Source organism: Pseudomonas sp. RT6P73 (assembly GCF_054897715.1).
Genome location: NZ_JBUBUV010000002.1, coordinates 285694 through 343364, shown reverse-complemented (window position 1 = coordinate 343364; position 57671 = coordinate 285694). Strand labels below are relative to the sequence as shown.

The following is a 57671-nucleotide window of genomic DNA, read 5'->3' as shown; positions in this document are numbered from 1 at the left end:
AGACTTTGCGGCAAACGCGCGTAACGATTGATCGCCTGCGCCGCGTAACCGGCGATGAAACCGGCAATGATCCCGCCGATAAAACCGGCGCCCAGGGTGCTCGCCAGCAGGCCACCGATCATCCCCGGCGCCAAGCCTGGACGGTCAGCGATCGAGTAGGCGATGTAACCCGCCAGCAGCGGCACCATCAACTTGAACGCGGTCTCGCCGCCGATCTGCATCAGGGCGGCGGCGAGTGTGCCTTCCTCCTTGAACGCGGTGATGCCAAACACGAAGGACAAGGCGATCATCAGACCGCCCGCCACCACCATCGGCAACATGAACGACACGCCCGTCAGCAGGTGCTTATAGACGCCAGTCTTCTCCTGCTTGGCCGGACCTTTGGCGCCGGTCGAAGCGGTTTCCTGCTTACCTTCCGCCAGCGCCTTGTTCAGCGTTGCTTCGGCTTGTTTCAACGCGATACCAGTGCCGCAACGGTAAATCTTCTTGCCGGAGAAACGTTCGGTGGCGACTTCGATATCGCAGGCCAGCAGCACCACATCGGCATCGGCAATCGCTGCGGCGCTGAGTGGATTGCGCGCACCGACCGAGCCCTGGGTTTCCACTTGCAGGTCGTAGCCCAGACGCTTGGCCGCTTGCTGCAAGGCTTCGGCGGCCATGAACGTGTGAGCGACACCGGTCGGACACGCCGTGATCGCCACCAGACGTGGCACGTTTTGAACGGCGGCAGCAGGTTGCGCGACGACTTCGGGCGCGACATACACCTGAGCTTCTTCAGCACCACGGCGCAGCACCGCTTCGACATCCTGCAACGCCTGGGCCGGCGTACTCTGGAACACGCGTTTGCCAACAAACCGCGACATATCCACCGGCGCACTGGTGACCAGCAACACCCACTCGGCAGCTTCAATCGTGGCCGCGGACAGCTGACGTTCCGGATGCGCGGCATCAACCACTTCGACGCTGGTGCTCCACCCCTGACGCTGGGCCGCCGCATCGAGCAAACGGGCGCACAGCACACTGGTGACCATGCCGTTCGGACAGGCCGTAACAATGGCTAACTTCATGACAAACCCTCTTATTGTTCTGTCAGGCGGCGCACGCGCACACCCTGTTCGAGCTGCGCCAACTGCGCGGCATCGCCTATACCGAAACCGATCTGGGTGACCGCCATCGCGGCAATCGCCGTGGCGGTGCGCAGGGTCTGTTCAGGCGTGTCGGCGCTGAGCAAACCGTGCAGCATGCCGGCCAGCAACGAGTCGCCCGCGCCCACGGTGCTGACGACGCTGACCTTGGGCGGCGTGGCGTGCATCGCCGAGCCGACACTGAACCAGTTCACCCCATCGGCACCGTGGGAGATCACCACATGCTCGATGCCTTGAGCGTGCAAACGGCTCGCCGCTTCGGCTTGTGCCGCCACCGAGATCACCTCGCAGCCCAGCGCGTCGGCCAGCTCTTCGGTGTTTGGCTTGATCAGCCACGGCCCGGCCTTGAGCGCCTCACGCAAGGCTTCGCCGCTGGTGTCGAGGGCGACGTTCAAGCCAAGGTTTTTCAAACGCACAATCAACGCCTGCAGCCACTGAGGACTGATCCCTTGAGGCAGGCTGCCGGCGACGACGACCGCGTCATGACCGGGCGCGATCTGATCGAGTCGATCAAGCAACGCTTGCTGTGCCGCCTCATTGACCATCGGTCCCGGACCGTTGATATCGGTGATGCGCCCGTCGGTTTCCGCCAGTTTGATGTTGCTGCGCGTCTCGCCGGGAACCCGGATGAACGCATCGACAAAACCGCGTTTGGCGAACAGGGTCTCGAACGCTTGCAGGTTGTCTTCCCCGAGGAAACCGCTGACCGTCAGCTGATGCCCGAGGTCGGCCAGCACCTGCGCCACGTTCACGCCTTTACCGGCAGCGTGGGTATGCATCTCGTCGCTGCGATTGACTTGGCCAGGCTCAAGACGCGGCAACTGCACCGTCAGGTCCAGTGCCGGGTTGAGCGTCAGGGTCAGGATCTTGGCCATTAAAGGGCCTCCACTAATGCGCGCACTTCATTGGCGCTGCCCACGGCCAGGGCCTGTCGGGCGAGAATTTTGGTTTGGCTCAGGCTGAGTTCGCGGATGCGCGCCTTGACCTCGGCAATGCTGCGGCCCGACACGCTGAGCTCGTCCACGCCGAGGCCGACCAGCACCGGCACCGCCAGCGGATCAGCCGCCAGCTCGCCGCAAACGCCGACCCACTTGCCGTTGGCATGCGCCGCGCGCACGGTGATGTCGATCAGTTGCAGCACCGCCGGGTGCAAGCCGTCAGCCTGGGCCGACAAGGTTGGGTGACCGCGGTCGATGGCCAGGGTGTATTGGGTCAGGTCATTGGTGCCGACGCTGAAGAAGTCGACTTCCTTGGCCAGCACCGGCGCCAGCAGCGCCGCCGATGGCACCTCGATCATGATCCCCAGTTGCAGGTCGGCAACCGGGATTTCCAGACGCAGACGTTCGGTCATGTCCCGCGCCTGACGCCACTCATCGACGCTGCCGACCATGGGAAACATGATCCGCAACGGACGGTTGTCGGCAGCACGCAACAAGGCGCGCAATTGCGCTTCCATGATCTGCGGACGTTGCAAGGTCAGGCGGATGCCACGCACACCGAGGAACGGGTTTTCTTCTTTCGCAATCGGCCAGTACGGCAGCGGTTTGTCGCCGCCGACGTCGAGGGTGCGAACCACCAGGGGACGACCGGCCAGGCCATCGAGTACACGACGGTACTCTACTTCCTGGGTCGCCTCGTCCGGCGCCTGGGAATGGGCCATGAAAATCAGTTCGGTGCGCAGCAAACCAATGCCTTCGGCGCCCTGCTCCACCGCGCTGGTCACGCCGGCGCTTTCGCCGATGTTGGCGAACACTTCGACCGCGTGACCGTCGGTGGTCAATGCCGGTTGATGGCGTTGTTCGGCGGCCGCTTTAAGGCGTTGCTCGCGGGTGTCGCGCTCTTCGGTGGCGCGCTGCAAGGTCGCTGCGTCGGCGTCCACGTGCAGGCGACCGCGCTGGCCGTCGATCAGCAACGGCGTGCCCGGCGCTAGCAGCAACACCGCCGCACCGGCGCCGACCAGGGCCGGAATGCCCAGCGCCCGGGCGACAATCGCGCTGTGAGCGGTTGCGCCGCCACGGGCCGTGAGAATACCGGCCACGCGGGTCGGATCGAGACGAGCGACGTCGGACGGGCCGACTTCGTCCATCACCAGAATGTACGGCTGATCGGGTTCACTCGGGGTTTCGACGCCGCACAGTTGCGCCAGCACCCGACGGCCGATGTCGCGCAAGTCGGCAGCCCGTTCGGCGAGCAACGCGTCCTGCAGCGATTCCTGTTGCTTGGCCGCCGCTTCGATCACCGCCATCCACGCCGCTTCGGCGCTTTCGCCTTGCTTGAGGCGGGTGTCGACTTCATCGGTCAATTCCGGGTCGTCGAGCATTTCCTGGTGGGTGATGAAAATCTCGCGAATGGCCTTAGACGTGCTGCGCTCGATCAGGCCTTCGATGTCGCCACGCACTTGTGCCAACGCCTGCTTGAGACGCTCGCGCTCGATCGCGGCAGACTCACCACGCAACGGGTAGTCGATGGTTTGCAGCACTTGAATGTGCGCCGGGCCGATGGCGATGCCCGGTGCGGCGGCAATGGCCTGGACCAGGCTGCCGGAAGCTGGCGCGAGAAGCACTTCGGCCACATCGGCAAACACTTCGCGCTGCTGGCTCACAGCGGGCAACGGCTCGACTTCTTCGCCCAGACCTTCTTCGATCGCGGCGAGCAAGGCTGGCAACGCATCAGCGGCGATGCTCGGCTCGGCGACGAATTCCAGCACCTGACCACGACGGGCGCCGAGGCTGAGCAGTTTGCTCAAGCTCTTCACCGACACGGCGCTGTCCTGGCCATCGACGATGCGCACGCGGATTTCGCCTTCAAAACTTTTTGCCAGTTGCGCGAGGATCTTCGCCGGACGGGCATGCAAACCGTGGGCGTTGGCCAACGCAATGCGCGCGCTCGGCCAATCCGCCGGCAGTTCACCGCCCAGCACTTCGAGGACTTTACGGCTGCTGGTGGCGCGGCCCAATTCGTGGCCACGGCCTTCGATCAGCAACGCACAAAGGCGTTCGAGCAAGGCCTGATGCGCCTCGCCGAGGCTGGCCAGGCAGAACAGGCCACTGAGCGGCTGGCCGAGGTAGCGCATCGGTTTGTCCGGCGTAACGAAAGCCAGGCCCGGACGCTTGACCGTTTGCTCGCTGTGCAACCACCACAAGCCATCGCCCAGCGGCAGTGCTTCGACTTGCTGCAACACGGCGGAGAAACCATTGCTCACGCAATCCGCCTGGCGCAGCAAACGCGCACCGCGCCAGACCAGTTCTTCGAAGTCATCGGCGGAGACACCGAGGCCGATCATCTGTGCATCCAGCGCCAGTTCTTGCGGTGCGCCTTGCAGCAGTTTCAACAAGGCTTCGGCGGAACTGGCACGACGCAAGGCCTGGCCCAGGTCGGTTTCACCGAGGGCCCGGGTCAGCAGTTGCAGCAGTCGCAAGTGTTCATCGGATTTGGCGGCGATACCGATCGCCAGGTAAACAATCTGGCCGTCGCCCCAGTCCACGCCTTCGGGGAATTGCATCAGGCGCACGCCGGTGGAAAACACCTGGTCGCGGGTTTCCGGGGTACCGTGGGGGATGGCAATACCTTGACCGAGAAAGGTCGAGCCCTGGGCTTCGCGTGCTTGCAAGCCGGCAAGGTAACCCTCGGCCACCAGGCCATCGGTGACCAGATGCCGGGCCAGCAGTTGCAACGCTTCGGATTTATCCACAGCCGACTGGCCCATGGATATCTGCTCTATGGTGAGCTCGAGCATGCTTTCTCCTTTTTGGCGTCTGTTGGCGCCAGGTATTGTTTTGAATGATTCCAGCTTAGGCGCTTAGTCATCACTTTTGGCGGTTTCGCGGCAGAACCGGCCAAATGCGCTTACAACGTAGAAAATACGCTTGCTGAAACGTTTAATCTAGAATGATTGGCACGTTACTCGATTATGTCCCATCCTTGAAGTCCAACTTGTCGGAAGCGTTGCGACAATGGTCGTCTACCGGAATCGGGTAGGATTGGCGAAAATGTCGGCCGTAAAACAAGGAAAGCCCGCGTTGAAACTCAGTGATATCGCACAATTGGCCGGTGTGTCCGTTACCACCGCCAGTTATGTCATTAATGGCAAGGCCGAACAGCAACGTATCAGCAGTGCCACCGTCGAGCGCGTTCGTGCGGTCGTCGAACAACATGGCTTCACACCCAACCCCCAGGCCGCCGGGCTGCGCAGTCGGCACACCCGCACCTTGGGCTTCATTCTGCCGGACCTGGAAAACCCCAGTTACGCGCGCATTGCCAAACTGCTGGAACAAGGCGCCCGGGCTCGCGGCTATCAATTGCTGATCGCCAGCTCCGACGATGCGCCGGACAGCGAGCGGCAATTGCTGCAACTGTTCCGCGCCCGGCGCTGCGATGCGCTGATCGTCGCCAGTTGCCTGCCGGCCGGTGACGACAGCTACCGTCAGTTGCAAGCCAAGGGCATGCCGATCATCGCCATCGACCGGGTGATGGAACCTGAGCATTTCTGTTCGGTGATCAGCGATGATCGCGAGGCCAGCCTGCAATTGACCCGCAGCCTGCTCGATCCGCTGCCCAAGCAAATCGCCCTGATCGGTGCCCGTCCCGAACTGAGCATCAGCCAGGAACGTGCCGCCGGGTTCAAGGAAGCCCTGACCGGGTTCAAAGGCGAAGTGCTGATCGAGCACGCAGAGTCGTTCAGCCGTGAGTGCGGCAAGCAGCTGATGGAGGAACTGCTTCAGCGTCTGGGGCATTTGCCGGATGCGCTGGTGACCACGTCCTACGTGCTGCTTCAAGGCGTGTTCGACGCCTTGCACGACTACCCGCTGAAAACCCGCCCGCTGCGTCTCGGGACGTTCGGCGACACGCAGTTGCTGGACTTCCTGCCGCTGCCGGTCAACGCCATGGCCCAGCAGCATCAGTTGATTGCCGACAAGGCACTGGCACTGGCCTTGGCCGCCATCGAGCAGTCCGATTACCAACCCGGCGTGCAAGCCATCGCGCGGACCTTCAAGCAGCGTATTCGCCAGGACTGAACCGTGGAGCTGATCGACAGCCACACTCATCTGGATTTTCCGGACTTCGACGACGACCGCGCGGCGCAGCTTGCCGAAAGCCGCGCCCTTGGAGTGCGACGGATGGTGGTGCTGGGGGTTTATCATGGGAATTGGCAGCGGGTCTGGGACCTGGTGCAAAGCGATCCCGATCTGCATGCGGCGTTCGGGTTGCACCCGGTGTATCTGGATCAACATCGCCCTGAAGACTTACCCGAACTCGGTGACTGGCTGACCCGTCTGGCGGGTCATCGGCAATTGTGTGCAGTGGGCGAGATCGGACTGGATTACTTCATTGAAACCCTCGACCGTGAACGCCAGCAGGCGTTATTCGACGCGCAGCTGCAACTGGCGGCGGACTTCAATCTTCCGGCGCTGATTCATGTGCGGCGCAGCCATGCGGCGGTGATTGCCACGCTCAAACGTTTCCGGCTGAAACGCGCGGGAATCATTCATGCCTTCGCTGGCAGCAAGGAAGAGGCTCGCGAGTACATCAAGCTCGGCTTCAAACTGGGCCTGGGCGGTGCCGCCACTTGGCCGCAGGCATTGCGCATGCACCGCGTGCTCGCCGAACTACCGCTTGATTCGGTGGTACTGGAAACCGACTCGCCGGACATGGCGCCGGTGATGTTTCCCGGCCAACGCAACAGCCCGGCGCACTTGCCGGCGATCTGCTTGGCACTGGCCGGAATCATGGCCATCAGCCCCGAGCAATTGGCTGCCGCGAGCACGGCCAATGCCTGCGAGCTGTTCAACTGGTAAATCAGCCCTGCACAAAAACCTGTGGGAGCGAGCCTGCTCGCGATAGCGGTATGACAGCCGACACTGATGTCGACTGAAAGACCGCTATCGCGAGCAGGCTCGCTCCCACTTTTTGGTCCCTGTGAGCTGTCAGACCCGGAACGCGCTGATCAGCTGTTTGAGTTCCACCACCTGAGCCGACAATGCGCGACTGGCATCTTCGGTCTGGTGCGCACCTTCGGCGGTGCGTTCGCCTGCGCGGTTGATCTCGACGATGTTCTGGTCGATGTCGTGGGCCACTGCGGTCTGCTGCTCCACCGCCGCGGCGATCTGTTGGTTCTGGTCGACGATCATGCCGACGGCGCCGAGGATGTTTTCCAGCGCCTGCTGAACCTTTTCCGACTGCCCAACGGTGCCATCGGCCACCTGATGACTGACGCCCATGGCTTTTACCGCCGCGCCGACACCAGTCTGGAGCTTGGTAATCATCTGCTCGATTTCTTCGGTCGATTGCTGGGTGCGCTTGGCCAGGGTCCGGACCTCATCGGCCACCACCGCAAAACCACGCCCCTGCTCACCGGCCCGAGCGGCTTCGATCGCGGCGTTGAGCGCCAGAAGGTTGGTCTGCTCGGCGATGCTTTTGATCACTTCCAGCACGCGGCTGATGGATTGGCTGTCGCTGGCCAATTGATTGATCACCCGTACCGACTGATCGATCTCACTGGCCAGTTGCGCGATGCTGCCCTGCTGGGACGCCACCAGGCCGCGACCGCTGATGGTTTCGTCGTTAACGCTGTGAGCGCTGCTGACCGCCGCCGCGGCACTGCGCGCCACCTCAAGTGAGGTGGCCGACATCTGGTTCATGGCCGTGGCGACCTGCTCGATCTGCGAGCGCTGCCCCGCCACCGCCTGGTTGCTTTGGGCAGAAACACTCTCGACCTGCCCGGCCTGGCGCTCGACCTCATTGACGGTCTGGCCTACGCGCTCGATCAGGTCATGGATTTTCTTCACGGTGCCGTTGAACACCTCGCCCAACTCGCCCAACTCATCGCGGCTTTCGGCGCGGAAGGTCACTGTCATGTCGCCCGCTGCGACTTTGTCCAGCGTCGCGCCAAGTCGCTTGAGGGTTGTGCGGGTCGAGGCGTAGAAGCCGCCGTAAAGGTAAAAAATCAACACAAACACCACCGACAGTGCCACGGCCTGCAAGACCATGTGAGTGCGGTTCTGCTCCAACCGCTGCTGCAACTGGGTGCCGAGGAATGTCAGGGTGGCTTCGTTGAGTTGGTAGGTCTGGTCCATCAGGCCGGTGACCTGATCGTAAAAGGCCTGCCATGGCGTATCGAGGGTGTCGGCCATCACCACCTGTTCTTCGAACAGTTCACTGGCCTTTTTCAGGGAGGCCTTGCTGCTGTCGGCCTGGGCCGTCAGGGTGTCACGCGCCGCTTTGCTGGAGCCCAATGCGTCATTTAGCTTCAGACCGTATTCACCCTGAAGCTTTTCGATCTGCGCCAGCAACTCATCGAACCGGGTGCTCGACGACGAATTGAGAAAACCCTGCCCCAGCGAATAGGAACCCATCGCCCGACCGTCGCCCAGGATCTGGGTCACCGGTGGCGTGACATTGGTAATGAGTTCGCTGAGCTGACGCATGTCGCTTTGACTGTCACGGCTCAGGCCGGCTTGAGTGGCGATGATCTGACTGAAAATCTGTGCATTGCCGAGTAATTTGCCGATCAGCGCACTTTTACTTTGCAGGGAGGTTTCCGCTTGCTGGGCCTTGAACCCGGCGATCATTTCATCGCGTTTGCCGTCGAAAACCGTGATCTGCTCCGGGTCAGTGGTCATCGCCGTCAGCCCTTGCAGGCGGGCCAGAACACTTTGCTCCAAGGTGCTGATCTTCGTCTCGACGTTGCCGGCCTTGCCAGACTGGCCAAGGGTGACGTTGATTTGCACAAGATTGTTCAGGGTTTCCAGATCACGCCGCAGGGCCAGGCTGCTGCCCAACAGGTCGAGGCTTTGCAGTTCGACTTGTGTGCCCTGGAATTCACGATAGGAGTCGCGCACCAGATAGAAGTTGGTCACCAGCATCGGCACGAGGAACAGCACGCTGATCAGGCTGAACTTCATACCGAAGCTCAGGCGATTCATCAGCGCGACGGCGGGATAGAGCAAGCTCTTCACTGGAAGTCTCCCTTTTGATTCTTATTTTTATTGGCAGGCGCGGGTCTACGGCAGATAGCCACTATTTGCGCTGTCTCTGTATAGCTTAAATCGGCAGGGGCTTTTGTAACTTAAGGTTAACGAAATACGCGCGTACCTGTAGCAGCTGGCGCAGCCTGCGTCCGGCTGCGCAGCAGTCGTGAATTCAGGCGCTGCGGTTTTTCTGGTTGATCGCGTCAGCAGGATTTACGACTGCTGCGCAGCCGGACGCAGGCTGCGCCAGCTGCTACAAGGGCTCGGCGTATCAGGGGAGGACCGTCCACAACGCAAAACCTGCATACCAGAGCACCGCCGCACGCAGCAGTAACTCCCAGATCCGGTCCAGGCTGTTGATGCCATCCGGTCCGACGACCGGTGCAGGAATTTCACCGGCCACCAGCCCGACCTTCTCGATCAGCTGGGCGGCGCTGATGTTCCAGTTCAGCAGTTCATGCAACATCACCCGGCTGACTGCCACAAAGTTTCCGACCAGCGCGAAACTGGCTGCCAACAGACGCACCGGCACCCAATCAAACGCGTGACGCAACTGTGCAGCGCGTTCGACCACGGCCGGGTTCTGCCCGTGCTCTTCGGCCAACGCCAGCAGTCGGTAGCTCAGTGCTGCGACTGGCCCCAACACGAAGTACCAGAAAATCACCGCGAAAAAGCTCTGGTAAGCCTCCCACAGCAAATGGCCTTCGACCCGTTCAAGCAGTTGCTCGCCGTTATCGGCGCATATATCCAGGTCGCGCTTCGCCACATGGGCAGCCGCTTGCAGGTCCTCCCGGCGCCAGGCATCGCGAAACGGCCCGAGGCCGGCCAACAAATCGCCGCGGCCCAGGCTGTAAATCACCACCAGCAGGTGCACCGGCAACGCCAGCAACCCGTAGGCCACCGGTTCAAGCACCACCAACAACAAACCCAGCAGCGCTACCGGCAACAACACCAGCACCGCCAATATCAGCCATGGCCGATTGATCAGACGCGGGCTGACTTCAAGCTTGTTCAGTTCACGTGCCCAACCGCCATCACGTTGGACCCGATGACGCAGGGCCGAGAATTTCTCGATCCAGACAGCCAACAGCAACACCAGAAAACTCATTGTTGTTCCTCTTTTGCCAGGGCGGCGCGATAGCGTGCCCAGTCGAACGCGGGTCCGGGATCCGTCTTGCGCCCCGGTGCGATGTCGCTATGCCCACAGATGCGCTGCGGGGTGATCGCCGTAAACCTGCTTTGCAGCTGTCGGGTCAGCGTCGTCAACGCCTGATACTGGGCGTCCTCGAACGGCTGATCATCCGTGCCTTCAAGTTCGATGCCCACGGAAAAATCGTTACAGGTTTCACGCCCCTCGAAACTCGAGACACCGGCGTGCCAGGCGCGCTCAAGACAAGAGACAAACTGAGTGACGGTGCCGTCACGCTCAATCAGAAAGTGCGCAGACACCCGCAGGTCAGCAATCCCTGCAAAGTAGGGATGCTCCGTGACATCCAGACGATTCTGGAAAAATTCCTGCACTTTGCCGGTGGCGAACTGCGCTGGCGGCAGGCTGATGTTGTGGATCACCAGCAGGGAAATTTCGCCCGAGGGGCGCGCATTGAAGTTGGGCGAGGGGCATACACGCACGCCCTGGCACCAACCGCTCGCGGGGTCCAACTGCATACAGGTTCCTTCAACGACGACTGTGTTGGCGCCCAGTATGCCGCGATAGACCCTCGGGGCGCGATCACTTGCCGCGATTGAGACGCCGCAGATTGCCCAGCACCGACTCCAGGGCCCGGTCGAACAGCAAGGTGTCGTCCAGCGCCCGCACCGCGCCACGGCGAAATTCAAGGGCCAGGCCGGTGCGGCTGCGCTCCAGCACTTTCATTCCGGTGCGGTCGACGAAGATGTATTTCCCGGTGGAATCGATGATCGCCGCCAGTTTGCAACGCAGGGTGTTTTCTTCGTCTTCCTGGAACTCGACCCAGCTGCCGGTGCGCAATTGCTCGACTTGAAGCAAACCGGCATCGTCCGCCGGCAATCGCACTGATACCGCATCGGCGGGGCCTTCGTCGGCGGTTCGCAGCACGATTTCCTGCAGCACTTCGACCATCACCGGTGGCTCGCTGGGCTGTTCAACCGCATGGCCCGGGCGCTCGAACAGTTGCACGTGCAAGGTTTCCAACTCACTGAAAAACTCACTGGTGGCGAACGGATCGAAGGCCGAGCTGCTCAGGCCGTCGCGCAAAGACTTCAGCAACCCCGGCACCAGCGCTAACAGACGCAGGCCAGCATCGGGCTCGTCATGACGCTGCACGCTCCAGATCAATTGCGCCATGGTCTGCACATCGGCATGCCATTCCGCCGAAGCGTCACCGTATTTGAGGCAGGTCAACAACAGCACTTTGCTCCAGGCTTCCTGGACGAAGACCACCACACCTTGCGGCAGCATTTTGCCCAACAACGCTTGATTCAGCGCCTGCTCGACACGCTGGCGTGCCAGTTCGGCCCTGGCGCGGCCTTCTTCGGCGTCACGGGTGCGCTGCTCCAGCAGCTCGCTGCGACGGCGCTCGTCACTGGTGAAGGCAAGAAAATCCGCGAGCAACTCGGAAAAGATCGCCGGATCGTCAACAAAGTCATTCAACAGGCGCTGCACCACTTGCTCGATGCGCAGGTACAGGCTGTCACGCTCGTGGTCATCGCACTCGCCCCAGCCCATGGCGGCAGCGGCGATTTCGTTGAGCAGACGCCGGGCCGGATGGCTGGCGCGGCTGAAGAAGCTCTTGTCGAGCACCGCCACTTTGAGCATCGGTATCTGCAAACGGCCAATCAGCGCCTTGAGGGAGTCCGGCAAGTTGCGGTCATCAAGGATGCATTCGAAGAGCATCGCGATCAGGTTGATCACGTCTTCGTCCGCCACGCCGACCACGCGCGACTTGCCACTTTTGACGCTGACCCGGGTCAGCAGTTGTTCGAGCTGGTTACGCAGATCGAAGTCGTCCTGTGTCGCCAGCGCCGGCACGTATTGCTGCAAGTGCGAGAGCAGGCGCAACAGGTCGCGGGTGGAAATGGGCTGGGTCTGGGCACTGGCTTCGAGGGTGGGAGCGACACTGCCGCGCACGTGCAACAGCAGCTCCTGCAACGCGGCGAAGACTTCCTGCACACCGTCGTCGATCGGCGTGTGGATGCCGGCCTCGATAGGTTCGGCATGGGCGCTGGCGGCCGCCTGATCGGTGGCTCGTCGCGTGGGCGCGGGCTTGAGGTCCGGCAACACCCCGGTAGCGATGAGCAGTTGATTGGCTTCGGCGTACAGCTGATCAGCGCTGCTGAGCACGTAGCGGTCGAACAGCTTGAGAATGATCAGCTTGACCTTTATTTCCACCCCCAGGTTGCGCCAGGCCTGTAAGAAATACTCACAGAGCCTCTGCGGCCCCAACGGGTTGTGCTGATTGTCCAGCGCCTTGCCCAGCAGGGCACTGAGTCGAGCCGTCAGTTGGTCAAGGGCGAAACCGTCGCGGTTCAGCACTTTGCTGACCATAGCCTCCACCGCGACGCGGCGCTCCAGGTCGTCATTGGGCACTGCACCGGCATCGACTGCTAATGCCTGAGGCAAGGCTACTTGGGTGCTTTCGTATTGCGAGAGGCTGACGAACGCTTCAAAGAATTGTTCGAGAAATCCGCGTTCGATGCTTTTTCGCTTGAGCCGCAAGTCGCGCATGGCTTCGAAAAAACGGTTCTGCTCGACGTCGTTGCGGGCCCGGTCGGCCATTTCGAACAGCGTGTCGTCGGCGTTATCAAACAGCTCCTGCAAGCCATGCCTGAGCTGTTGGGTGGCCTTGTCGCGAACCTGAAGCAGAATCACAGGCAGGCGGGCGAGCGGCGATTGAATCGCCTGATCCGTAGCTGCCTTGTGCAAAGGCACTACATTCCCGTCGTTGTGCATCCAAGCCTCCTGAAACGGTGATTCAGCGAACAATCGTGAACCCAAAACACGTCAAACCCATGACGTCAAAAGCAAGGCGGATTATCTTGCAAAAGAGCCCCCGTGTGCCAGCAGACTCTGTGCTTCGCAGTGAAATAGACGCGTAGGGAAGACGCTGACTTAGTGCCGATGATTCAGGTGAATCGACCAAATGCAGGTTTGCATGCGACGGGAACGCCTCTGATGCCTTGGGTTGCCTCGCGCCATGGCCCTATAATCGGGCCACTTTGTTTGTGGAGCCCTTTATGCCGAATCTACGTCTCGCCGATTTGACCGCCGAAATCGAAGCCAACGTGCGCCGTGCGTTGCTCGAAGACATCGGCAGCGGCGACATCACCGCGCAGCTGATCCCGGCCGAACGCCTGGCCAAAGCCACCATCATCACCCGCGACGCCGCGGTCATTGCCGGCACCGCGTGGGTCGATGCCGTGTTCCGGCAACTCGATCCACGGGTCGCGGTGCACTGGCAGGTGCGCGACGGCGAACGGGTAAAACCCAATCAGGCGCTGTTCCACCTTGAAGGCCCGGCACGCTCGCTGCTGACCGGTGAACGCTCTGCGCTGAACTTCCTGCAATTGCTCTCGGGCGTGGCCACGCGCGCGCAATACCTGGCAGATTTTGTCGCCGAGACGCAGGTGAAGTTGCTCGACACCCGTAAAACCCTGCCGGGGCTGCGCCTGGCGCAGAAGTACGCCGTGACCTGCGGCGGCTGCCACAACCACCGCATAGGTCTGTACGACGCCTTCCTGATCAAGGAAAACCACATCGCCGCCTGCGGGGGCATTCCTGAAGCCATTAACGCTGCGCACAAGATCGCCCCGGGCAAGCCGGTCGAGATTGAAGTGGAAAGCCTGGATGAGCTCAAAGAAGCCCTGGCGGCGGGTGCAGACATCATCATGCTCGATGAGCTGAGCCTGGATGACATGCGTGAAGCCGTGCGCCTGAATGCAGGCAAGGCAAAACTGGAGGCCAGCGGCGGTATCAACGAAAACACGCTGCTGCCAATCGCCGAGACCGGGGTGGATTATATTTCGATCGGTGCGATGACCAAGGATGTGAAGGCTGTCGATCTGTCGATGCGTTTAAGCCTCTGAGAATGAAAAACGCCAGCCTCATTGAGGCTGGCGTTTTTGTCAGACCACCAGATTGTTCATCTCGCAGTACTCTTCCCACTCGACGCCCAACACCTCGGCCGCCTCCTTGTGCAACACCAGGCGCGCAGCCTCGAACTCCTCCGGAGTCGAGGTGTACTTGAGCGTCAGCTCCCACGGCTGCAAGCCCTGGGATTCCGCCTCATCCTCGAACGCCCACTGGATCTGGTCTTTCTGATCGTCGGCTGGCAGGTCCTTGATCTCTTCGGCTAGCTGGGGCGTATCCAGCAAGTACTTTTTCAGCGCTTCTTCGTGTCTGGCTTCTTGAGTCAATTCTTTAACGGTCATGTCGTTCTCGCTGATCGGGGGAATGGAAGATGGATCTGGATCATCAAGGATCTCTCTGACGCAAAAAACCGTCTGAAGCCCGGTTTGTCTGGCCTTCAGAACCATTCGGGGATCATCTGAAAACTGCAAAGTGGTACGTGTGCAACGTTCGAATATAGGACGTTTGGTCGACGATTTATATGGACTTTTACATCAAATCTACAAAAAAACCGTTGATCGGCCTTTCTGAGAATTTTCCTTTGCTACCCAGGAACAACGCTCAAAAGGTAAAGTCATAGCGATGTGCCATCTAGGCACTTCACAAGGAACCCGGTGATGCGCAATTTTTCCAAACTTCCGTCTACCCTGTTTGCAACCGGCATCGCTGCCCTTCTTCTAGGCAGCCTGGCACTGCCCAATACCGCCCAAGCCGGTCTGGAGTACAAATCCGACGGCGCTAACTCTTCCGATAAACTCCTCGCCTATCACAATTATTACGGCACATACGTGATGGCCAGATCCAACGTCAGTACTGATGACGTGGAACAACTGCAACGCATTGTCAAAACCAATACGGCTGATATAGAAACGCTGAAAAAAACCGTCAGTGAGCAGGCGCGACTGATCGAAGAGTTCAGAAAGAACACGGGCTCCAGTTCAAGCTCGAATGCCAGTGAAGTGGACAAACTCAAGCGCACTGTCAGTGATCAGGACACCGGCCTGAAAAACCTCGCCAAGGCCATGGACGAACTCAAACGCAACAGCGGGTCGAATTCCAGCTCCAACACCAGCGAAGTTAACGACCTCAAACGTACGGTCAGTGATCAGAACACCGGCTTGGTAAACCTCGCCAAGGCAGTGGACGAACTCAAACGCAATAGCACCTCGAATACCAGCTCCAGTTCCAGTGAAGTCAGCGACCTCAAGCGCACGATCAGCGAACAGGACAACGGGCTGAAAAAACTCGCCAGTCAGATGGACGACCTCAAGCGCAGCAGCGGCTCGAACGCCAGTTCCAGCTCTAGCTCAAGCGAGGTGAGCGATCTCAAGCGTACCGTGAGCGAACAGGAAAACGGACTGAAAAACCTCGCCAGTCAGATGGACGATCTCAAACGCAGCAGCGGCTCGAACTCCGGTTCAAGCTCCAACTCAAGCGAAGTGAGTGACCTCAAGCGCACTGTCAACGAACAGGAAAACGACCTGAAACGGCTTGCCAGCCAGGTGGAAGACCTCAAGCGCAGCGCCGGATCGAGTTCCAGCTCAAGCTCCAGCGACCTGTCCAGTCTGAAACGGGAAGTCAGCGATCAGGATAATCAACTCGATCAGCTCAAACGTACTGTGGAAGATCTGAGCCGGAAGGTGAAATAACAGGGGAATGGTGCCCGAGACAGGAGTCGAACCTGCGACCTTCGCGTTACGAGTGCGCTGCTCTACCAACTGAGCTACACGGGCGGTGAGCTAAACCTAGCACAGCTTTCGCGAGTCGCAACCGCAAGTCCGTCTCGGTTTATTGCAGCCAAAAAAATGCCCCGCAGCTTTCACTGCGGGGCATTTTTTATAACGTTGAAACGGTCAGGCGAGGGGTGATTAAACGCCCGAAGCCTTGGCCGCTGCTACGTCTTTGATGGACAGCTTGATACGGCCGCGGTTGTCCACGTCCAGTACCAGTACTTCCACTTCCTGGCCTTCTTTCAGGATGTCGGTCACTTTCTCTACGCGAGCGTCGCTCAACATGGAGATGTGAACCAGACCGTCCTTGCCAGGCAGGATGTTGACGAATGCGCCGAAGTCGACGATGCGCTCAACCTTACCGACGTAGATCTTGCCGATTTCAGCTTCTGCGGTGATGCCCAGAACGCGCTGACGTGCAGCTTCAGCAGCTTCTTTGGTTTCGCCGAAGATCTTGATCGAGCCGTCGTCTTCGATGTCGATCGAAGCCTTGGTCTCTTCACAGATCGCACGGATGGTCGCGCCGCCTTTACCGATGACATCACGGATTTTGTCGGTGTCGATTTTCATCGCGATCATGGTCGGAGCGTTTTCCGACAGCTCGGTACGGGACTGAGCAATGATCTGGTTCATCTGACCGAGGATGTTCTGGCGCGCTTCCAGGGCTTGGCCCAGAGCGATTTCCATGATTTCTTCGGTGATGCCTTTGATCTTGATGTCCATCTGCAGCGCGGTAACACCTTTGGCGGTACCGGCTACTTTGAAGTCCATGTCGCCCAGGTGATCTTCGTCACCCAGGATGTCGGTCAGGATGGCGAACTTCTCGCCTTCTTTAACCAGACCCATGGCGATACCGGCAACCGGTGCCTTCATCGGAACGCCGGCGTCCATCAGAGCCAGGGAAGCGCCGCAGACCGAAGCCATGGAGCTCGAACCGTTGGACTCGGTGATTTCCGATACAACACGGATGGTGTACGGGAACACGTCAGCGGCAGGCAGCATGGCCGCAATCGAACGACGGGCCAGACGGCCGTGACCGATTTCGCGACGACCAGCACCACCCATGCGACCACACTCACCTACCGAGAACGGAGGGAAGTTGTAGTGCAGCATGAACGGGTCTTTTTTCTCGCCTTCCAGGGTGTCCAGCAGCTGTGCATCACGGGCGGTGCCCAGTGTTGCAACGACCAGAGCCTGGGTTTCGCCACGGGTGAACAACGCCGAACCGTGGGTCTTTGGCAGAACGCCGACTTCGATGTTCAAAGGACGCACGGTCTTGGTGTCGCGGCCGTCGATACGTGGCTTACCGTTAACGATGTTTTCGCGAACGGTGCGGTATTCGATTTCGCCGAAGGCAGCTTTGACTTCGCTGGAGGAAGGCTGGCCTTCTTCACCGGACAACTTGGCAACCACCTGGTCTTTCAGTTCGCCCAGACGAGCGTAACGGTCGGCCTTGATGGTGATGGTGTAAGCCTGGGAGATCGCGTCGCCGAACTCGGCACGGATAGCGCCCAGCAGAGCGGTGGCTTCTGGTTGAGGAGCCCACGTCCAGGTTGGCTTGGCAGCTTCGGCAGCCAGTTCTTTAACGGCGTTGATCACAACCTGGAACTCGTCGTGAGCAAACAGAACCGCGCCCAGCATCTGGTCTTCGGTCAGCTCTTTGGCTTCCGATTCAACCATCAACACGGCTTCCGACGTACCGGCAACGACCATGTCCAGGCTCGAAGCTTTCTGTTGTTCGTAAGTCGGGTTCAGCAGGTAGCCGGTGCTTTCGTGGAACGCAACGCGGGCAGCGCCGATCGGGCCATCGAAAGGAATGCCGGAGATGGCCAGCGCAGCCGAGGTACCGATCATCGCAGCGATGTCCGGATCGGTCTTCTTGCTGGTGGAAACGACGGTGCAGACAACCTGCACTTCGTTCATGAAGCCTTCCGGGAACAGCGGACGGATCGGACGGTCGATCAGTCGGGAAGTCAGGGTTTCTTTCTCGGAAGGACGGCCTTCGCGCTTGAAGAAACCGCCAGGGATCTTACCGGCAGCGTAAGTCTTTTCCTGGTAGTGAACGGACAGAGGGAAGAAGCCCTTGCCTGGATCGGCTTGCTTGGCACCGACTACGGTCACCAATACGCTGACGTCGTCGTCAACGGTGACCAATACTGCGCCGGAGGCCTGACGGGCGATACGGCCAGTCTCGAGGGTAACGGTCGACTGACCGAACTGGAATTTTTTGATTACCGGGTTCACGGTGTCCTACCTTCTTTTGTGGCTCTTGGGGAACTTGTCTTCTTGCGAAATTCTTGGGCAATGTCGGGAATCGGCCCAACGCCTGTCCAGGGTAAAACGACTATCCAGATAAAACTTGAGGCTGGGAGCCTGCCGTGTGCCTGCGGGAAACCCGCTGACACACAGCAAACAACCAACCTCTAGCGCAATCGCTTATTAGCGACGCAGACCCAGGCGACCGATCAGAGCCTGGTAACGGCCCAGATCCTTGCCTTTCAGGTAGTCCAGCAGCTTACGACGCTGGTTAACCATGCGGATCAGACCACGACGGGAGTGGTGATCTTTACCGTTGGCCTTGAAGTGACCTTGCAGCTTGTTGATGTTGTGGGTCAGCAGTGCAACTTGCACTTCTGGCGAACCAGTGTCACCAACAGCTTGCTGGTAGTCAGCAACGATTTGAGCTTTTTCTTGAACGTCGAGAGCCATGAGGCAATCCTTTTATCAGGAAACTGTTTCAAAGAAACAGCTTCAACAGGCCAGGGACAAATCCCTGTATCTATAAATGAGTAGTGACCGTGCCTGTTAACAGCCACCCTCGCCAGCCTGCTGTTACGCAGACCGGTTTCGGTCATTCCGACCGAATCAGTCGACGCGGCGCGATGCGCCCGTCTTCGCTCACTTCACCGATACCGATGAAGCGACCGTTGTGATCCTGTACCCGTACCATGCCGAACTTCGGTGCATCCGGGGCTCGTACCGGTTGGCCGTTAAGCCAGTAGAACGAGCTGTGCTCCGAGAAATGCAACAAAGGCCAATCCAGCAGGCCGCTGTCCGATGGCATCAGGAAGCGGTCGACCGCTTCGTTGCCGCCTTCGGCATGTACCGCTTCCAACTCTTCAAGCGTGACCGTCTGCGCCAGCGTGAAAGGCCCGGCCTGGGTACGTCGCAATTCAGCCACGTAAGCGCCACAACCGAGTTGCTCACCGATATCCTCCACCAGGGTGCGAATATAGGTGCCTTTGCTGCAATCCACCGCAAGCCGCGCAGTATCACCCTCAAAGGCGAGCAATTCCAAGCGCGCAATAGTAACAGAACGCGGTTCGCGCTCCACTACTTCGCCTGCACGGGCCAGCTTGTACAGCGGCTGGCCATCACGCTTGAGCGCCGAGTACATCGGCGGTATCTGACTGATTTGCCCACGAAAACCCGGCAATACAGCTTCGACATCGGCGCGACCAACGGTCACCGGACGTTCCTGCAAAACGTCACCCTCGGCATCGGCCGTGGTGGTGGTCTTGCCCAGTTGCGCCAGGGTTTCATAAGCCTTGTCGGAATCGAGCAGGTACTGGGAGAACTTGGTGGCCTCACCGAAGCACAACGGCAACACGCCGGTGGCCAGCGGATCGAGACTGCCGGTGTGACCGGCCTTCTCGGCGTTCAGCAACCAGCGAACCTTCTGCAACGCGGCATTGGAGGTAAACCCCAATGGCTTGTCGAGCAGAATGATACCGCTGACGTTACGACGGATACGTTTGACCTGAGCCACCGATTACTCCTTGGCGTCTTCGGGTGCAGCCGCTTCCGGGCGCTGGCTGTCTTCAGCCACTGCTCGTTCGATCAGGGCGGACAGGTGCGCGCCACGCACAACACTCTCGTCGTAGTGGAAGTGCAGCTGAGGAACGCTGCGCAACTTCATTTCGCGAGCCAACTGCATACGCAGGAAACCGGCGGCGGAGTTGAGCACCTTGATGCTTTGTGCGATGTCTTCGGCATTGTCCTGGCCCATTACGGTGATGAAGATCTTGGCGTGACCGACGTCACGGCTAACTTCAACAGCGGTAATGGTGACCAGGCCGACGCGCGGGTCTTTGACTTCACGACGGATCAGCTGTGCCAGCTCACGCTGCATCTGATCGCCGATACGTTGGGTACGGCTGTATTCTTTTGCCATGTCTTGTTACCTGTTACTGCCCCACGGTGAAACCCGAGGGGTCTGAAAGCGGCAAACGCCCGGCCTGACAAAAGCCAGACCGGGCGTTGCGTTTAGAGTCCTGACGCTGTGCCGCGCATTTGCATGCGGCGGCTTGGCGTGGCCCTTGAAGTGCGCGAGTTAGAGGCTGCGAGCAACCTGAACCTTCTCGAAGACTTCGATTTTGTCACCGACTTTGACGTCGTTGTAGCTCTTCACGCCGATACCGCATTCCATGCCGGCACGTACTTCGGAAGCGTCATCCTTGAAGCGGCGCAGGGATTCCAGCTCGCCTTCGAAGATAACGATGTCTTCACGCAGTACACGGATTGGACGGTTACGGTGAACAACACCTTCGATAACCATGCAACCGGCGATCGCGCCAAACTTCGGCGAACGGAACACGTCACGCACTTCAGCGGTACCCAGGATGTTCTCGCGAACATCGCTGCCCAGCATACCGGTGAGGGCTTTCTTGACGTCTTCGATGATGTCGTAGATCACGTTGTAGTAACGCATATCCAGACCTTCCTGCTCGACGATCTTGCGAGCGCCAGCATCGGCACGCACGTTGAAGCCGAACAGTACAGCGTTGGAGGCCAGTGCCAGGTTAGCGTCGGACTCGGTGATACCACCCACGCCGCCACCAACAACACGCACTTGCACTTCGTCGTTACCCAGGCCATTCAAGGCGCCGTTCAACGCTTCGAGGGAACCACGGACGTCAGATTTGAGGACGATGTTCAGCGTCTTCTTCTCTGCCTGGCCCATGTTTTCGAAGATGTTTTCCAGCTTGCCAGCGTGAGCGCGAGCCAGTTTGACTTCGCGGAACTTGCCTTGACGGAACAGAGCCACTTCACGGGCTTTCTTCTCGTCCGACAGCACGCTCATCTCGTCGCCAGCGTCCGGGGTACCGTCCAGGCCGAGAATCTCGACAGGGATGGAAGGACCGGCTTCCTTGATTGGCTTGCCGTTCTCGTCGAGCATGGCACGTACACGGCCATAGTTCGAACCGACCAGCACCATGTCGCCTTGGCGCAGGGTACCGTCTTGAACCAGAACGGTTGCAACCGGGCCACGACCTTTGTCGAGACGCGATTCAACCACAACACCACGGCCTGGAGCCGACGGAGTTGCTTTCAGTTCCAGAACTTCGGCTTGCAGCAGAACAGCTTCGAGCAACTCGTCCACGCCGGTACCGACTTTCGCCGAAACCGATACGAACGGGGTGTCGCCGCCCCACTCTTCCGAGGTCACGCCGTGAACCGACAGTTCGCTACGGATGCGATCGAGATCGGCGCCCGGCTTGTCGATTTTGTTCACAGCAACGACCAGTGGAACACCGGCAGCCTTGGCGTGCTGGACAGCTTCAATGGTCTGCGGCATCACGCCGTCGTCCGCTGCAACTACCAGGATCACGATGTCAGTCGCCTTGGCACCACGGGCACGCATTGCGGTAAACGCAGCGTGACCCGGGGTATCGAGGAAAGTGACCATGCCGCGATCAGTTTCAACGTGATACGCACCGATGTGCTGAGTGATACCGCCGGCTTCGCCAGCAGCTACCTTGGCACGACGGATGTAGTCGAGCAGCGAGGTCTTACCGTGGTCAACGTGGCCCATTACGGTCACAACCGGTGCACGGGAGAACGACTCACCTTCAAACTTCAGGGACTCGGCCAGGGAATCTTCCAGGGCAGTGTCGCTAACCAGGGTCACTTTGTGGCCCAGCTCTTCAGCAACCAGTTGGGCAGTTTCCTGATCCAGTACCTGGTTGATGGTCGCTGGAGTACCCAGTTTGAACATGAACTTGATGATTTCAGCTGCCTTGACCGACATCTGTTGGGCGAGATCGCCAACAGTGATGGTCTCGCCGATCTGCACATCACGCACGACAGGACCGGTTGGGTTCTGGAAACCGTGAGCGTTGCGTTTCTTCAGCTTGGCCTTGCCGCGACCACCACGACGGAAGCCATCGCTTTCTTCGTCGGTAGTACGTGGGGCAACGCGTGGAGCAGGCGCTTTCTCTTTGACCGAGGCACGATGCGGAGCGTTTTTACGCTCGCCGTCGCCACCACCGCTGCGACGATTGTTATCGTCGGCACGTGGTTTGTCCGGTCGGCGCTGTTCGTTCTGCTTGTTGCGAACGTCTGCAGACGGTGCTGGAGCAGCAGCCACAACCGGAGCGCTTTCACGCACAGGTTCGGCGGCAGCAGCAGGAGCCGCGACTGCGTCGTTGGTAGCGGTTTGCGCAGCAGCAGGCTGGCGACGCGCTTCTTCTTCGGCGCGGCGCTTGGCTTCTTCTTCAGCCTTCTGACGAGCAGCATTTTCTACTGCACGACGTTCTTCCAGTTCGCGTTTGCGCTCGGCTTCGATTTCTTCCGGGCTGCGCTGTACGAAGACTTTCTTCTTGCGTACTTCAACGCTGATGCTTTTGCTGCCAGCAACACGCAGGGTGCTGGTGGTTTTGCGCTGCAATGTAATCTTGCGCGGTTCTTCCACTTTCGCCTTGTGGCTGCTCTTCAAGTGAGTCAGCAAAGACTGCTTCTCACTATCGCTCACACCTTCATCGGCGGCGGTGTGCGGCAGACCTGCCTCACGCATCTGCTGCAACAGGCGCTCTACCGGTGTTTTGACCTCATCGGCCAGTTGTTTCACCGTGACTTGCGTCATGCACTTCTCTCCTCAGGCCGCGCCTAATTACTCGAACCAATGGGCTCGGGCGGCCATGATCAACTTGCCGGCACGATCATCGTCAATGCCGTCGATGTCGAGCAGATCGTCAATAGACTGCTCGGCCAGGTCTTCGCGGGTAATTACGCCGCGCACCGCCAGTTCCATCGCCAAATCCTTGTCCATACCCTCAAGCGAGAGCAGGTCTTCGGCCGGATGGGCGTCTGCCAGCTTTTCCTCAGTAGCGATGGCTTTGGTCAACAAACGATCCTTGGCACGAGCGCGAAGCTCGTTGACGGTTTCTTCGTCAAAGCCATCGATGTTGAGCATTTCCTCCACCGGTACGTAGGCAATCTCTTCCAGGCTGGTGAAGCCTTCATCTACCAGCACCTGTGCCAGGTCTTCGTCGACTTCCAGCTCGTCGATGAAGTTGCGCAGGATGTCGCCGGTTTCTGCTTGCTGCTTAGCCTGGATGTCCGATTCGGTCATCACGTTCAGGGTCCAGCCAGTCAATTGGCTAGCCAGACGCACGTTCTGACCACCGCGACCGATGGCCTGAGCCAGATTGTCTGCGCCAACGGCGATGTCCATTGCATGGGCATCTTCGTCAACGATAATTGCCGCAACCTCAGCCGGGGACATGGCGTTGATTACGAACTGAGCCGGGTTGTCGTCCCACAGGACGATGTCCACACGCTCACCGCCCAACTCACCCGACACTGCCTGGACGCGCGAACCGCGCATACCGATGCAAGCGCCTTGCGGGTCGATGCGTTTGTCTTTCGAGCGGACCGCGATCTTGGCGCGCGAACCCGGGTCACGGGACGCAGCCATTACTTCGATCAGTCCTTCAGCGATTTCCGGCACTTCGATGCGGAACAACTCGATCAGCATTTCCGGCGCTGTACGCGACAGAATCAGCTGCGGGCCGCGGTTCTCGGTGCGGATTTCCTTGAGCAGCGCACGCAGACGCACGCCAACCCGGAAGGTTTCGCGGGAGATGATGTCTTCACGAGCCAGCAACGCTTCAGCGTTGTTGCCCAGGTCAACGATCACGTTGTCGCGGGTCACTTTCTTCACGGTGCCGGAGATGATTTCCCCCAGGCGCTCGCGATAGGCGTCAACGACTTGAGCGCGCTCGGCTTCGCGAACTTTCTGCACGATGACTTGCTTGGCAGTCTGTGCAGCGATGCGGCCGAACTCGATGGATTCAATTTTTTCTTCGACTACATCACCGACCTGGGCGCCAGGGTGCGTTTCGGCAACCTTGCTCGGCCAGGTTTCGATGGCCGGATCATCCAGGTCTGCTTCTTCGACGACCGTCCAGCGACGGAATGTCTCGTAAGCACCGGTGTGGCGATTGATTTCCACACGCAGATCGACTTCGTCCTCGAAACGCTTTTTGGTAGCAGTGGCCAGAGCCAGCTCCAGCGCTTCAAAAATTACGTTTGCCGGTACGCCCTTTTCATTGGATACCGACTCAACAACCAGCAGTACTTCTTTGCTCATCGTACGCCTCGCCTTTCGCAAGCCATTGGATCCGCGGGATCCGCGTCTCAGTCAAAACTGGGAATAATGTTGGCCTTGTCGATCATATCGATCGGCAACAGGAACTCATGGTCTTCTACCTGCACCACGACGTCCTGCTCTTCTACACCGCGCAGAAGGCCCTGAAAGTTGCGTCGTCCTTCAAAAGGCGAGCGCAGCTTGATCTTCACTTGTTCACCGGCAAATTTTGCAAACTGCTCAATAGTGAACAGTGGGCGTTCCATGCCAGGCGAGGAAACTTCAAGGGTGTATTCAACGGTGATTGGATCTTCAACATCCAGGACACCGCTGATCTGACGGCTGACGATGGCACAATCGTCCACCAGCACACCGCCCTCTTTATCAATATAAACGCGCAACATTGAGTGGCGACCTTGAGCCGAAAACTCAATACCCCAGCATTCATAGCCCAGGGCCACGACCACCGGGGCCAACAAGGCCTGCAACTCTTCTAGCTTGCTCGACACCTGAACCCCCTCGTGCATGTATGTGCATGCTATGCAAAATAAAAAAATGGGCGAAACGCCCATCCTTGAAACGCCGTCGAATAGCGGCGTAGAAAGTGTCCAGCTAACAAAAAGCCCCTTAAAAGGGGCTCCTTAAACTGGTTGCGGGGGCCGGATTTGAACCGACGACCTTCGGGTTATGAGCCCGACGAGCTACCAGACTGCTCCACCCCGCGACAAAGCTGGGGCGGAAGTATACGACCGATCCCTAACAGGGTCAATGTAACCTTCCACCTACAAGAAAGCCCGCAACAGCGGGCTCTCCTGATAATTGGTACCGAGAAGGGGACTCGAACCCCTACACCCTATGGGCACAACCACCTCAAGGTTGCGTGTCTACCAATTCCACCACCTCGGCAATACTACGTTTGAAACCCTTCTTACTTTTGCTCTTGAGCTGGAGGCACGTCAGTCGCTGGAGTAGCCGACTTTTGCTCTTGAAGCACCGGTACATCATCAGAAGCCGGTTGTTGCTTTGGAACTTCCAACACTGCCGGGTTTGGCAAACCTACTTGAGTCAGCTGGTGAGCTTTCTCTTTAGCAAAGTAACCTAACCCTAAGCTGGTTATGAAGAAACCGGCGGCAAGTATAGCAGTAAACTTACTAAGAAAGGTAGAGGAACCTTGGCTTCCGAACACAGTATTTGAAGCACCTGCTCCGAAAGACGCGCCAGCATCCGCACCTTTACCCTGCTGCAGCAATACCAGAGCAACTACGCCCAATGCACCCAGCAGATGAAAAACGACTACGACTGTTTCCAGCATTTTTTCAGTTTCCCGCGGCGCGACAGATCGCACCGAACTCATCTGCATTCAGGGAGGCTCCACCAATGAGCCCCCCATCGATATCCGGCATGCCGAACAGTTCGACCGCATTGGCCGCCTTCACGCTGCCGCCGTATAGAAGCCGCACACCTTGTGCGACCTCAGAATTCTCTGCCGCCAACTGCGCGCGAATGGCTGCATGCACATCCTGCGCTTGTTGCGGCGAAGCAGTCAGCCCGGTGCCAATGGCCCAGACCGGCTCGTACGCAATTACTGCATTTGCAAAGGCACCGACGCCCAGCTCCTCTATGATACTGCCTAGCTGACGCCCGACAACCTCAAGAGTTTTACCGGCTTCGCGCTGCTCAAGGGTTTCCCCTATGCACAACACCGGAATCAAGCCACACGCCTGTGCCGCTGCGAACTTGCGAATCAGCATACCGTCCTGCTCGCCCATAATCTGACGGCGTTCGGAGTGCCCGACAAGTACCAGGGAACACCCTGCATCCACCAATTGACTCGGCGCGATTTCACCGGTCAGTGCACCTTGCATGGATTCCACCGCAGAGTTCTGCGCGCCGACCGAAATCGACTGGCCTTTCAAGCCATCAATCACTTGATTGATATGCAAGCAAGGCGGGAATACCGCTACATCAACACCGCTCGGCAAGGCCAGATGACGAAGGCCATTGATCAGCTCAGCGACGCTGGCGCGGGTACCGTGCATCTTCCAGTTACCAGCTACCATAGGGCGACGCATGCTGTACCTCGTCGGTCAAAGTGGGCGCAGATGTTACCCAACACAACCATGGCTGGCAAGCCGAATTCAGGCAGAAACTTCACTAACCAGTTTTGCCAGCTCTTCGGCGTAACCACGAACCTGTGTTTCGTCCTCGCCTTCGACCATGACCCGCACCAGCGGCTCCGTCCCGGACTTGCGCAACAGCACGCGCCCACGACCAGCCATAGCCTCGGTGACACGGGCGCTGGCTTCCTTGACCGACGGATGATCGAGCGGACTCGCCCCTCCGCCGAACCGGACATTGATCAGCACCTGAGGGCACTTGCGCAGCGCCTGACGGGCCTGAGCCAGACCTTCCGAGCGAGTTTTCAGCGCCATCAGCACCTGCAATGCAGCGATGATCGCATCACCCGTGGTGGTGTGATTGAAGCAGACGATATGACCCGAGTTCTCACCGCCTACCAGCCAGTTGCGCTCCAGCAGGTCGGCGATCACATAGCGGTCGCCAACGTTGGCACGCACAAAAGGAATCGACAAATCCGCCAGGGCCAATTCCAGCCCAAGGTTACTCATCAGTGTGCCGACCACGCCGCCTTGCAGCTTGTCGCGCTCGTGCAGATCGCGGGCGATGATGTACAGCAGCTCATCACCATCAACAATGGCGCCCGTGTGGTCGACCATCAAGACGCGATCACCGTCACCGTCGAAGGCAATACCCAGATCGGCATGCTCGGCCAAAACGGCAGTCTGCAATTGACCCATGTGGGTCGAGCCGCAATTGTCATTGATGTTCAGGCCGTTAGGCTGAGCGGAAAGTACAACGACTTCGGCCCCCAGCTCACGGAACACGCTGGGCGCAACCTTGTAGGTCGCGCCGTGAGCGCAGTCGATCACGATCTTCAGGCCAGCGAAGTTGGTACCGGTCGGCACGCTGCTCTTGCAGAATTCGATATAGCGGCCAGAGGCGTCGTTGATTCGCGACACTTTACCGATCTTGCTCGACTCAACCACGGTCATCGGCGTGTCGAGCAACTCTTCGATCATCAGCTCGACTTCATCCGGCAGCTTGGTGCCCTTCCCGGAGAAGAACTTGATGCCGTTGTCGTCGTGAGGATTGTGCGAGGCACTGATCACAATACCGGCTTCAGCATGAAAGGTACGCGTCAGGTAAGCAATCGCCGGAGTCGGCATCGGGCCCAACAGCATCACGTCAGCACCTGCCGACGTCAGCCCGGCCTCGAGCGCGGACTCGAACATATAACCGGAGATCCGGGTGTCCTTGCCGACCAGCACCTTGCAGGCGCCCATTTTGCGGAATGCCATGCCCGCAGCCCAGCCAAGCTTGAGCATGAAATCAGGAGTAATCGGGTATTCGCCGACCCGACCACGAATACCGTCGGTGCCAAAGTATTTTTTGCTCATAAGTGCTCCATCATTCTTATTCGGCTGATTCCACTGCGGCGATCATCCGCACCACGTCCACTGTTTCGGCTACATCATGGACGCGCAATATACGCGCCCCCTTGGCCGACGCTAGTGCCGCGAGCGCCAGACCACCAAACAGGCGTTCTCCAACCGGGCGTTTCAAGGCCTGACCTATCATGCTCTTTCGGGAAACCCCAACCAATAGGGGTCGCCCCAAGGCATGCAGGTCTTCCATATGTTTGAACAAACTTAGATTGTGCTGCAAGGTTTTCGCGAAGCCAAATCCTGGATCTAGAATAATCCGCTCAGCCGGAATTCCCACCAACGCACATTGGGCCATGCGCTCGGCGAGAAACTCGCCGACCTCCTTGGTCACGTCCTGGTAGTGCGGATTGTCCTGCATGTCGCCTGGCTCACCCAGCATATGCATCAGGCATACCGGCAATCCGGTGGCAGCTGCCGCATCCAGGGCACCGTCTCGACGTAGCGAGCGCACATCATTGATCAAACCCGCCCCCAGCCGCGCGGTTTCGCGCATGACCGCTGGAGTGGAGGTATCGACCGAAATGATCACATCCAGCTCGCGATAGATGCGCTCAACGATAGGCGCTACGCGCTCCAGCTCTTCAAGTGGCGAAACCGCCCTCGCACCGGGGCGGGTCGATTCGCCACCGACATCGATCAGCGTGGCTCCCGCCGCAACCATCGACTCGGCGTGGCGCAGGGCCGCGTCGAGCTGGCTGTATCGGCCGCCATCAGAAAAGGAATCGGGAGTGACATTGAGAATGCCCATGACATGCGTCTGGGCCAAATCAAGAACCCGGTTGCCGCAAGGCAACCGGGTCGAGGACTGAACAGAGGTCATTTCAAGCCTTATACGTCAGCAGCCGGACCGCCAATCGGTGTTTCCGGACGCTCATCCTGCACCACCGGAGGTGTCCCGGAAGTACCGGTACCGCCACCCGACCAGTCGCGTGGTTCGCGAGGCGTGCGGCCAGCCATAATGTCATCGATCTGATCGGCATCGATCGTTTCGTACTTCATCAAGGCATCCGCCATGGCGTCGAGCTTGTCGCGGTTATCCGTGAGGATCTGCTTGGCGGTGCCGTAGCACTGGTCAATGATGCTGCGCACTTCGGAATCGATCAGCTTGGCTGTCTCACCGGAGAAGCTTGCACCCTGGCCACCGCCGCCGCGACCGAGGAACACTTCACCCTCTTCTTCGGCATACATCAACGGACCGAGTTTTTCCGACAAGCCCCACTTGGTCACCATGTTCCGCGCAATCTGGCTGGCACGCATGATGTCGTTGGAGGCGCCGGTGGTAACACCGTCGAAACCAAGGGTCATTTCTTCAGCGATACGGCCACCGTACAGTGAGCAGATCTGGCTGATCAGTGCGCGCTTGGACAGGCTGTAGCGATCTTCTTCCGGCAGGAACATGGTCACACCCAGCGCACGACCGCGCGGGATGATCGAAACCTTGTAGACCGGATCATGCTCTGGCACGACACGACCGACGATAGCGTGACCTGCTTCGTGATAAGCGGTGTTCTGCTTTTCTTTCTCGGACATGACCATGGATTTGCGCTCGGCGCCCATCATGATCTTGTCTTTGGCCAGCTCGAATTCTTTCATTTCGACGATGCGCTTGCCGGTACGGGCAGCGAACAACGAAGCCTCGTTCACCAGGTTAGCCAAATCGGCACCGGAGAAGCCAGGCGTACCACGCGCGATCACTGCTGGAGCGACGTCGTCACCCATTGGCACTTTGCGCATGTGAACCTTGAGAATCTGTTCACGACCACGAATATCCGGCAGACCCACCACGACCTGACGGTCGAAACGGCCCGGACGCAGCAACGCAGGGTCCAGTACGTCTGGACGGTTGGTTGCGGCAATGACGATGATGCCGTCATTCATTTCAAAGCCGTCCATCTCAACCAGCAATTGGTTGAGCGTCTGCTCGCGTTCGTCGTGACCGCCACCCATGCCGGCGCCACGGTGGCGACCGACGGCGTCGATTTCATCGATGAAGATGATGCATGGCGCGTGTTTCTTGGCCTGCTCGAACATGTCGCGAACGCGACTGGCACCGACACCGACGAACATCTCGACGAAATCGGAACCGGAAATGGTGAAGAACGGCACTTTGGCTTCGCCGGCAATCGCCTTGGCCAGCAAGGTTTTACCGGTACCCGGAGGACCCACCATCAGCACGCCGCGTGGAATGCGACCGCCCAGACGCTGAAACTTGCCTGGATCACGCAGGAACTCGACCAGCTCACCGACCTCTTCCTTGGCTTCGTCGCAACCGGCAACGTCACCCAAGGTTGTTTTCACCTGATCTTCGGAGAGCAGGCGTGCCTTGCTCTTGCCGAAGCTCATCGGCCCGCCCTTGCCACCAGCACCGCCCTGCATCTGCCGCATGAAAAACATGAACACGGCGATGATCACCAGGATCGGGAAGCTTGCAACCAGGAGTTGAGTCCAGATGCTTTGCTGTTCAGGCTGCTTGCCTTCGACCACAACGTGGTTATCCACGAGGTCGCCGATCAGACCGTTGTCCTGGATTGCAGGACGAATGGTCTTGAAGCTGTCGCCATCGTTGCGTTTGCCGGTAATCACATAGCCGTCAACTGCTACGCGCTCGACCTTGCCATCCTTGACCTGCTGGATGAAGTCGGAATAGTTGAGGGTCTGCGGCTCGTTAGGGCTGGAGAAGTTGTTCATCACCGTCACTAGGACAGCCGCGATGATCAACCACAGGATCAGATTCTTTGCCATATCGTTCAATTAACTACCCTCTGAAGCAAGCTCCGCTAATGGCGCGCGCTTCGCATGATATTCACCGGCCTAACTTACTACATTACCTACGGCTCTGGCAGGCGCCGTCTGTAACCCTTTGTGAAACACTTTCTACACAATATTCGCTATTTCCCACAGGGCGAAATACGAAAATCCTATCGACCCGCAAAAAAACCTCGATTTACTCACTACGGCCGCGGTAGCCCCAAGCCAGCATATATTGCTCGCGGGAACTGCCCCGGGAAGAGTCCGGCTTGATCATCTGGACCTTGTCGAATTTCTGACGGGCGTCCTTCACGTAAGCATCAAACCCTTCGCCCTGAAACACCTTGATCACGAAATTACCACCCGGTTTGAGTATCCGAGCCGCCAGATCAAGAGCCAGCTCACATAGAAACATGGCTTTTGGCATGTCCACCTCAGGCGTACCACTCATATTGGGGGCCATATCGGAAATCACAAGGTCTACCTGCGAATTACCGACAGCTTCAAGGATCTGAGCGAGCACTTCGTCCTGGGTGAAGTCACCCTGGATGAAAGTCACGTCCGGAATGCTGTCCATTTCCAGGATGTCCGAGGCGATCAGACGCCCCTGACCACCGATCAGCCGACTGGTGACCTGCGACCAGCCGCCGGGCGCCGCCCCCAGGTCGACGACGCTCATGCCCGGACGGATCAGCTTGTATTTCTCCTGGACCTCCAGAAGTTTATAACTCGCACGCGAGCGGTAACCATCCTTCTGCGCCTGCTTCACATAGGGATCATTGACATGTCTTTGCAGCCACTTAAGGCTTGTCTTGGAACGGGCCACGGGCCACCTCGAAAATAAAACGGGTCGTGATTAACTGGGCGGTCCCGGACTCGCTCGGGTAAACTGGCCGCCGCTTTTTACAAGATCAGACGCAGGGGTCAGATTATGCCGCTCACTCAAGAGCAGAAGAAACAGTACAAATCCATTGGCCACCATCTGAAACCGGTTTTGATCGTGGCTGACAACGGTTTGACTGAAGGTGTGTTAGCCGAACTTGAACGCGCTTTGGCGGATCACGAGCTGATCAAAATCAAGCTCAACATCCTCGATCGCGAATCACGCCTGGCGAACATTGCAGAACTGTGCAAGGTCGGTAAAGCGGACCTGGTTCAGGTCATCGGCAAGATGGCACTGATTTACCGCAAGAACTTCAGCGTCAACAAGCAGCTGTCGAACGTCCATCGCTTCAAGTGATGGCAAGGGTCAAGGGTGTGCTTCGCGCACCCTGCCACTCCATCCGGGCACCGGTTGCAACACCAGCACCAACCCGGAGAACCCCAGAACCAGATAGCTGAACACCTGCCAGCGCACTGCATCCGGCCAACCGATGCGCACCGCGAAAAACATCGCACACGCATACAGCGCCATCAGCAGCAGTTGCCCACGAATATCGCGCCATAGACTGGCAAGGCCCTCGGCCTGAATCAGCACCAAAGCCTGAAAAATCACACACGCTGTGGCGAAACCCACCATCAGCGCATTCAGCATGCCTGCAATTTCGTCGATCAGCAGCGGCGCCAGACCTATCTGGCCCAGCACCGGCAGCAGACCGATGTGTAACAGCCACAGGCCACCAACCCACAACATCTGAGCCAGTTGCCAAAGCATGGCGCCCGCACGAAGCGGGCGCCTTCTTTCAGATGTGGCGGACTTCGACAATCTCATACTCGATTACGCCACTCGGCGTCTTCACGGCAACCACATCACCCTCTTCCTTGGCAATCAAGGCGCGGGCCAGTGGCGAACCGACCGAAATCTTGCCGAGTTTGAAGTCAGCCTCATCCTCACCCACGATGTGGTAAGTGACGCTTTCATCCGTCTCGACGTTGGCGATTTCAACGGTGGTGCCGAAAATCACTTTGCCGGTATGAGGAATGGACGTGACGTCGATGATGACCTGATTCTGAATCCGGCCTTCGATGTCACGTATCCGCGCCTCGACCATCCCCTGCTGCTCGCGGGCAGCGTGGTATTCGGCGTTTTCCTTCAAATCACCCAACTCGCGGGCCGTCCCGATGTCCTGGCTGAGCTTCGGACGGACGACCTTGGTCAGGTGAGCATGTTCTTCTTCCAGGGCTTTCGCGCCCTGGACGGTCATTGGGTACTTGATCATGCCTTCAATCCTGCGTGTAGATCCTGCAAGCGGCGCACAGTCTTCTCGGGACCGAACTTCAGCGCTTCGCAGATGGCTTCGCCAGCAGCAATGGTGGTGGTGCAGTAGATCTTGTGCTGCAAGGCATTACGACGAATGGAGTACGAGTCAGCGATCGACTGACGACCTTCGGTGGTGTTGATGATCAGGGTGACTTCGTCATTCTTGATCATGTCGACCACGTGCGGACGACCCTCGGTCACCTTGTTCACTCGACGCACTTTCAGGCCTGCGGCTTCTATCAGCTTGGCAGTACCGGCAGTGGCAACCACTTCGAAACCCAAGCTGATCAGATCACGGGCCACGCCTGCAACCAGTGGCTTGTCGTCGTCACGCACGCTGATGAACGCAGTGCCGCCGGTCGGCAGCACTTCGCTGGCGCCCATCTGAGCCTTGGCGAACGCTTCGCCGAAGGTGTCGCCCACGCCCATCACTTCACCGGTGGACTTCATCTCTGGGCCCAGGATCGGGTCCACGCCAGGGAATTTGGCGAATGGGAATACCGCCTCTTTCACGCTGTAGAAGTTCGGAATGATTTCTTTGGTGAAGCCGATTTCTTTCAGGGTTTTACCGGCCATGACGCGAGCCGCGATCATTGCCAGGGAAACACCGATGCACTTGGACACGAACGGTACGGTACGGGAAGCGCGCGGGTTGACTTCGATGACGTAGATGTCTTCGCCTTGCAGCGCCAACTGAACGTTCATCAGGCCGACAACGCCCAGTTCCAGGGCCATTTTCTTGACCTGTTCGCGCATCTCGTCCTGGATGTGAGCCGGCAGCGAGTATGGCGGCAGGGAGCACGCGGAGTCACCGGAGTGAACGCCGGCCTGCTCGATGTGCTGCATGATCGCGCCGATCACCACGTCGGTACCGTCGCAGACCGCATCCACGTCCATTTCGATGGCGCAGTTAAGGAAGTGGTCGAGCAGCACCGGGCTGTCGTTGGACACTTTCACCGCGTCACGCAGGTAGCGCTTGAGTTCTTCTTCTTCGTAGACGATTTCCATCGCTCGGCCGCCCAGTACGTAGGACGGACGAACCACCAGCGGGTAGCCGATCTTGCTGGCGGCACGAATCGCTTCGTCTTCGCTGCGCACGGTGGCGTTTGGCGGCTGACGCAGGTTCAGGCGCTCAACCATTTGCTGGAAGCGCTCACGGTCTTCGGCACGGTCGATGGCGTCAGGGCTGGTGCCGATGATCGGCACGCCGGCTTCTTCCAGGGCTCGCGCCAGTTTCAACGGGGTCTGGCCGCCGTACTGGACGATCACGCCTTTAGGCTTCTCGACCCGGCAAATTTCCAGCACGTCTTCCAGGGTGACTGGCTCGAAGTACAGACGATCTGAGGTGTCGTAGTCGGTGGATACGGTTTCCGGGTTGCAGTTGACCATGATGGTCTCGTAACCGTCTTCGCGCAGCGCCAATGCCGCGTGTACGCAGCAGTAGTCGAACTCGATGCCCTGGCCGATACGGTTTGGACCGCCGCCGAGGATCATGATCTTGTCGCGACCCGACGGCGCGGCTTCGCACTCTTCCTCGTAAGTTGAGTACATGTAGGCGGTGTCGGTGGCGAACTCGGCCGCGCAGGTGTCAACGCGCTTGTAGACCGGGTAAACCTCGAGCTTGTGACGGTGGCGACGCAGAGCCTTCTCGGTCACGCCCAGCAGCTTGGCCAGACGCATGTCGGAGAAGCCTTTGCGCTTGAGCTTGAACATCAAGTCACGGTCGATGCTGGCCAGACCCAGGGTCTTGACCTTCTCTTCTTCCTTGATCAGATCTTCGATCTGTACCAGGAACCACGGGTCGATCATGTTCATGCCGAAGATGTCTTCGACCGACAGGCCGGCGCGGAAGGCGTCAGCCACGTACCAGATACGCTCGGCGCCCGGCACGGTCAGTTCGCGCTTGAGCACGCTCATGCTTTCCGGGTTGCTCAGGTCGAGCTTCTCGTCAAGGCCGCAAACGCCCACTTCCAGACCGCGCAGGGCTTTCTGCAGGGATTCCTGGAAGGTCCGGCCGATGGCCATGACTTCACCGACCGACTTCATTTGAGTGGTCAGACGCGCGTCGGCTTTCGGGAATTTCTCGAAGGCGAAGCGTGGCAGCTTGGTCACGACGTAGTCGATGGACGGCTCGAAGGATGCAGGAGTAGCGCCGCCGGTGATTTCGTTCTGCAACTCGTCCAGGGTGTAGCCGATCGCCAGCTTGGCAGCGATACGCGCAATCGGGAAACCAGTGGCTTTCGAGGCCAGCGCCGAAGAGCGGGACACACGCGGGTTCATCTCGATCACGACCATACGGCCAGTGTCCGGGCAGATGCCAAACTGAACGTTGGAGCCGCCGGTTTCCACGCCGATCTCACGCAATACCGCCAACGAGGCGTTACGCATGATCTGGTATTCCTTGTCCGTCAGGGTTTGTGCCGGAGCAACGGTGATCGAGTCACCGGTGTGCACGCCCATCGGGTCAAAGTTTTCGATGGAGCAGACGATGATGCAGTTGTCTTTCTTATCGCGGACAACCTCCATCTCGTACTCTTTCCAGCCGATCAGGGATTCGTCAATCAGCAGCTCTTTGGTCGGCGACAGGTCCAGACCACGGGCGCAGATTTCTTCGAACTCTTCACGGTTGTAAGCGATACCGCCGCCGGTGCCGCCCATGGTGAAGGACGGACGAATGATGCACGGGAAGCCAAGCTTCTCGAGGACCACGTTGGCCTCTTCCATGCTGTGGGCGATACCCGAACGCGGGCAGTCCAGGCCGATGGATTTCATCGCCTTGTCGAAGCGCGAGCGGTCTTCAGCCTTGTCGATGGTGTCAGCGTTGGCGCCGATCATCTCTACGCCGAACTTCTCCAGAACGCCTTCGCGCTCCAGGTCCAAGGCGCAGTTCAGAGCGGTCTGGCCACCCATGGTCGGCAGCAGCGCGTCCGGACGCTCTTTCTCGATGATCTTGGCAACGGTCTGCCACTTGATCGGCTCAATGTAGGTGGCGTCGGCCATGTCCGGGTCGGTCATGATGGTCGCTGGGTTGGAGTTCACCAGGATGACGCGGTAACCCTCCTCGCGCAGGGCTTTGCAGGCCTGGGCGCCGGAGTAGTCGAATTCGCAGGCCTGGCCGATCACGATCGGGCCAGCGCCGAGAATCAGGATGCTTTTAATGTCTGTACGTTTTGGCATGGGTTTGTCACTCAAATCCGCAGGTCAGTCGGCAAGCCGTCTCGTTCAATCTTTGAAGCCTTGAGGGGGGCCGCCGGTTTTCGGGACCGCCCCTCAAGCTTTGCAACATCAAGGCGAGCGATTAGCGTCGCTTGGCCATTTCGTTGATGAAGCGATCGAACAATGGCGCTACGTCGTTCGGGCCAGGGCTGGCTTCAGGGTGACCCTGGAAGCTGAAGGCGCTTTTGTCGGTACGCTCGATGCCTTGCAGGGTGCCGTCGAACAGCGATTTGTGGATCGCGCGAACGTTGGCTGGCAGGGTCGCGTCGTCTACCGCAAAACCATGGTTCTGGCTGGTGATCATCACCACGCCGGTGTCCAGATCCTGGACCGGGTGGTTGGCACCGTGGTGGCCGTGACCCATTTTCAGGGTCTTGGCGCCGGAGGCCAGGGCCAGCAACTGGTGACCGAGGCAGATACCGAATACCGGAATCTCGGTTTCCAACACGTCTTTGATCGCCTGGATCGCGTAGTCGCAAGGCTCCGGGTCACCAGGGCCGTTGGACAGGAACACACCGTCCGGCTTCATCGCCAGAACATCGGCGGCTGGCGTTTGAGCCGGCACCACGGTCACGCGGCAACCGCGCTCGACCAGCATGCGCAGGATGTTCAGCTTGACGCCGTAGTCGTAGGCAACCACGTGGTACGGCAGTTCGGAGGCTTCGATGGTCGCGTGGCTGTCGGTTTTCAGGTCCCAGACAGTCGAGCGCCACTCGTACTTCTCTTTGGTGCTGACGACTTTCGCCAGGTCCATGCCTTTGAGACCAGGAAAACCCTGGGCTGCAGCGATGGCGGCTTCTTCGGAGATGTTGTCACCGGCCATGATGCAGCCGTTCTGCGCGCCTTTTTCACGCAGGATGCGCGTCAGGCGACGGGTGTCGATACCGGCGATTGCCACAACGTTGTTGGCTTTCAGGTAGTCGGACAGGGACATCGTGTTACGCCAGTTGCTCGCAACCAGTGGCAGGTCACGGATGACCAGGCCAGCGGACCATACGCGGTCAGACTCGGCGTCTTCCGGCGTGGTGCCGGTGTTGCCGATGTGCGGGTAAGTCAGGGTAACGATCTGTTGGGCGTAGGAAGGATCGGTAAGGATTTCCTGATAGCCGGTCATGGCGGTGTTGAACACCACCTCACCAACGGTCTGACCGTCGGCTCCAATTGCTTCGCCGCGAAAAATGCTGCCATCAGCAAGGGCGAGTATGGCTGGCTTAGTCAAGAAGACCTCCCGTAAATAAAGCCTGAAAGGGCGATCGCAGGTGTAAAAAAGCGGAGTGACGTATGGACACGTCACCCCGCTCATTCACTGAATTATTCTGCGCGCTTTTAGTGAACACACTAAAGCTGTAGCTTACAGAAAAAGGCATTTTTGGTCTACCGCCAATGAGCCTTAAAGGCCGGAGAATGCGACAGGACGTCGCTTGGCGGAGTAAAACCGGGCTCAAACGCTGGGTTTGAACCCGATTTCGGGCACTTCTTAACGCAGGTCGAGCACGTCTTGCATGTCGTAAAGACCAGGCTCGCGACCGTCCAGCCACAAAGCGGCACGTACTGCGCCCTTGGCGAAGGTCATGCGACTGGACGCTTTGTGCGTGATTTCGACACGCTCACCATCGGCGGCGAACAGCACGGTGTGATCACCCACGATGTCACCGGCACGCACAGTAGCGAAGCCGATGGTTTCGCGAGCACGAGCGCCGGTTTGGCCTTCACGACCGTAAACCGCCACTTTCTTCAGATCACGCCCCAGCGCATCGGCAATCACTTCACCCATGCGCACGGCAGTACCGGACGGCGCATCGACTTTATGCCGATGGTGGGCTTCAGTGATCTCGATATCGACATCATCGCCCAACACGCGAGCAGCGGTGTCGAGCAGCTTCAGGCACAGGTTGACGCCGACACTGAAGTTGGCCGCGAAGACAATCGGAATATCCTTGCCCGCTTCTGCCAGCAACTGCTTCTCTTCAACACTGAAACCGGTGGTGCCGATGATCATCGCCTTGTGATGCTTGCGGCAGAACGCGAGGTTTTTCAGGGTCACCGTCGGATGCGTGAAGTCGATCAGCACGTCGAACTCGTCAACCACGCGATCCAGATCACCCGACAGCGGCACACCGATACGACCCAGCGCAGCCAACTCACCGGCATCCGCACCGACCAGCGAGCTGTCCGGACGATCAATGGCAGCCGTCAGACCCGCGCCCGGCTGTTGCTGCACGGCTTCGATCAGGGTTTTGCCCATGCGCCCGGCGGCGCCCATCACTGCAATACGTCGCATGCCTGTCTCCTTACAAATCGCCGAAGAAGCGCTTCACGCCTTCAAACCAACCGGTGGTTTTCGGCGAATGGCTGTTGTCGTCCGCCAGCGAACTGCGGAACTCTTCCAGCAATTCGCGCTGACGACGACCCAGGTTGACCGGGGTTTCGACCGCCACACGGCACATCAAATCACCGGCACCGCCACCACGCACGGGCGCAACGCCTTTGCCGCGAACACGGAACTGCTTGCCGGTCTGAGTCCCCTCAGGGATTTTCAGTTTGACTCGACCATCAAGGGTCGGAATCTCCAGCTCGCCGCCCAGCGCCGCATCAACAAAGCTGATTGGCACTTCGCAGAACAGGTGCTTGCCATCACGCTGGAAGATCGCGTGCTCGCGCACATTGATGACCACGTACAGGTCGCCTGTCGGACCACCCTGTGCACCCGCCTCGCCTTCGCCGGACAGACGAATGCGATCACCGGTATCAACACCGGCCGGCACTTTCACCGAGAGTGTTTTGTACTCTTCGACACGGCCTTCGCCGTTGCAGGAGTTGCACGGGTCGGAAATGATCTTGCCCTGGCCATGGCAGCGCGGGCAGGTCTGCTGCACCGAGAAGAAACCCTGCTGCATGCGCACCTGGCCAATACCGCCGCACGTCGGGCAGGTCACCGGCGAGGAGCCTTTCTTGGCACCCGAGCCGTCGCACGGCTTGCAGTTGACCAGTGTCGGAACGCGGATATTCACGGTCGTGCCGCGCACCGCTTCTTCCAGGTTCAACTCAAGGGTGTAACGCAAGTCGCTGCCGCGCTGAGCGCCGCCACGAGAACCGCCGCGACCGCCACCGAAGAAGTCACTGAAGACATCGCCAAAGATGTCGGAGAAATTCTGACCGCCAAAACCGGCACCGCCGCCGCCCATGCTCGGGTCGACACCGGCATGACCATACTGGTCGTACGCCGCGCGCTTGCTGGAATCGGACAGCACTTCGTAGGCCTCGTTGGCCTCCTTGAACATCTCTTCCGACGCTTTGTCATCGGGATTACGGTCCGGGTGGTGCTTCATCGCCAGGCGACGGTAGGCCTTTTTCAGGTCTGCTTCGCTTGAGCCACGCTCAACACCCAATACTTCGTAATAGTCACGCTTTGCCATAAGTCTTTGCACTCTTAAGGACGTTCGGCAAACCTCTCCTGAGCCTCGCCAAACTCGTTGAGCCCCAATACAGGCCCGGACCCAACTCACGTCAATTCAACGATCCTGGTCTTTGATCAATGCGGTACTTTCGGCCCGAAAAGCAGGAGCATCTTCGGCCATACCGGCAGCATCCGAGCGTTGTCGCATGCTGTAAAAATTCGCTAACTCCAGACACGCCAACGCGGGAGCAAGCTCCCGCGCGGCGACATCCTACCAGTCACCGCCTAAAGGCAGTCAACCGGGCGACCAACAACTTACTTGTGGTCTTTGACTTCTTCGAACTCGGCATCGACAACGTCGTCAGCCTTTTCAGCCTTGTCGTCCTGCGGTGCCGCGCCTTCAGCAGGCTGAGCCTGTTCGGCGTACATCTTCTGCGCCACTGGAGCGGAGACTTTCGACAGCTCTTCAACCTTGGCTTCGATTGCAGCCTTGTCGTCGCCTTTGACAGCGGCTTCCAGGGCAACAACAGCGGCTTCGATTGCAGTCTTCTCTTCAGCAGTCACTTTATCGCCAGCATCAGCGACCATTTTGCGCGTCGAGTGAACCAGTGCATCACCCTGGTTACGGGCAGCGGCCAGCTCTGCGAACTTGCTGTCTTCCTCGGCGTTGGCTTCAGCATCGCGAATCATCTGCTGAATCTCTTCCTCGGACAGACCGGAGTTGGCCTTGATCACGATCGACTGAGTCTTGCCTGTGGCCTTGTCTTTGGCGCCGACGTGCAGGATGCCGTTGGCGTCGATGTCGAAGGTCACTTCAATTTGTGGCACGCCACGTGGTGCTGGCGGAATCTCGGCCAGGTCGAACTTGCCCAGGGACTTGTTCTGAGCGGCTTGCTTGCGCTCGCCTTGCAGCACGTGAATGGTCACGGCGCCCTGGTTGTCGTCGGCAGTCGAGAACACTTGCGATTTCTTGGTAGGAATCGTGGTGTTTTTCTCGATCAGCGCGGTCATCACGCCACCCATGGTTTCGATACCCAGGGTCAGCGGGCTGACGTCGAGAAGCAGAACGTCTTTCACGTCACCGGCCAATACGGCGCCCTGGATGGCAGCACCCATGGCAACGGCTTCGTCCGGGTTCACGTCTTTACGAGCTTCTTTACCGAAGAACTCGGTCACCAGCTTCTGAACCAGTGGCATACGGGTCTGACCGCCTACCAGGATCACGTCGTTGATGGCGCCAACGTCGATGCCGGAGTCTTTCAGAGCGATGCGGCAAGGTTCGATGGTGCGCTGAACCAGGTCTTCTACCAGCGCTTCAAGCTTGGCGCGGGAGATTTTCACGTTCAAGTGCTTAGGACCGGTGGCGTCTGCAGTGATGTACGGCAGATTCACGTCGGTCGACATGCTCGAGGACAGTTCGATCTTGGCTTTTTCAGCGGCTTCTTTCAGGCGCTGCATGGCCAGCGGGTCACCCTTGAGGTTCATGCCGCTTTCTTTCTTGAATTCGTCGACGAGGTAGTCGATCAGACGAATGTCAAAGTCTTCACCGCCCAGGAACGTGTCGCCGTTGGTGGCCAATACTTCGAACTGGTGCTCGCCATCGACTTCAGCGATTTCGATCACGGAAACGTCGAAAGTACCGCCGCCCAAGTCATAAACGATCACGGTGTGATCGCCCTTCGCCTTGTCCATACCGTAAGCCAGAGCGGCTGCGGTTGGTTCGTTGATGATGCGTTTTACGTCCAGACCCGCGATACGGCCGGCGTCTTTGGTGGCTTGACGCTGGCTGTCGTTGAAGTAGGCCGGAACGGTGATCACCGCTTCAGTCACTGGCTCGCCGAGGTAGTCTTCGGCGGTCTTCTTCATTTTCTTCAGAATTTCAGCCGAGATCTGTGGCGGCGACATTTTCTGGCCGTTCACTTCTACCCACGCGTCGCCGTTGTCAGCCTTGGCGATTTTGTAAGGCACCATCTTGATGTCTTTCTGTACGACTTCTTCGTCGAACTTACGACCGATCAGACGCTTCACCGCGTACAGGGTGTTATGCGGATTGGTCACAGCCTGACGCTTGGCCGACTGGCCAACCAGGATTTCGCCATCGTTGGCGTAAGCGATGATCGACGGCGTGGTACGCGCGCCTTCTGCGTTTTCAATAACTTTGGCTTTGCCGTTTTCCATCACGGAGACGCAGGAGTTGGTAGTCCCCAGGTCGATACCGATAATTTTGCCCATGTTCACTCTCCCGAAACTTTGGATTTGGTTGCCGCAGCAGTGGTGGCTAACTGCGGTAGCACTTAAACGCTTGACTTATAAATGGGGGCCTTGCGGCCAATTTCAAGCCTGCTCGTCAATCGAAGGCGAAACTGGCGCTGGAGCCTTGCTGACCACGACCATGGCCGGGCGCAGCAGGCGACCGTTGAGCTGGTAGCCCTTCTGGAACACCTTGAGCACGCTGTTTGGCTCGACGTCGGCGCTTTCCTGCATGGCCATTGCCTGATGCTGAACGGCGTTGAACGGTTCGCCATGCGGATCGATTGCTTCCAGCTGATAACGCTTCAGGGTGTCCTGGAACATTTTCAGGGTCAGCTCGATGCCTTCGCGCATTGGGCGGATGCTTTCGTCATCCGGGTTGGACAACTCCAGACCACGCTCCAGGCTGTCGATGATCGGCAACAAATCGCCAGCAAATTTTTCCAGGGCGAATTTGTGCGCTTTTTCTACATCCTGCTCGGCGCGACGGCGGACGTTCTGCAGATCAGCCGCTACACGCAAAGCTTGATCATGAGCGCCAGCCAATTGCTCCTCGAGCACTTGTACACGAGCCGCCAGTTCATCACCCGAATTCTGGGCAGCCTGATCGGCGTCTAGATTTTGCGTATCCACTGTCTGTTCGTCAGCCATAGAATTCTCCTTTCAATAACGTCCGCGAGCTCAACTCGCGCTTCTGTCCCGGTATATGGGGCCGCAAAAATCAGCTTCAAGGGGCCGGTTGCGATTAACCCTACAAAAAACGCTGCATTGTGATTGCTCGACGGACTAAGCATTTCGTCAGACCGAGCAAATCGAGCTAAGCGAGGGCATTGTCAGCCACAAATAAAACACTGTATAAATAACCAGACCTAAAGCCTGGGAGCGGCCTTTATGCTGGTGCACCTGTCCGTACATAACTACGCCATCGTTGAACATCTCGATCTCGAGCTCGATCGCGGGATGAGCGTGATAACCGGGGAAACCGGTGCCGGCAAGTCGATCATGCTCGACGCCCTCGGCCTGACCCTGGGCGATCGCGCCGACAGCGGCGTGGTGCGCCCCGGCGCCGACAAGGCCGATATCCTGGCCACCTTCGACCTGATCGACATCCCTGAAGCCAGCGCCTGGCTGGCGGAGCGCGACCTGGAGAGCGATGGCCCGTGCATCCTGCGCCGGGTGATCACCGCAGAAGGACGCTCGCGCGGCTATATCAACGGTACGCTCTGCCCGCTTGGCGATCTCAAAGCCCTCGGCGAACTGCTGATCGATATCCACAGCCAGCACGAACACCAATCCCTGCTGAAGACCGACACTCACCGCCGCCTGCTCGATGAATACGCCGGCGCCACCGACCTTGCCCGCCAGGTGCAACTGGCCGCCCAACGCTGGCGCCAGACTCGCCAGGAGCTGGAGCGCCTCTCCAATTCCGGCGACGAGCAGCGTGCTCGCCATCAATTGCTCAGCTATCAACTCGAAGAGCTGGAAAATCTCGGCCTCGGCGAAAACGAGCTGGAGCAGCTGGAACAGGAACACAAGAATCTCACCAACGCCGAAACCCTGCTGGGCATCTGCCGGCAGGTGGTCGAGCAATGCAGCGAAAGTGATTCCGGGAATGTCCTGAACGCTCTCACCGCCAGCCTTAACCGTCTTTCGAGCGTCAATAACTCGATCGGCGCACTGGGTGAAGCCAGCAGCCTGCTGACCAGCGCACAGATACAGGTTGAAGAGGCTGTGGGCGAACTGAACCGCTTCCTCGACAACTTCGACGCCGATCCGGCGCGCCTTCAGTATTTGGAAGAACGCCTGGATGCGATCTACACCATGGCGCGCAAGCACCGCATCCAGCCGACCGAGGTCGCGGAGATGCAGCAGCGCTTGCTGGATGAAATCGAGACCCTGAACGCCAACGACGAGTCCATCGAGCGACTGAGCGATGAGCTGGCTTCTTATGCCCGTCATTATCAGGAAAAGGCTCGGGAGCTAAGCGATTTGCGTCATCAAGCCTCGAATAGCCTGGCCAGCGCCGTGGAGCAGGAAATCCAGCGACTGGGCATGCCCGGCGGGCGCTTCACTATCGAATTACGCCCTAACAGCAGCGATGAATTGCTGCCGAATGGACTCGAACAGGTGGAGCTCCTGGTAAGCGCCAACCCTGGGCAACCATTAAAAGCCTTGGCCAAAGTGGCCTCGGGTGGCGAGCTGTCACGGATCAGCCTGGCTATTCAGGTGATCACCGCGCAAACCTCGCGCGTACCGACGCTGGTATTCGATGAAGTGGACGTGGGTATCGGCGGCCCGACTGCCGAGATCGTGGGCCAGTTATTACGTCGACTCGGGGAACGCGGGCAAGTTCTGACGGTGACTCACTTGCCGCAAGTCGCTGCGCAGGGCCATCAACATCTATTTGTGCACAAAGTCCGCGGTGAGGAGGCAACCCACACGGCTGTTTCCAAGTTGAGCAAGAATGATCGCGTCGAAGAAGTAGCGCGGATGCTTGGCGGCATTGACCTGACCAAGGAATCACTGGCTCACGCGAAAAAAATGGTCGTCACCGCCAAAATTTAAGAACGGCAGAAAGCACGAAGGCGACCCTGGGGTCGCCTTCGCTCGTTTCGCGAATGTGAAATTCGCGCGACATGCTTACTTTTTCTTGCGTACGTACAGCACCAGATTGTGATCAACCATCTCGAAGCCGTACTTATCGACGATGGCTTTCTGCAGGCGCTCGATTTCTTCGTCGAAGAATTCGATCACTTCGCTGGTTTCGACGTTGACCATGTGGTCGTGATGCTTGCCGTCATCCAGCTCGAAGACCGCATGGCCTCCGTCGAAGTTGTGCCGCACCACAAGGCCAGCTGCCTCGAACTGAGTCAGTACACGGTAAACCGTGGCCAGACCGACGTCCTCACCAGCCTCCATCAGCGCCTTGTAAACATCCTCGGCACTCATGTGGCGTTGCTCGGCGGAATCGAGCATTTGCAGAATTTTGACCCGTGGAAGGGTCACTTTGAGACCGGCTTTGCGTAGTTCGCTATTTTCAACCATGGTCAGCTTTCTCGCGATGCTGCTTCGCAGCTTCTCTTAATGCGGGTATGATCGGCGTTTACGTTGTCCCAGCCAAGATAGTGGAAGTCGCCCACCGATGCAAAACACCAAGCTCTTGCTAACCAGTTTCACCTTTGTGGGACTGCTCGCACTCGCCGGTTGTTCATTCCCCGGGGTTTACAAAATCGACATCCAGCAGGGCAATGTCGTCACGCAGGACATGATAAACCAGTTACGCCCGGGAATGACCCGTAAGCAAGTACGGTTTATCATGGGCAACCCCCTGCTGACCGACACGTTCCATGCCGATCGCTGGGATTATCTGTACAGCCTGCAACCGGGTGGCGGTGAACGCCAACAGGAACGCATTAGCGTTATCTTCAACCCAAATGATCAGCTTGTCAGCCTCTCTGGTGATTTCATGCCAGGCGTGAGCCGCGATGAAGCCATTCTCGGCAAGGAAAGTGGCACTAACGTGACCGCGCCAGCCGAAAACGCCGAGAAGCCGAAACCGGAAAAACCGGTCAAGCCAGGTTCGTTGCTGGACCAGATCCAGAAGGACGTAGACGGCGTAGAAACCGTTCCGGTCCCGACGCCAGAACCTCTGGACACCTCGCCGCAATAATTTGCGACGCAATAAAAAACCCGGAATATCCGGGTTTTTTATTGTCTGGCGTTTGGGCTAGTCACTGATTCCGGGCTTTAGCCTCGGCAGCCTTGGCGGCACGCAGCCGACGAACTTCTTTCGGATCCGCCAGCAATGGCCGGTAGATCTCGATGCGATCACCCACCTGAACAGGACGATTGTCCGGGTCAGTGATCACTTTACCGAAGATCCCCACCGGGCAATCGGCCAGATTCAGCTCCGCGAAGGCCTTGCCAACGCCCGACGCCAGCAAAGCCGCTCGCACGGTCGTTCCTGCTGGCACCGTCACCGAGAGAAGCACCTGACGATCAACAGCGGCGTAGACCACCTCGACGTCAACCATCGACTCAACCATGCATTTGTTTGGCGCGCTGGCAAAACGCGTCCACCAGCGTATTCGCAGCCTGATTGAACAACGGCCCCAAGGTCGCGCGGACAATCGGCCCGGCGTAATCGAACGACAGGTCCAGGCTGATCTTGCAGGCCTTTTCGCCCAACGGTTTGAACGTCCAGACGCCATGCAACTGATTGAACGGGCCCTCTTCAAGGTTCATCTCGATCGATTGCCCTGGCACCAGCGTGTTGCGCGTTACGAAATGCTGGCTGAGTCCGCCTTTGGCCACGCCTACGCTAGCGCGCATATGCTCAGGTGTGCTTTCCAGTACTTCGGCGGTCGAACACCACGGCAGGAATTCCGGGTAACGCGCCACGTCATTGACCAGGTCATAAAGCGCTTGCGCCGGGTATGGCAGCAGAGCCGAACGTTGAATATGTGTCGTCATGTCAGCGTCACTTCCACAGCTGTGCGGCAAACACTACGAGAATGCCGATGGGCGCCACATAGCGCATCAAGAACAAGGACAGGGCGAACAACCCGGGGTTACGGATCGACAACTCGTCGCGTACCGCTTCACGCCCCATCACCCAGCCCGCAAACACCACGAAACACAAACCACCGAGTGGCAACATGATCCGCGAGGTGAAGAAATCGATCACGCCAAAGAAGTCCAGACCACCGGCCGCACCCCATTGATAGAGATGGAACAGCCCGCCTTCGTTCACGAAAAATTTGGCTTCCTTCCAGATATTGAAGGAAAACACCGTGCCCAGACCGACAAACCAGCAGATAAATGCCAGCCAGAAAGTCACCCAGGCGCGGCTGACTTTTGTGCGCTCGACCAGGTAAGCCACCATCGGCTCGAGCAGGGAAATGGCCGAACTCCAGGCAGCCACCGCGACCAGCACGAAGAACACTACGCCCATCAATTGACCGAACGCTACGTTACCGAAGGCAAACGGCAGGCTGACAAACATCAGGCCCGGGCCTTCGCTCGGGTTCAGGCCGGCGGCGAACACAATCGGAAACAATGCCAGACCGGCCACCAGCGAAACGAAGGTGTCGAGCAGCGCCACGCCGACCACGGTGCCGGAAATCGACGAATGCTTGGGCATGTAAGCACCGTAAATCATGATCGACCCAACGCCCACGCTCAGGGAGAAAAAGGCGTGCCCCATGGCTGGTAACAAGCCGTCGAGGACTTTTTCCGGGTGGAAGTCGAACATGAAATGCACGCCTTCCATGAAATGCCCGGTAGTCATGCTGTAGCCCAACAGCACCAGAATCATCACAAAGAGAAGCGGCATCATGATCCGCAGGCTGCGCTCAAGCCCGGCGACCACGCCTTTGGCGATGACGACGGCAGACAGCAGCATGAATATCGTGTGCCAAAGTGTCAGGCGCCACGGATCGGCGATCACATTGCCAAAGTACGCGCCCACCTGATCAGGCGTTGCACCCTGGAAGTCGCCACGGCCCATGTCGATGATGTAATCCAGCGACCAGCCGCCGACCACACTATAGAAAGACAGGATCAGCAACGCCGTGATCATCCCGGCGAATGCGCCCCAGGACCACTTGCCCGAATGCCCCGCCTCCACCGCCAGCACCTTCAAGGCGTTGGCCGGGCTCTGCCGCGCGCGGCGACCGATCAGGGTTTCGGCCAGCATGACCGGCACACCGATCAACGCGATACAGGCCAGGAACATCAGCACGAAGGCGCCGCCGCCATAGACGCCGACCATGTACGGGAATTTCCAGATACTACCCAGGCCCACGGCCGAACCGGTCGCAGCGAGTATGAAGACCCAGCGGCTAGCCCAACTGCCGTGGACAGAAACCTTGTCTGTCGACATCGTTATCACGCCCAAGCGTTCAAAAAAGAGGGCGCATTGTCCGGGATTCAATCAACCTGCTCAAGCACGTAGCGATACCGTAGCCGACTCGCGTGCAACTCCCTATAATGCCGCCCCTATGGCTAAACAGAAGAAACACCCTACAGGGACCATCGCGCAGAATAAAAAGGCGCGACACGATTACTTCATCGAACATCGGTTCGAGGCTGGTCTGGTCCTGGCCGGCTGGGAAGTAAAAAGTCTGCGGGCAAGCAAGCTGCAACTGGTTGACAGTTACGTGCTGCTCAAGGATGGCGAAGCCTGGTTGCTCGGCAGCCACATTACGCCGCTGATGACCGCCAGCACCCACGTCATCGCTGATCCGACCCGCACCCGAAAATTGCTGCTCAACCGCCGCGAGCTGGAAAAACTCGCCGCCGCCGTGCAGCAAAAAGGTTACGCCTGCGTGTGCCTGTCCTGGTATTGGAGCAAGCACATGGTCAAGTGCGAGATCGCACTGGGCAAGGGCAAGAAGGAATACGACAAGCGTGATACCGAACGCGAGCGCGATGCTGGTCGTGAGTTGCAGCGTGCGGTGCGCAATAAGGGCAAGGAAGAGTAATTCCTTAGCCTTAAGATCGCTTTCGCGGGCAAGCCTCGCTCCTACAGGATTTGTGGATGCCTACATTTTCGTGGCAAACCCAGAATCTGTAGGAGCGAGGCTTGCCCGCGAATGCAATCGCGAAAACGATACATAACCGACTGACTACATCCCCTTGCGCCGCTCCGCCCGGGCCATGCGCTGCACTTCCTGACGCACCTCTTCCAGCACTTCCTGCACATACAAGATGTGTCGGCTGGACACTTCCCGCGCCTGCTCTGCCCTTCCCTCGATAATTGCCATGTACAACTCCCGGTGCTGCGTGATCAGCATGTCGCGGGTTTCCGTGCGCTGTTTGTACATGCCGCCAATGTTGGTCACCACGTTACGCTTGAGCAGATCGAACAGCCCACGAATGGTGTGCAGCAGCACAGCGTTATGACTGGCTTCAGCAATCGCCAAATGAAATTTTGCGTCCGCCGCGCCCTCTTCCGCCCGGCTCACTTCGTCATGACGCGTATAGCAGTCCTGTAACTCATTGAAGGCTGCCGTCAATCGCTCACGATCGACATCCGTGGCGCGCAGTGCCGCGTAATAGGCGCAGGACGCTTCCAGCGTATGGCGAAATTCCAGCAGATCACGCTGGGCTTCGGGGTTGCTTTCCAATAAGTGCAACAGCGGATCGCTGAAAGTCGAACCCAGTGACTCCACCACATAATTGCCACCGCCCTGGCGACTGACCAACAAGCCCTTGGCCGCCAGTTTCTGGATCGCCTCGCGCAACGAAGGGCGTGACACGCCGAACTGCTCGGCCAACGCGCGTTCGGCCGGCAAGCGCTCGCCAGACTTCAACGTGCCTTCGAGGATCATCCCCTCGAGCTGCTCGACAATATCGTCAGACAAACGGCGCTGACGAATCTGATCAAACCCCATAACTCAATTCTCCACGGTCCCGACGGCTCGCCGGGCTCTCTATTCTGGCCTATCGGCGCTGTGCCAGCACCTACCAGACGGCATTTGTTAAGGCGGATCAAACGCACGCCACGTCGCTTATTCGACAAAAGTTTTAGGGCGACAAATTGACACACCGCCTACAAGGCTTTTACCCTAGCCAACAGCGATTGTAAATTGGTATTACCAATTATCCAAGAACGCTGACCAGTGCCTGACCAACAACAATTAGGGGCCACCCCATATGCAAACCTGGCAACAGCTCTATACCCCGCTCGGCAGCCTTGGCTTCTCCGCGCTCGCCGCCGTTATCCCCATCGTGTTTTTCTTCCTGGCGCTGGCGGTGTTCCGCCTCAAAGGGCACGTGGCCGGCAGCATCACGCTGGCGTTGTCCATCGCCGTCGCAATCTTCGCTTTCCAGATGCCAGTCGACATGGCCTTCGCGGCCGCCGGCTATGGCTTCGCCTATGGTCTTTGGCCGATTGCGTGGATCATCGTCGCCGCCGTGTTTCTCTACAAACTGACGGTCAAGAGTGGTCAGTTCGAAGTGATCCGCAGCTCGGTGTTGTCGATCACCGACGACCAGCGTTTGCAGGTTCTGCTGATCGGTTTCTGCTTCGGTGCATTCCTGGAAGGTGCCGCCGGCTTCGGTGCACCGGTAGCGATTACCGCCGCATTGCTTGTAGGTCTCGGCTTCAATCCGCTGTACGCCGCGGGCCTGTGCCTGATCGCCAACACCGCGCCGGTAGCCTTCGGTGCTTTGGGCATTCCGATCATTGTGGCCGGGCAAGTGACCGGCATCGACGCGTTCAAGATCGGCGCCATGACCGGTCGTCAACTGCCGCTGCTGTCGCTGTTTGTGCCGTTCTGGCTGGTGTTCATGATGGACGGCCTGCGCGGCGTTCGGGAGACCTGGCCTGCTGCGCTGGTGGCCGGTTTGAGCTTTGCCATCACTCAATACTTCACGTCGAACTTCATCGGCCCTGAGTTGCCGGACATCACCTCGGCCCTGGCCAGCCTGATTTCCCTGACGCTGTTCCTGAAAGTCTGGCAGCCAAAACGCGCCGCCGGCCAATACATCGCCGGTGCCGTCTCGGCCTCGGTGGTAACCGCCAGCGCCGGTGGTTTCGGCCAGCCGCGCACCAGCGTGGCCTCGCCTTACAGCCTGTTCGAAATCGTCAAAGCCTGGTCGCCGTTCCTGATTCTGACCGTGCTGGTCACCATCTGGACCCTGAAACCGTTCAAGGCCATGTTCGCCGCTGGCGGTTCGATGTACAGCTGGGTGTTCAACTTTGCCATCCCGCATCTGGATCAAATGGTGATCAAGGTCGCACCGATCGTGACGGCGCCGACCGCCATCCCGGCGGTGTTCAAACTCGATCCGATTTCCGCAACTGGCACGGCGATTTTCTTCTCCGCGCTGATCTCGATGCTGGTGCTGAAGATCAACATCAAAACTGGTCTGACCACTTTGAAAGAGACCTTCTACGAGCTGCGCTGGCCGATTCTGTCCATCGGCATGGTCTTGGCATTCGCCTTCGTCACCAACTACTCCGGCATGTCTTCGACCATGGCGCTGGTATTGGCAGGCACCGGTGCGGCATTCCCATTCTTCTCGCCATTCCTCGGCTGGCTGGGCGTGTTCCTGACCGGTTCTGATACGTCGTCCAACGCGCTGTTCAGTTCGTTGCAAGCGACCACCGCGCACCAGATCGGCGTGAGCGATGTGCTGCTGGTAGCGGCAAACACCAGCGGCGGCGTAACCGGCAAGATGATCTCGCCACAATCGATCGCCGTGGCCTGCGCCGCGACCGGTCTGGTGGGCAAGGAATCGGATCTGTTCCGTTTCACCCTCAAGCACAGCCTGTTCTTCGCAACGATCGTCGGCCTGATTACCTACATCCAGGCCTATTGGCTCACCGGCATGCTGGTGCACTAAGTCCTACACGCTAAAACGCAAAAACCGACGCCGGACCACGATTCCGGCGTCAGCTATTCACTACCCGGTCTGTAAGGCTGCTGAAAGCTTCCCTCTCTATATTCAGCAGCCTCAGCGGACGGGTAACCGGCCGAGAGACACGCCTGATGAGCGAGCTTTTTTACAACGCCGTGCCGAACGCGACCCGTGTCGCCCCGCCACTGCCCGAGCCTCGGCAATACCCCAGCGAGAAACCGTCACGGGTTTACCTGTTCGGGACCTGCGTGGTGGATTTGTTCTACCCCGAAGCCGGGATGGATGCGATCCACTTGCTGGAGCGCGAAGGCATCCGTGTCGAATACCCGCAAGGGCAAAGCTGCTGCGGACAACCGGCCTACACCTCGGGTTACACCGAGCAGGCACGGACCGTGGCGCGCTCACAGTTGGCGCTGTTCGCCGGGGACTATCCGGTGGTGGTGCCGTCGGGATCGTGTGCCGGGATGTTGCGCGAACACTACACCGACTTGTTCAAGGATGAGCCGCAAACGCTGAAACAGGTACAGGCGCTGGCCGCCCGGACCTATGAACTGGCCGAGTTCCTGCTGTTTGTCTGCAAGGTGCAGCTCAAGGACAGCGGTGAGCCGGTCAAAGTGGCGCTGCACACCTCGTGCTCGGCACGCCGTGAAATGAATACCCACCTGCACGGTCGCGAGTTGTTGTCGCAACTGAGCAACGTGGAGCGAGTCGACCACAGCCACGAAAGTGAATGCTGTGGCTTCGGTGGGACTTTCAGCGTCCGTATGCCAGACATTTCCGGCGCGATGGTGGCTGACAAGACCCGGTCGTTGAAGGAATCCGGCGCGCACAAGGTACTCAGTGCCGATTGCGGTTGCCTGATGAACATCAACGGCTCGCTGGAGAAACAGAAGGAAGCGTTGCGCGGCCAACACCTGGCCAGTTTCCTTTGGCAGCGAACCGGAGGTGTTCTGTGAACGCTTCCGCGATTATTCCTACGGTTACCGTGGAAGAAGATTTTCGCACCCGGGCCCACAAGGCGTTGGGTGACAAGCAGCTGCGAAATAACTTTCGCACTGCGATGGATTCTCTGATGACCAAACGGGCAGCGTCCTTCAGCGATGCCCATGAAAGAGAACATTTGCGAGTGCTGGGCAATGCTGTCCGCGCCCGTGCGTTATCCAAGCTGCCCGACCTGCTCGAGCAGCTTGAACAGAACCTGACCCGCAACGGTGTGACAGTGCACTGGGCGGAAACGGTGGACGAAGCCAATGGCATCGTCCTCTCGATCATCCGCGCTCACGAGGGGCGGCAAGTGATCAAGGGCAAATCGATGGTCAGCGAAGAGATGGAGATGAATCATTTCCTCGCTGATCGGGGCATTGAATGCCTGGAATCGGACATGGGCGAGTACATCGTCCAGCTCGACCACGAGAAGCCTTCACACATTATTATGCCGGCGATCCACAAGAATGCCGGTCAGGTCGCGTCCTTGTTCCGCGACAAACTTGGCGTGGAGTACACCAAGGACGTTGACCAACTCATTCAGATCGGTCGCAAAGTCTTGCGACAGAAATTCTTCGAAGCGGACATCGGCGTCTCCGGCGTCAACTTCGCCGTGGCCGAAACCGGCACCCTGCTGCTGGTGGAGAACGAAGGCAACGGCCGCATGACCACCACGGTGCCGCCGGTACACATCGCCGTCACCGGCATCGAAAAAGTCGTGGAAAACCTGCGCGACGTGGTGCCGCTGTTGTCGCTGCTGACGCGCTCGGCCCTTGGTCAGCCGATCACCACCTACGTCAACATGATCTCCGGCCCGCGTAAAGAGCACGAACTCGACGGCCCGCAGGAAGTGCACCTGGTATTGCTCGACAACGGTCGCAGCCAGGCCTTCGCCGACAGCGAATTGCGCCAGACCCTGAACTGCATTCGCTGCGGCGCCTGTATGAATCATTGCCCGGTCTACACCCGAATCGGCGGCCACGCCTATGGGGAGGTTTACCCCGGTCCTATCGGAAAAATCATCACCCCGCACATGGTCGGCCTGGCAAACGTCCCGGACCATCCGAGCGCGTCGTCGTTGTGCGGCGCTTGCGGTGAAGTCTGCCCGGTAAAAATTCCTATCCCGGCACTGCTGCGTCGCCTACGGGAAGAAAACGTCAAGGCGCCGGACAGCCCGCATCAAGTCATGCGCGGCCAGGGCAGCAAATTCTCGCGCAAAGAACGTTTTATCTGGAACGCCTGGGCTAGGCTCAACAGTTCGCCGACGCTCTATCGTCTGTTCGGCTTTTTCGCCACACGGCTGCGCGCCCTGGCACCGAATAATGTTGGCCCCTGGACGCAAAACCACAGCGCACCGAAACCCACTGCCCGCTCACTGCACGACATGGCCCGCGAGCATCTGGCCAAACAGGGAGATCGTTGATGAGCGCCAAGCAAAACATCCTCGCCAAATTGCGGAAAAGTCTGATCGGCACAACGCCGGTGCCTGACGCGTTCGACGTTGAACTGGTGACGGCGCCTTATACCTACACCGCCGAACAACGCATTCCGCAACTGCGCAAACTGATGGAAGCGGTGCACACCGAAATCCATCTGACGTCCGGCGAGGGTTGGCCAGAACTGCTCGCGCAATTGCTGCGAGGTCGTCAATTGCCGAGCCTGTTAATCGCGCCGACTACGCCTCACGGGCAATGCGTCACGCAGCACTGGGCGAATAATCCTGGTCTGCCGACACTCAAGTCCTACGACCGCCCGGTTGAAGAATGGAAAGCCGAGCTGTTCAACGACACCCCGGCCAGCCTGACCACCACCCTCGGCGCAATCGCTGCCACGGGGAGCCTTATTCTCTGGCCGACGCGGGAAGAACCGCGCCTGATGAGCCTGGTGCCGCCGGTGCATTTCGCCCTGCTCAAGGCCAGTGAAATCCGCGACAACTTCTATCAGGTACAGCAGGAATTCGAATGGGCCCAGGGCATGCCGACCAACGCCTTGCTGGTCTCCGGCCCGTCGAAAACCGCTGACATCGAGCAAGTCCTGGCCTACGGCGCGCACGGTCCGAAAGACCTGGTGGTTTTGATTCTGGAGGACCAATGAGTCTACCGGCGGCTTTCCTGCGAGATGCGCAGCAACTGATTCCCCAAGAGCGACGTTTCGACGACCCTCTGTCGACATTGGCCTTCGGCACCGACGCCAGTTTCTATCGGCTGATTCCGAAACTGGTGATCCGTGTCGAGTCCGAAGACGAAGTGGTGGCGCTGCTCAAACTGGCGCAACGGGATCAAGTCCCGGTGACCTTTCGCGCTGCCGGCACCAGCCTGTCTGGCCAGGCCATCAGTGATTCGGTGCTGATCGTGCTTGGGGATAACTGGAACGGTCGCGAGATCCGCGGCCAAGGCACACAAATCCGCCTGCAACCGGGCGTGATCGGCGCGCAGGCCAACGCCTGGCTGGCGCCGTTCGGGCGCAAGATCGGCCCGGACCCAGCCTCGATCAACGCCTGCAAAATCGGCGGCATTGTCGCCAACAATGCCAGCGGCATGTGCTGCGGCACGGCGCAGAACACCTACCACACGCTGGCCGGCATTCGCCTGGTGCTGGCCGACGGCAGTCGTCTCGACACCGAAGACGCGGCGAGCGTTGCGGCATTTCGCCAGACTCATGCTTCATTGCTTGAGCGTCTGGCGACATTGGGGCGCGAGACCCGCGCCAATGCCGAACTGGCTGCAAGAATCCGCCACAAATACCGTCTGAAAAATACCACCGGCCTGTCACTTAATGCGCTGGTGGATTTCGACGAGCCTGTGGATATCTTGAGCCACCTGCTGGTGGGTTCCGAAGGCACGCTCGGCTTCATCAGCGCGGTGACCTACGACACGGTGATCGACCACCCGAACAAAGCCTCGGCGCTGATCGTGTTCCCTGATGTGGAAACCTGCTGCAACGCGGTCACCGTGCTGAAAAGCCAACCGGTGTCGGCCGTAGAACTGCTGGACCGTCGCAGCCTGCGTTCGGTGCAGGACAAACCCGGCATGCCGGCTTTCGTACAACAGCTGTCGAACAATGCCTGCGCGCTGCTGATTGAATCCCGCGCTGCATCGTCCACTTTGCTACAAGAACAACTGGCGCAGATCATGGCGTCGTTGACTTCGTTTCCGGTGGAGAAACAAGTCGACTTCACCGAAGACCCGGTAGAAAACGCCCGGCTCTGGGCGATCCGCAAGGACACCTTCCCCGCCGTCGGCGCGGTGCGCAAAACCGGAACCACGGTGATTATCGAAGACGTGACCTTCCCGGTGGAACAACTGGCCATCGGCGTGAACCGTCTGATCGAGCTGTTCGACAAACATCACTACGACGAAGCGATCCTTTTCGGACACGCGCTGGAAGGCAATCTGCACTTTGTCTTCACCCAAGGCTTCAACAACCCGGAAGAAGTCGCACGCTACCAGGCGTTCATGGACGACGTGGCGCAGTTGGTGGCGGTGGAGTTCGGCGGTTCGCTGAAGGCTGAACACGGCACCGGCCGCAACATGGCGCCCTTCGTCGAGCTGGAATGGGGCAGCGATGCCTATCAGTTGATGTGGCAGCTCAAACGCCTGCTCGATCCCAACGGGATTCTCAACCCGGACGTGGTGCTCAGCGAGGATCCGCAGATTCACCTCAAGCACCTGAAACCGCTGCCGGCGGCCGACGAGATTGTGGATAAGTGCATCGAATGCGGTTTTTGCGAACCGGTGTGCCCGTCGAAAGACCTGACCCTGAGCCCGCGCCAGCGCATCGTGATCTGGCGGGATATTCAAGCGAAGAAACGTGCAGGCATCGACACCTCCGAACTTGAAGCCGCTTACGAATACCAGGGCATCGACACCTGCGCCGCCACTGGGTTATGTGCGCAACGTTGTCCTGTAGGCATCAATACCGGCGAGCTGGTGAAAAAGCTCCGCAGCCGCAAGGCGACACATACGAAAACCGCCAACTGGCTTGAGGGAAATTTCGCCACTGCACTGCAAGGTGCGCGCTTTACCCTGCATGTCGCCAACGGCGCGCGGATGCTGCTGGGCGCACCGCGTCTGGCGAAACTTTCAGCGGCGTTGACGAAGTTGTCCAAAGGTCAGGTCCCACAATGGACCAACGCCATGCCGCAGCCGGAAAAAGCCATTCGCTTCAGCCCGATCGTATCGGACGAACGCCCTCGGGTGGTGTATCTCGCGGCGTGTGTCTCGCGGGTCATGGGCCCGACGGCGGGTGATAAAGAGCAGATGTCGCTGTACGACAAAACCCGTGGGCTGCTGGAAAAGGCCGGTTACCAGGTAGTCTTTCCGGACAATCAGGACAGCCTCTGCTGCGGCCAGCCATTTGCGTCAAAAGGTTACGCCGAACAGGCTGAACACAAACGCCAGGAATTGATCGGCGCGCTGTTGCACGCCAGTCGCGGCGGGCTCGATCCGATCTATTGCGACACCAGCCCATGCACGCTGCGGCTGATTCAGGATTTGGGCGATGTTCGACTGGACCTGTACGACCCGGTGCGATTCATCCGTACGCATTTGCTGGATCGCCTCGATTTTACCCCGCAGGAAGCGCCGATCGCGGTGCATGTCACCTGCAGCACTCAACACCTTGGCGAGAGCCAGGCGCTGATCGATCTGGCGCGCAAATGCAGCAACAACGTGGTCATTCCCGAGGGCATTCACTGCTGCGGATTCGCCGGGGACAAGGGCTTCACCACGCCGGAACTGAACGCACATTCGTTACGCACGCTCAAGGATGCGGTGCAGCAGTGCAGCGAAGGGATTTCGACCAGTCGCACCTGTGAGATTGGCCTGACGCAACACGGCGGAATTGATTACCACGGACTGGTCTATCTGGTGGATCGGGTCACTCAAGCCAAGCAGGCCTAATGCATTTTCACCAGCAAAAAGGGGCAGTTGCGCCCCTTTTTAGTGCGTTTTTCACCCTTTGAGAAATTTTTCATAGCCCGTCAAGAAAAAACCGAATTCCTGCGCGACGCCGTAGTCATTAATTTAGGCCTCAACGAACGTGGCTTAATTAGACTCGGCCGAGCCGCCAGCTGATACGGCAACACCGAGACCATCAGTTCAAGGAGATACCCATGAAACGTACCGCTCTTGCTGGTTTGTTTATTTCTGTTGCAATGCTGGCCTCTCCCGTTTTCGCTGCCACTGACCTGTGCACAGTGAAGCTTCAGGAGCTGAAAAACAAAGTCACTACAATCCCGGCCACGTCCGAAAACACCACGATGGATATCAAGCGTATGCAGGCGGATGCCGAAGCAGCGCAAAAGGCCGGTGATGACGACAAATGCGTCGCCTCAGCCACTCAAGCGTTGTCCCGTGTGGACAAACTGGGCAGCGAGCCAGCCAAGTAAACCCGGCGGGCCAACCTTCGGGTTGGCCTTCCGTGACCGTTTGGCGTACACTGCGCAGGCTTGTTGCTCACTTTGTCTCACCGAGCAACAGGCACGGGGCCGTTTAGGATTCGACGCCGGTCGCGAAACTTTAGGTGCATGCCGAGTTGGTAACAGAACTCGTAAATCCACTGTTGCAACTACTTATAGTTGCCAATGACGAAACCTACGGCCAGGAATTCTCTCTCGCTGCGTAAGCAGCTTTAGATCCTGAGCTTCTGGTACCTTCGGGTCCAGC

Annotated in this window: 48 protein-coding genes, 3 tRNA genes, 1 other RNA gene and 1 pseudogene (2 of these 53 only partly in view); 15 read left to right on the top strand and 38 right to left on the bottom strand. The window is 58.8% G+C overall.

The genetic code is table 11. The features are described 5' to 3' along the window. The 3 genes in view from ACYZT6_RS01750 to ptsP are tightly spaced (at most 11 nt apart) and all read right to left on the bottom strand, a layout consistent with a single transcriptional unit that may run on beyond the window. On the bottom strand, positions 1-1067 hold the 5' portion of the coding sequence (locus tag ACYZT6_RS01750) for a PTS fructose-like transporter subunit IIB (protein WP_462025465.1). It extends 673 nt beyond the left edge of the window; 1067 of the gene's 1740 nt are visible here — the first part of the coding sequence; the start codon lies at positions 1065-1067; its stop codon lies off the left edge, out of view. Positions 1068-1078: 11 nt separating this feature from the next. Further along, a complete protein-coding gene (pfkB, locus tag ACYZT6_RS01745; protein ID WP_462025464.1) occupies positions 1079-2020 on the bottom strand; it encodes a 1-phosphofructokinase in 942 nt (313 codons plus the stop codon). Beyond that, positions 2020-4881, bottom strand: coding sequence for a phosphoenolpyruvate--protein phosphotransferase (gene ptsP / locus ACYZT6_RS01740; RefSeq protein ID WP_462025463.1), 2862 nt, complete (start codon positions 4879-4881; stop codon positions 2020-2022). The genes pfkB and ptsP overlap by 1 nt, the downstream gene beginning before the upstream one ends. A gap of 283 nt (positions 4882-5164) precedes the next feature. Between ptsP and cra the strand changes: the two genes are divergently transcribed. Beyond that, positions 5165-6160, top strand: a complete 996-nt coding sequence (cra, locus tag ACYZT6_RS01735) for a catabolite repressor/activator (protein WP_462029897.1) — start codon at positions 5165-5167, stop codon at positions 6158-6160. 3 nt (positions 6161-6163) lie between these two features. Next, positions 6164-6940, top strand: a complete 777-nt coding sequence (locus tag ACYZT6_RS01730; protein ID WP_462025462.1) for a TatD family hydrolase — start codon at positions 6164-6166, stop codon at positions 6938-6940. A 129-nt stretch (positions 6941-7069) separates the two neighbouring features. Here the strand turns inward: ACYZT6_RS01730 and ACYZT6_RS01725 are convergent, their stop codons facing one another. From ACYZT6_RS01725 to ACYZT6_RS01705, 5 genes and pseudogenes are all read right to left on the bottom strand, one after another. Further along, positions 7070-7774 (bottom strand): methyl-accepting chemotaxis protein, encoded by a 705-nt coding sequence (locus ACYZT6_RS01725; RefSeq protein WP_462029896.1) that lies wholly within the window; start codon positions 7772-7774, stop codon positions 7070-7072. Between the two features lie 153 nt (positions 7775-7927). Beyond that, positions 7928-8131: pseudogene (locus ACYZT6_RS01720) on the bottom strand (HAMP domain-containing protein); the annotation flags it as partial. A 1252-nt stretch (positions 8132-9383) separates the two neighbouring features. Continuing rightward, entirely contained in the window at positions 9384-10220 is an 837-nt protein-coding gene (gene ampE, locus ACYZT6_RS01715; protein ID WP_462025461.1) for a regulatory signaling modulator protein AmpE, read from the bottom strand. Beyond that, a complete protein-coding gene (gene ampD / locus ACYZT6_RS01710) occupies positions 10217-10777 on the bottom strand; it encodes a 1,6-anhydro-N-acetylmuramyl-L-alanine amidase AmpD (RefSeq protein WP_462025460.1) in 561 nt (186 codons plus the stop codon). Before ampD ends, ampE begins: the two co-directional genes overlap by 4 nt. 64 nt (positions 10778-10841) lie before the next feature. Next, positions 10842-13040, bottom strand: coding sequence for a DUF1631 domain-containing protein (locus ACYZT6_RS01705; protein ID WP_462025459.1), 2199 nt, complete (start codon positions 13038-13040; stop codon positions 10842-10844). Positions 13041-13324: 284 nt separating this feature from the next. On the opposite strand from ACYZT6_RS01705, the gene nadC reads away from it, so the two are divergent. Then, positions 13325-14173 (top strand): carboxylating nicotinate-nucleotide diphosphorylase, encoded by an 849-nt coding sequence (nadC, locus tag ACYZT6_RS01700; protein ID WP_462025458.1) that lies wholly within the window; start codon positions 13325-13327, stop codon positions 14171-14173. A gap of 39 nt (positions 14174-14212) precedes the next feature. Here nadC and ACYZT6_RS01695 read toward each other — a convergent pair whose 3' ends face one another. Then, positions 14213-14518 carry a DUF6388 family protein gene (locus tag ACYZT6_RS01695; RefSeq protein ID WP_462025457.1) on the bottom strand — a complete coding sequence of 102 codons (306 nt, stop codon included), beginning with the start codon at positions 14516-14518 and terminating at the stop codon, positions 14213-14215. Between the two features lie 315 nt (positions 14519-14833). Here ACYZT6_RS01695 and ACYZT6_RS01690 point away from each other — a divergent pair, with 315 nt between their 5' ends. Further along, the gene (locus ACYZT6_RS01690; RefSeq protein ID WP_462025456.1) at positions 14834-15865 is read left to right on the top strand and encodes a hypothetical protein; all 1032 of its coding nucleotides are present in this window, start codon (positions 14834-14836) and stop codon (positions 15863-15865) included. A gap of 8 nt (positions 15866-15873) precedes the next feature. On the opposite strand, the gene ACYZT6_RS01685 is transcribed toward ACYZT6_RS01690, so the two are convergent. The 16 genes from ACYZT6_RS01685 to rlmE form a co-directional block, all read right to left on the bottom strand. After that, positions 15874-15949: transfer RNA gene (locus ACYZT6_RS01685), tRNA-Thr, on the bottom strand. 135 nt (positions 15950-16084) lie between these two features. Continuing rightward, positions 16085-18190 (bottom strand): polyribonucleotide nucleotidyltransferase, encoded by a 2106-nt coding sequence (gene pnp, locus ACYZT6_RS01680; protein WP_462025455.1) that lies wholly within the window; start codon positions 18188-18190, stop codon positions 16085-16087. Positions 18191-18385: 195 nt separating this feature from the next. Then, a complete protein-coding gene (gene rpsO / locus ACYZT6_RS01675; protein WP_003176135.1) occupies positions 18386-18655 on the bottom strand; it encodes a 30S ribosomal protein S15 in 270 nt (89 codons plus the stop codon). A 142-nt stretch (positions 18656-18797) separates the two neighbouring features. Continuing rightward, entirely contained in the window at positions 18798-19715 is a 918-nt protein-coding gene (gene truB, locus ACYZT6_RS01670; protein WP_462025454.1) for a tRNA pseudouridine(55) synthase TruB, read from the bottom strand. 3 nt (positions 19716-19718) lie between these two features. Beyond that, on the bottom strand, positions 19719-20120 hold the full coding sequence (rbfA, locus tag ACYZT6_RS01665; RefSeq protein WP_461979409.1) for a 30S ribosome-binding factor RbfA: 402 nt from the start codon (positions 20118-20120) through the stop codon (positions 19719-19721). A 159-nt stretch (positions 20121-20279) separates the two neighbouring features. Then, the gene (gene infB / locus ACYZT6_RS01660) at positions 20280-22811 is read right to left on the bottom strand and encodes a translation initiation factor IF-2 (protein ID WP_462025453.1); all 2532 of its coding nucleotides are present in this window, start codon (positions 22809-22811) and stop codon (positions 20280-20282) included. 27 nt (positions 22812-22838) lie between these two features. Continuing rightward, a complete protein-coding gene (nusA, locus tag ACYZT6_RS01655; protein ID WP_045060041.1) occupies positions 22839-24320 on the bottom strand; it encodes a transcription termination factor NusA in 1482 nt (493 codons plus the stop codon). Positions 24321-24367: 47 nt separating this feature from the next. Beyond that, the gene (gene rimP / locus ACYZT6_RS01650) at positions 24368-24826 is read right to left on the bottom strand and encodes a ribosome maturation factor RimP (protein ID WP_149088505.1); all 459 of its coding nucleotides are present in this window, start codon (positions 24824-24826) and stop codon (positions 24368-24370) included. A 138-nt stretch (positions 24827-24964) separates the two neighbouring features. Then, positions 24965-25041: transfer RNA gene (locus tag ACYZT6_RS01645), tRNA-Met, on the bottom strand. A 96-nt stretch (positions 25042-25137) separates the two neighbouring features. Beyond that, positions 25138-25223 (bottom strand) — tRNA-Leu (locus ACYZT6_RS01640). Between the two features lie 22 nt (positions 25224-25245). Next, the gene (gene secG / locus ACYZT6_RS01635) at positions 25246-25629 is read right to left on the bottom strand and encodes a preprotein translocase subunit SecG (RefSeq protein ID WP_017336473.1); all 384 of its coding nucleotides are present in this window, start codon (positions 25627-25629) and stop codon (positions 25246-25248) included. Positions 25630-25633: 4 nt separating this feature from the next. Beyond that, a complete protein-coding gene (gene tpiA, locus ACYZT6_RS01630; protein ID WP_462025452.1) occupies positions 25634-26389 on the bottom strand; it encodes a triose-phosphate isomerase in 756 nt (251 codons plus the stop codon). Between the two features lie 66 nt (positions 26390-26455). Further along, positions 26456-27793: a phosphoglucosamine mutase gene (gene glmM, locus ACYZT6_RS01625; protein WP_462025451.1), complete on the bottom strand. Its 1338-nt coding sequence runs from the start codon at positions 27791-27793 to the stop codon at positions 26456-26458. Positions 27794-27809: 16 nt separating this feature from the next. Then, on the bottom strand, positions 27810-28661 hold the full coding sequence (gene folP / locus ACYZT6_RS01620; protein ID WP_462025450.1) for a dihydropteroate synthase: 852 nt from the start codon (positions 28659-28661) through the stop codon (positions 27810-27812). 8 nt (positions 28662-28669) lie between these two features. Continuing rightward, positions 28670-30583 (bottom strand): ATP-dependent zinc metalloprotease FtsH, encoded by a 1914-nt coding sequence (ftsH, locus tag ACYZT6_RS01615; RefSeq protein WP_109627910.1) that lies wholly within the window; start codon positions 30581-30583, stop codon positions 28670-28672. 202 nt (positions 30584-30785) lie between these two features. Further along, positions 30786-31415 (bottom strand): 23S rRNA (uridine(2552)-2'-O)-methyltransferase RlmE, encoded by a 630-nt coding sequence (gene rlmE, locus ACYZT6_RS01610; protein ID WP_008005470.1) that lies wholly within the window; start codon positions 31413-31415, stop codon positions 30786-30788. 105 nt (positions 31416-31520) lie between these two features. Here rlmE and ACYZT6_RS01605 point away from each other — a divergent pair, with 105 nt between their 5' ends. After that, complete coding sequence (locus ACYZT6_RS01605; RefSeq protein ID WP_008057408.1) at positions 31521-31829, top strand: YhbY family RNA-binding protein; 309 nt, start codon at positions 31521-31523, stop codon at positions 31827-31829. Between the two features lie 9 nt (positions 31830-31838). Here the strand turns inward: ACYZT6_RS01605 and ACYZT6_RS01600 are convergent, their stop codons facing one another. The 8 genes from ACYZT6_RS01600 to grpE form a co-directional block, all read right to left on the bottom strand. Next, positions 31839-32243 carry an MFS transporter gene (locus ACYZT6_RS01600; RefSeq protein WP_462025449.1) on the bottom strand — a complete coding sequence of 135 codons (405 nt, stop codon included), beginning with the start codon at positions 32241-32243 and terminating at the stop codon, positions 31839-31841. Positions 32244-32271: 28 nt separating this feature from the next. Continuing rightward, positions 32272-32748, bottom strand: a complete 477-nt coding sequence (greA, locus tag ACYZT6_RS01595) for a transcription elongation factor GreA (RefSeq protein WP_131060787.1) — start codon at positions 32746-32748, stop codon at positions 32272-32274. Beyond that, positions 32745-35966, bottom strand: a complete 3222-nt coding sequence (gene carB / locus ACYZT6_RS01590; protein WP_462025448.1) for a carbamoyl-phosphate synthase large subunit — start codon at positions 35964-35966, stop codon at positions 32745-32747. The genes greA and carB overlap by 4 nt, the downstream gene beginning before the upstream one ends. Before the next feature lie 121 nt (positions 35967-36087). Continuing rightward, the gene (gene carA, locus ACYZT6_RS01585) at positions 36088-37224 is read right to left on the bottom strand and encodes a glutamine-hydrolyzing carbamoyl-phosphate synthase small subunit (RefSeq protein WP_461979398.1); all 1137 of its coding nucleotides are present in this window, start codon (positions 37222-37224) and stop codon (positions 36088-36090) included. Positions 37225-37482: 258 nt separating this feature from the next. Continuing rightward, on the bottom strand, positions 37483-38286 hold the full coding sequence (dapB, locus tag ACYZT6_RS01580; protein WP_109627907.1) for a 4-hydroxy-tetrahydrodipicolinate reductase: 804 nt from the start codon (positions 38284-38286) through the stop codon (positions 37483-37485). A 10-nt stretch (positions 38287-38296) separates the two neighbouring features. After that, positions 38297-39421 (bottom strand): molecular chaperone DnaJ, encoded by a 1125-nt coding sequence (gene dnaJ / locus ACYZT6_RS01575; RefSeq protein ID WP_109627906.1) that lies wholly within the window; start codon positions 39419-39421, stop codon positions 38297-38299. 296 nt (positions 39422-39717) lie between these two features. After that, positions 39718-41634 (bottom strand): molecular chaperone DnaK, encoded by a 1917-nt coding sequence (gene dnaK / locus ACYZT6_RS01570; RefSeq protein ID WP_109627905.1) that lies wholly within the window; start codon positions 41632-41634, stop codon positions 39718-39720. 102 nt (positions 41635-41736) lie between these two features. Beyond that, a complete protein-coding gene (grpE, locus tag ACYZT6_RS01565; RefSeq protein ID WP_461979395.1) occupies positions 41737-42303 on the bottom strand; it encodes a nucleotide exchange factor GrpE in 567 nt (188 codons plus the stop codon). A 240-nt stretch (positions 42304-42543) separates the two neighbouring features. On the opposite strand from grpE, the gene recN reads away from it, so the two are divergent. Beyond that, entirely contained in the window at positions 42544-44217 is a 1674-nt protein-coding gene (gene recN, locus ACYZT6_RS01560) for a DNA repair protein RecN (RefSeq protein WP_462025447.1), read from the top strand. A 75-nt stretch (positions 44218-44292) separates the two neighbouring features. Here the strand turns inward: recN and fur are convergent, their stop codons facing one another. Beyond that, the gene (gene fur / locus ACYZT6_RS01555) at positions 44293-44697 is read right to left on the bottom strand and encodes a ferric iron uptake transcriptional regulator (protein WP_003197684.1); all 405 of its coding nucleotides are present in this window, start codon (positions 44695-44697) and stop codon (positions 44293-44295) included. A gap of 97 nt (positions 44698-44794) precedes the next feature. On the opposite strand from fur, the gene ACYZT6_RS01550 reads away from it, so the two are divergent. Continuing rightward, a complete protein-coding gene (locus ACYZT6_RS01550; RefSeq protein ID WP_462025446.1) occupies positions 44795-45322 on the top strand; it encodes an outer membrane protein assembly factor BamE in 528 nt (175 codons plus the stop codon). Positions 45323-45383: 61 nt separating this feature from the next. Here the strand turns inward: ACYZT6_RS01550 and ACYZT6_RS01545 are convergent, their stop codons facing one another. The 3 genes from ACYZT6_RS01545 to ACYZT6_RS01535 are packed head-to-tail and all read right to left on the bottom strand — an operon-like array spanning position 45384 to position 47536. Next, on the bottom strand, positions 45384-45698 hold the full coding sequence (locus tag ACYZT6_RS01545; RefSeq protein ID WP_462025445.1) for an RnfH family protein: 315 nt from the start codon (positions 45696-45698) through the stop codon (positions 45384-45386). Continuing rightward, the gene (locus ACYZT6_RS01540) at positions 45691-46125 is read right to left on the bottom strand and encodes a type II toxin-antitoxin system RatA family toxin (RefSeq protein WP_462025444.1); all 435 of its coding nucleotides are present in this window, start codon (positions 46123-46125) and stop codon (positions 45691-45693) included. Before ACYZT6_RS01540 ends, ACYZT6_RS01545 begins: the two co-directional genes overlap by 8 nt. A 7-nt stretch (positions 46126-46132) precedes the next feature. Continuing rightward, positions 46133-47536 (bottom strand): sodium-dependent transporter, encoded by a 1404-nt coding sequence (locus tag ACYZT6_RS01535; protein ID WP_462025443.1) that lies wholly within the window; start codon positions 47534-47536, stop codon positions 46133-46135. Between the two features lie 118 nt (positions 47537-47654). Between ACYZT6_RS01535 and smpB the strand changes: the two genes are divergently transcribed. Beyond that, positions 47655-48137: an SsrA-binding protein SmpB gene (smpB, locus tag ACYZT6_RS01530; protein ID WP_131060797.1), complete on the top strand. Its 483-nt coding sequence runs from the start codon at positions 47655-47657 to the stop codon at positions 48135-48137. A 144-nt stretch (positions 48138-48281) separates the two neighbouring features. On the opposite strand, the gene ACYZT6_RS01525 is transcribed toward smpB, so the two are convergent. Next, positions 48282-49049, bottom strand: coding sequence for a GntR family transcriptional regulator (locus ACYZT6_RS01525; protein ID WP_438657954.1), 768 nt, complete (start codon positions 49047-49049; stop codon positions 48282-48284). A gap of 262 nt (positions 49050-49311) precedes the next feature. On the opposite strand from ACYZT6_RS01525, the gene ACYZT6_RS01520 reads away from it, so the two are divergent. The 7 genes from ACYZT6_RS01520 to ssrA form a co-directional block, all read left to right on the top strand. Next, complete coding sequence (locus ACYZT6_RS01520) at positions 49312-51006, top strand: lactate permease LctP family transporter (protein ID WP_462025442.1); 1695 nt, start codon at positions 49312-49314, stop codon at positions 51004-51006. A gap of 146 nt (positions 51007-51152) precedes the next feature. Beyond that, positions 51153-51977 carry a (Fe-S)-binding protein gene (locus ACYZT6_RS01515; protein WP_462025441.1) on the top strand — a complete coding sequence of 275 codons (825 nt, stop codon included), beginning with the start codon at positions 51153-51155 and terminating at the stop codon, positions 51975-51977. Beyond that, positions 51974-53428, top strand: coding sequence for a LutB/LldF family L-lactate oxidation iron-sulfur protein (locus tag ACYZT6_RS01510; RefSeq protein ID WP_462025440.1), 1455 nt, complete (start codon positions 51974-51976; stop codon positions 53426-53428). Before ACYZT6_RS01515 ends, ACYZT6_RS01510 begins: the two co-directional genes overlap by 4 nt. Beyond that, positions 53428-54099, top strand: coding sequence for a LutC/YkgG family protein (locus tag ACYZT6_RS01505; protein WP_462025439.1), 672 nt, complete (start codon positions 53428-53430; stop codon positions 54097-54099). The genes ACYZT6_RS01510 and ACYZT6_RS01505 overlap by 1 nt, the downstream gene beginning before the upstream one ends. Next, positions 54096-56906, top strand: a complete 2811-nt coding sequence (locus ACYZT6_RS01500) for an FAD-binding and (Fe-S)-binding domain-containing protein (RefSeq protein WP_462025438.1) — start codon at positions 54096-54098, stop codon at positions 56904-56906. The genes ACYZT6_RS01505 and ACYZT6_RS01500 overlap by 4 nt, the downstream gene beginning before the upstream one ends. Positions 56907-57118: 212 nt before the next feature. Further along, positions 57119-57394: a hypothetical protein gene (locus ACYZT6_RS01495; RefSeq protein ID WP_462025437.1), complete on the top strand. Its 276-nt coding sequence runs from the start codon at positions 57119-57121 to the stop codon at positions 57392-57394. A gap of 95 nt (positions 57395-57489) precedes the next feature. Then, positions 57490-57671: a transfer-messenger RNA gene (gene ssrA / locus ACYZT6_RS01490) on the top strand; it runs 216 nt beyond the window's last position.

Coding starts and splice junctions, on each gene's coding strand:
- ACYZT6_RS01500 (WP_462025438.1), top strand. CDS start 54,096: ATGAGTCTACCGGCGGCTTTCCTGCGAGATGCGCAGCAACTGATTCCC.
- glmM (WP_462025451.1), bottom strand. CDS start 27,793: ATGAGCAAAAAATACTTTGGCACCGACGGTATTCGTGGTCGGGTCGGC.
- rpsO (WP_003176135.1), bottom strand. CDS start 18,655: ATGGCTCTCGACGTTCAAGAAAAAGCTCAAATCGTTGCTGACTACCAG.
- dapB (WP_109627907.1), bottom strand. CDS start 38,286: ATGCGACGTATTGCAGTGATGGGCGCCGCCGGGCGCATGGGCAAAACC.
- dnaJ (WP_109627906.1), bottom strand. CDS start 39,421: ATGGCAAAGCGTGACTATTACGAAGTATTGGGTGTTGAGCGTGGCTCA.
- nusA (WP_045060041.1), bottom strand. CDS start 24,320: ATGAGCAAAGAAGTACTGCTGGTTGTTGAGTCGGTATCCAATGAAAAG.
- greA (WP_131060787.1), bottom strand. CDS start 32,748: ATGATCAAGTACCCAATGACCGTCCAGGGCGCGAAAGCCCTGGAAGAA.
- ACYZT6_RS01515 (WP_462025441.1), top strand. CDS start 51,153: ATGAGCGAGCTTTTTTACAACGCCGTGCCGAACGCGACCCGTGTCGCC.
- ACYZT6_RS01605 (WP_008057408.1), top strand. CDS start 31,521: ATGCCGCTCACTCAAGAGCAGAAGAAACAGTACAAATCCATTGGCCAC.
- ACYZT6_RS01505 (WP_462025439.1), top strand. CDS start 53,428: ATGAGCGCCAAGCAAAACATCCTCGCCAAATTGCGGAAAAGTCTGATC.
- fur (WP_003197684.1), bottom strand. CDS start 44,697: ATGGTTGAAAATAGCGAACTACGCAAAGCCGGTCTCAAAGTGACCCTT.
- ftsH (WP_109627910.1), bottom strand. CDS start 30,583: ATGGCAAAGAATCTGATCCTGTGGTTGATCATCGCGGCTGTCCTAGTG.
- ACYZT6_RS01550 (WP_462025446.1), top strand. CDS start 44,795: ATGCAAAACACCAAGCTCTTGCTAACCAGTTTCACCTTTGTGGGACTG.
- ACYZT6_RS01705 (WP_462025459.1), bottom strand. CDS start 13,040: ATGCACAACGACGGGAATGTAGTGCCTTTGCACAAGGCAGCTACGGAT.
- nadC (WP_462025458.1), top strand. CDS start 13,325: ATGCCGAATCTACGTCTCGCCGATTTGACCGCCGAAATCGAAGCCAAC.
- infB (WP_462025453.1), bottom strand. CDS start 22,811: ATGACGCAAGTCACGGTGAAACAACTGGCCGATGAGGTCAAAACACCG.
- ampE (WP_462025461.1), bottom strand. CDS start 10,220: ATGAGTTTTCTGGTGTTGCTGTTGGCTGTCTGGATCGAGAAATTCTCG.
- pfkB (WP_462025464.1), bottom strand. CDS start 2,020: ATGGCCAAGATCCTGACCCTGACGCTCAACCCGGCACTGGACCTGACG.
- ACYZT6_RS01600 (WP_462025449.1), bottom strand. CDS start 32,243: ATGCTTTGGCAACTGGCTCAGATGTTGTGGGTTGGTGGCCTGTGGCTG.
- dnaK (WP_109627905.1), bottom strand. CDS start 41,634: ATGGGCAAAATTATCGGTATCGACCTGGGGACTACCAACTCCTGCGTC.
- rbfA (WP_461979409.1), bottom strand. CDS start 20,120: ATGGCAAAAGAATACAGCCGTACCCAACGTATCGGCGATCAGATGCAG.
- grpE (WP_461979395.1), bottom strand. CDS start 42,303: ATGGCTGACGAACAGACAGTGGATACGCAAAATCTAGACGCCGATCAG.
- ampD (WP_462025460.1), bottom strand. CDS start 10,777: ATGCAGTTGGACCCCGCGAGCGGTTGGTGCCAGGGCGTGCGTGTATGC.
- ACYZT6_RS01525 (WP_438657954.1), bottom strand. CDS start 49,049: ATGGGGTTTGATCAGATTCGTCAGCGCCGTTTGTCTGACGATATTGTC.
- recN (WP_462025447.1), top strand. CDS start 42,544: ATGCTGGTGCACCTGTCCGTACATAACTACGCCATCGTTGAACATCTC.
- ACYZT6_RS01540 (WP_462025444.1), bottom strand. CDS start 46,125: ATGACGACACATATTCAACGTTCGGCTCTGCTGCCATACCCGGCGCAA.
- ACYZT6_RS01695 (WP_462025457.1), bottom strand. CDS start 14,518: ATGACCGTTAAAGAATTGACTCAAGAAGCCAGACACGAAGAAGCGCTG.
- ACYZT6_RS01520 (WP_462025442.1), top strand. CDS start 49,312: ATGCAAACCTGGCAACAGCTCTATACCCCGCTCGGCAGCCTTGGCTTC.
- ACYZT6_RS01690 (WP_462025456.1), top strand. CDS start 14,834: ATGCGCAATTTTTCCAAACTTCCGTCTACCCTGTTTGCAACCGGCATC.
- smpB (WP_131060797.1), top strand. CDS start 47,655: ATGGCTAAACAGAAGAAACACCCTACAGGGACCATCGCGCAGAATAAA.
- tpiA (WP_462025452.1), bottom strand. CDS start 26,389: ATGCGTCGCCCTATGGTAGCTGGTAACTGGAAGATGCACGGTACCCGC.
- ptsP (WP_462025463.1), bottom strand. CDS start 4,881: ATGCTCGAGCTCACCATAGAGCAGATATCCATGGGCCAGTCGGCTGTG.
- ACYZT6_RS01545 (WP_462025445.1), bottom strand. CDS start 45,698: ATGGTTGAGTCGATGGTTGACGTCGAGGTGGTCTACGCCGCTGTTGAT.
- secG (WP_017336473.1), bottom strand. CDS start 25,629: ATGCTGGAAACAGTCGTAGTCGTTTTTCATCTGCTGGGTGCATTGGGC.
- folP (WP_462025450.1), bottom strand. CDS start 28,661: ATGACCTCTGTTCAGTCCTCGACCCGGTTGCCTTGCGGCAACCGGGTT.
- carB (WP_462025448.1), bottom strand. CDS start 35,966: ATGCCAAAACGTACAGACATTAAAAGCATCCTGATTCTCGGCGCTGGC.
- ACYZT6_RS01725 (WP_462029896.1), bottom strand. CDS start 7,774: ATGTCGGCCACCTCACTTGAGGTGGCGCGCAGTGCCGCGGCGGCGGTC.
- ACYZT6_RS01535 (WP_462025443.1), bottom strand. CDS start 47,536: ATGTCGACAGACAAGGTTTCTGTCCACGGCAGTTGGGCTAGCCGCTGG.
- ACYZT6_RS01495 (WP_462025437.1), top strand. CDS start 57,119: ATGAAACGTACCGCTCTTGCTGGTTTGTTTATTTCTGTTGCAATGCTG.